Origin of the sequence: Modicisalibacter radicis (genome assembly GCF_900961225.1) — a bacterium.
In the GTDB taxonomy this organism is placed as follows: domain Bacteria; phylum Pseudomonadota; class Gammaproteobacteria; order Pseudomonadales; family Halomonadaceae; genus Modicisalibacter.
Map to the genome: position 1 here is coordinate 1 of NZ_CAAHFN010000065.1, position 56,129 is coordinate 56,129.

58 protein-coding genes and 1 other RNA gene (1 of these 59 running past the window's edge) are annotated in these 56,129 nt (G+C 65.6%); 19 read left to right on the forward strand and 40 right to left on the reverse strand.

The genetic code is table 11. The annotated features are described in order from the left end of the window. Nucleotides 1-468: 468 nt before the first annotated feature. The 4 genes from HR9077_RS10565 to HR9077_RS10580 all read right to left on the reverse strand — a co-directional run bounded on the left by HR9077_RS10565 (nt 469) and on the right by HR9077_RS10580 (nt 5,938). The gene (locus HR9077_RS10565; protein WP_136066967.1) at nt 469-1,416 is read right to left on the reverse strand and encodes a Nudix family hydrolase; all 948 of its coding nucleotides are present in this window, start codon (nt 1,414-1,416) and stop codon (nt 469-471) included. A gap of 74 nt (nt 1,417-1,490) precedes the next feature. Continuing rightward, nucleotides 1,491-2,705, reverse strand: a complete 1,215-nt coding sequence (argJ, locus tag HR9077_RS10570; protein WP_136066968.1) for a bifunctional glutamate N-acetyltransferase/amino-acid acetyltransferase ArgJ — start codon at nt 2,703-2,705, stop codon at nt 1,491-1,493. Nucleotides 2,706-2,775: 70 nt separating this feature from the next. Next, nucleotides 2,776-5,499, reverse strand: coding sequence for a preprotein translocase subunit SecA (gene secA, locus HR9077_RS10575; protein ID WP_136066969.1), 2,724 nt, complete (start codon nt 5,497-5,499; stop codon nt 2,776-2,778). 85 nt (nt 5,500-5,584) lie between these two features. Beyond that, entirely contained in the window at nt 5,585-5,938 is a 354-nt protein-coding gene (locus HR9077_RS10580) for a hypothetical protein (protein WP_136066970.1), read from the reverse strand. Between the two features lie 61 nt (nt 5,939-5,999). Between HR9077_RS10580 and HR9077_RS10585 the strand changes: the two genes are divergently transcribed. Beyond that, complete coding sequence (locus tag HR9077_RS10585; protein ID WP_136066971.1) at nt 6,000-6,482, forward strand: DUF721 domain-containing protein; 483 nt, start codon at nt 6,000-6,002, stop codon at nt 6,480-6,482. Nucleotides 6,483-6,604: 122 nt separating this feature from the next. Here HR9077_RS10585 and lpxC read toward each other — a convergent pair whose 3' ends face one another. From lpxC to rsmI, 17 genes are all read right to left on the reverse strand, one after another. Then, nucleotides 6,605-7,519, reverse strand: coding sequence for a UDP-3-O-acyl-N-acetylglucosamine deacetylase (gene lpxC, locus HR9077_RS10590; RefSeq protein ID WP_136066972.1), 915 nt, complete (start codon nt 7,517-7,519; stop codon nt 6,605-6,607). A gap of 112 nt (nt 7,520-7,631) precedes the next feature. Beyond that, a complete protein-coding gene (ftsZ, locus tag HR9077_RS10595; RefSeq protein ID WP_136066973.1) occupies nt 7,632-8,795 on the reverse strand; it encodes a cell division protein FtsZ in 1,164 nt (387 codons plus the stop codon). Between the two features lie 36 nt (nt 8,796-8,831). Continuing rightward, nucleotides 8,832-10,106, reverse strand: a complete 1,275-nt coding sequence (gene ftsA / locus HR9077_RS10600; RefSeq protein ID WP_136066974.1) for a cell division protein FtsA — start codon at nt 10,104-10,106, stop codon at nt 8,832-8,834. A 205-nt stretch (nt 10,107-10,311) separates the two neighbouring features. Then, nucleotides 10,312-11,040 carry a cell division protein FtsQ/DivIB gene (locus tag HR9077_RS10605; RefSeq protein ID WP_136066975.1) on the reverse strand — a complete coding sequence of 243 codons (729 nt, stop codon included), beginning with the start codon at nt 11,038-11,040 and terminating at the stop codon, nt 10,312-10,314. Between the two features lie 4 nt (nt 11,041-11,044). Further along, nucleotides 11,045-11,995, reverse strand: a complete 951-nt coding sequence (locus HR9077_RS10610; protein ID WP_136066976.1) for a D-alanine--D-alanine ligase — start codon at nt 11,993-11,995, stop codon at nt 11,045-11,047. Further along, entirely contained in the window at nt 11,992-13,404 is a 1,413-nt protein-coding gene (murC, locus tag HR9077_RS10615; RefSeq protein ID WP_136066977.1) for a UDP-N-acetylmuramate--L-alanine ligase, read from the reverse strand. Before murC ends, HR9077_RS10610 begins: the two co-directional genes overlap by 4 nt. Before the next feature lie 43 nt (nt 13,405-13,447). Further along, the gene (gene murG, locus HR9077_RS10620) at nt 13,448-14,515 is read right to left on the reverse strand and encodes an undecaprenyldiphospho-muramoylpentapeptide beta-N-acetylglucosaminyltransferase (RefSeq protein WP_136067289.1); all 1,068 of its coding nucleotides are present in this window, start codon (nt 14,513-14,515) and stop codon (nt 13,448-13,450) included. A gap of 75 nt (nt 14,516-14,590) precedes the next feature. Beyond that, on the reverse strand, nt 14,591-15,754 hold the full coding sequence (ftsW, locus tag HR9077_RS10625; protein ID WP_136066978.1) for a putative lipid II flippase FtsW: 1,164 nt from the start codon (nt 15,752-15,754) through the stop codon (nt 14,591-14,593). Next, the gene (gene murD / locus HR9077_RS10630; RefSeq protein WP_136066979.1) at nt 15,751-17,157 is read right to left on the reverse strand and encodes a UDP-N-acetylmuramoyl-L-alanine--D-glutamate ligase; all 1,407 of its coding nucleotides are present in this window, start codon (nt 17,155-17,157) and stop codon (nt 15,751-15,753) included. Before murD ends, ftsW begins: the two co-directional genes overlap by 4 nt. 54 nt (nt 17,158-17,211) lie before the next feature. Further along, nucleotides 17,212-18,294 (reverse strand): phospho-N-acetylmuramoyl-pentapeptide-transferase, encoded by a 1,083-nt coding sequence (gene mraY / locus HR9077_RS10635; protein ID WP_136066980.1) that lies wholly within the window; start codon nt 18,292-18,294, stop codon nt 17,212-17,214. 9 nt (nt 18,295-18,303) lie between these two features. Continuing rightward, entirely contained in the window at nt 18,304-19,671 is a 1,368-nt protein-coding gene (locus HR9077_RS10640; RefSeq protein WP_136066981.1) for a UDP-N-acetylmuramoyl-tripeptide--D-alanyl-D-alanine ligase, read from the reverse strand. Continuing rightward, nucleotides 19,671-21,209 (reverse strand): UDP-N-acetylmuramoyl-L-alanyl-D-glutamate--2,6-diaminopimelate ligase, encoded by a 1,539-nt coding sequence (locus HR9077_RS10645; RefSeq protein ID WP_136067290.1) that lies wholly within the window; start codon nt 21,207-21,209, stop codon nt 19,671-19,673. The genes HR9077_RS10640 and HR9077_RS10645 overlap by 1 nt, the downstream gene beginning before the upstream one ends. Continuing rightward, nucleotides 21,209-22,924 (reverse strand): peptidoglycan D,D-transpeptidase FtsI family protein, encoded by a 1,716-nt coding sequence (locus HR9077_RS10650; RefSeq protein ID WP_136066982.1) that lies wholly within the window; start codon nt 22,922-22,924, stop codon nt 21,209-21,211. Before HR9077_RS10650 ends, HR9077_RS10645 begins: the two co-directional genes overlap by 1 nt. After that, nucleotides 22,921-23,196: a cell division protein FtsL gene (ftsL, locus tag HR9077_RS10655; RefSeq protein ID WP_244613155.1), complete on the reverse strand. Its 276-nt coding sequence runs from the start codon at nt 23,194-23,196 to the stop codon at nt 22,921-22,923. The genes HR9077_RS10650 and ftsL overlap by 4 nt, the downstream gene beginning before the upstream one ends. 56 nt (nt 23,197-23,252) lie before the next feature. Then, nucleotides 23,253-24,203 (reverse strand): 16S rRNA (cytosine(1402)-N(4))-methyltransferase RsmH, encoded by a 951-nt coding sequence (gene rsmH, locus HR9077_RS10660; protein ID WP_136066984.1) that lies wholly within the window; start codon nt 24,201-24,203, stop codon nt 23,253-23,255. A 32-nt stretch (nt 24,204-24,235) separates the two neighbouring features. Continuing rightward, nucleotides 24,236-24,594, reverse strand: an RNA gene (gene rnpB / locus HR9077_RS10665) — RNase P RNA component class A. Between the two features lie 35 nt (nt 24,595-24,629). Beyond that, complete coding sequence (gene rsmI, locus HR9077_RS10670) at nt 24,630-25,484, reverse strand: 16S rRNA (cytidine(1402)-2'-O)-methyltransferase (RefSeq protein WP_136066985.1); 855 nt, start codon at nt 25,482-25,484, stop codon at nt 24,630-24,632. A 145-nt stretch (nt 25,485-25,629) separates the two neighbouring features. Between rsmI and HR9077_RS10675 the strand changes: the two genes are divergently transcribed. From HR9077_RS10675 to HR9077_RS10690, 4 genes are read left to right on the forward strand one after another with little or no spacing between them, the layout of a single operon-like run. Continuing rightward, nucleotides 25,630-27,444: a penicillin-binding protein activator gene (locus HR9077_RS10675; protein WP_136066986.1), complete on the forward strand. Its 1,815-nt coding sequence runs from the start codon at nt 25,630-25,632 to the stop codon at nt 27,442-27,444. Then, entirely contained in the window at nt 27,425-27,799 is a 375-nt protein-coding gene (locus HR9077_RS10680) for a YraN family protein (RefSeq protein WP_136066987.1), read from the forward strand. The genes HR9077_RS10675 and HR9077_RS10680 overlap by 20 nt, the downstream gene beginning before the upstream one ends. 22 nt (nt 27,800-27,821) lie before the next feature. After that, entirely contained in the window at nt 27,822-28,415 is a 594-nt protein-coding gene (locus HR9077_RS10685; protein ID WP_136066988.1) for a phosphoheptose isomerase, read from the forward strand. Nucleotides 28,416-28,420: 5 nt separating this feature from the next. Beyond that, nucleotides 28,421-28,996 (forward strand): BON domain-containing protein, encoded by a 576-nt coding sequence (locus tag HR9077_RS10690; protein WP_136066989.1) that lies wholly within the window; start codon nt 28,421-28,423, stop codon nt 28,994-28,996. A gap of 88 nt (nt 28,997-29,084) precedes the next feature. On the opposite strand, the gene HR9077_RS10695 is transcribed toward HR9077_RS10690, so the two are convergent. From HR9077_RS10695 to zapE, 8 genes are all read right to left on the reverse strand, one after another. Continuing rightward, a complete protein-coding gene (locus HR9077_RS10695; RefSeq protein WP_136067291.1) occupies nt 29,085-29,579 on the reverse strand; it encodes a ClpXP protease specificity-enhancing factor in 495 nt (164 codons plus the stop codon). Between the two features lie 58 nt (nt 29,580-29,637). Next, nucleotides 29,638-30,264 (reverse strand): stringent starvation protein SspA, encoded by a 627-nt coding sequence (gene sspA, locus HR9077_RS10700; RefSeq protein WP_136066990.1) that lies wholly within the window; start codon nt 30,262-30,264, stop codon nt 29,638-29,640. Nucleotides 30,265-30,386: 122 nt separating this feature from the next. Beyond that, complete coding sequence (locus tag HR9077_RS10705; protein WP_136066991.1) at nt 30,387-31,142, reverse strand: cytochrome c1; 756 nt, start codon at nt 31,140-31,142, stop codon at nt 30,387-30,389. Then, entirely contained in the window at nt 31,139-32,389 is a 1,251-nt protein-coding gene (locus HR9077_RS10710; protein ID WP_136066992.1) for a cytochrome b, read from the reverse strand. The genes HR9077_RS10705 and HR9077_RS10710 overlap by 4 nt, the downstream gene beginning before the upstream one ends. Beyond that, on the reverse strand, nt 32,389-33,015 hold the full coding sequence (gene petA, locus HR9077_RS10715; protein WP_136066993.1) for a ubiquinol-cytochrome c reductase iron-sulfur subunit: 627 nt from the start codon (nt 33,013-33,015) through the stop codon (nt 32,389-32,391). The genes HR9077_RS10710 and petA overlap by 1 nt, the downstream gene beginning before the upstream one ends. Nucleotides 33,016-33,228: 213 nt before the next feature. Continuing rightward, on the reverse strand, nt 33,229-33,618 hold the full coding sequence (rpsI, locus tag HR9077_RS10720) for a 30S ribosomal protein S9 (protein ID WP_136066994.1): 390 nt from the start codon (nt 33,616-33,618) through the stop codon (nt 33,229-33,231). Between the two features lie 13 nt (nt 33,619-33,631). Next, nucleotides 33,632-34,060 (reverse strand): 50S ribosomal protein L13, encoded by a 429-nt coding sequence (rplM, locus tag HR9077_RS10725; RefSeq protein ID WP_136066995.1) that lies wholly within the window; start codon nt 34,058-34,060, stop codon nt 33,632-33,634. A 147-nt stretch (nt 34,061-34,207) separates the two neighbouring features. Further along, nucleotides 34,208-35,395 carry a cell division protein ZapE gene (zapE, locus tag HR9077_RS10730; RefSeq protein ID WP_136066996.1) on the reverse strand — a complete coding sequence of 396 codons (1,188 nt, stop codon included), beginning with the start codon at nt 35,393-35,395 and terminating at the stop codon, nt 34,208-34,210. A gap of 196 nt (nt 35,396-35,591) precedes the next feature. Here zapE and HR9077_RS10735 point away from each other — a divergent pair, with 196 nt between their 5' ends. Further along, nucleotides 35,592-36,041, forward strand: coding sequence for a Z-ring associated ZapG family protein (locus tag HR9077_RS10735; RefSeq protein ID WP_136066997.1), 450 nt, complete (start codon nt 35,592-35,594; stop codon nt 36,039-36,041). A gap of 139 nt (nt 36,042-36,180) precedes the next feature. Here the strand turns inward: HR9077_RS10735 and HR9077_RS10740 are convergent, their stop codons facing one another. Next, entirely contained in the window at nt 36,181-36,939 is a 759-nt protein-coding gene (locus HR9077_RS10740) for a Nif3-like dinuclear metal center hexameric protein (protein WP_136066998.1), read from the reverse strand. 112 nt (nt 36,940-37,051) lie between these two features. Here HR9077_RS10740 and HR9077_RS10745 point away from each other — a divergent pair, with 112 nt between their 5' ends. Beyond that, nucleotides 37,052-38,293 (forward strand): Do family serine endopeptidase, encoded by a 1,242-nt coding sequence (locus HR9077_RS10745; protein WP_136066999.1) that lies wholly within the window; start codon nt 37,052-37,054, stop codon nt 38,291-38,293. A gap of 75 nt (nt 38,294-38,368) precedes the next feature. On the opposite strand, the gene hisD is transcribed toward HR9077_RS10745, so the two are convergent. The 9 genes from hisD to HR9077_RS10790 form a co-directional block, all read right to left on the reverse strand. Beyond that, the gene (gene hisD / locus HR9077_RS10750; RefSeq protein WP_136067000.1) at nt 38,369-39,700 is read right to left on the reverse strand and encodes a histidinol dehydrogenase; all 1,332 of its coding nucleotides are present in this window, start codon (nt 39,698-39,700) and stop codon (nt 38,369-38,371) included. 45 nt (nt 39,701-39,745) lie between these two features. After that, entirely contained in the window at nt 39,746-40,402 is a 657-nt protein-coding gene (gene hisG, locus HR9077_RS10755) for an ATP phosphoribosyltransferase (RefSeq protein WP_136067001.1), read from the reverse strand. A gap of 42 nt (nt 40,403-40,444) precedes the next feature. Continuing rightward, nucleotides 40,445-41,710: a UDP-N-acetylglucosamine 1-carboxyvinyltransferase gene (gene murA, locus HR9077_RS10760; RefSeq protein WP_136067002.1), complete on the reverse strand. Its 1,266-nt coding sequence runs from the start codon at nt 41,708-41,710 to the stop codon at nt 40,445-40,447. A gap of 13 nt (nt 41,711-41,723) precedes the next feature. Then, nucleotides 41,724-41,978 (reverse strand): BolA family protein, encoded by a 255-nt coding sequence (locus HR9077_RS10765; protein WP_136067003.1) that lies wholly within the window; start codon nt 41,976-41,978, stop codon nt 41,724-41,726. Between the two features lie 176 nt (nt 41,979-42,154). Further along, nucleotides 42,155-42,496, reverse strand: a complete 342-nt coding sequence (locus HR9077_RS10770) for an STAS domain-containing protein (RefSeq protein ID WP_136067004.1) — start codon at nt 42,494-42,496, stop codon at nt 42,155-42,157. Further along, nucleotides 42,493-43,161 (reverse strand): MlaC/ttg2D family ABC transporter substrate-binding protein, encoded by a 669-nt coding sequence (locus tag HR9077_RS10775; protein ID WP_458692917.1) that lies wholly within the window; start codon nt 43,159-43,161, stop codon nt 42,493-42,495. Before HR9077_RS10775 ends, HR9077_RS10770 begins: the two co-directional genes overlap by 4 nt. 13 nt (nt 43,162-43,174) lie before the next feature. Beyond that, nucleotides 43,175-43,639, reverse strand: a complete 465-nt coding sequence (mlaD, locus tag HR9077_RS10780; RefSeq protein ID WP_136067005.1) for an outer membrane lipid asymmetry maintenance protein MlaD — start codon at nt 43,637-43,639, stop codon at nt 43,175-43,177. Next, a complete protein-coding gene (gene mlaE, locus HR9077_RS10785; protein ID WP_280178434.1) occupies nt 43,636-44,406 on the reverse strand; it encodes a lipid asymmetry maintenance ABC transporter permease subunit MlaE in 771 nt (256 codons plus the stop codon). The genes mlaD and mlaE overlap by 4 nt, the downstream gene beginning before the upstream one ends. 68 nt (nt 44,407-44,474) lie before the next feature. Next, nucleotides 44,475-45,287, reverse strand: coding sequence for an ABC transporter ATP-binding protein (locus HR9077_RS10790; protein WP_136067006.1), 813 nt, complete (start codon nt 45,285-45,287; stop codon nt 44,475-44,477). 193 nt (nt 45,288-45,480) lie between these two features. Here HR9077_RS10790 and HR9077_RS10795 point away from each other — a divergent pair, with 193 nt between their 5' ends. From HR9077_RS10795 to mgtE, 11 genes are all read left to right on the forward strand, one after another. Then, nucleotides 45,481-46,461: a KpsF/GutQ family sugar-phosphate isomerase gene (locus tag HR9077_RS10795; protein ID WP_136067007.1), complete on the forward strand. Its 981-nt coding sequence runs from the start codon at nt 45,481-45,483 to the stop codon at nt 46,459-46,461. A gap of 10 nt (nt 46,462-46,471) precedes the next feature. Next, nucleotides 46,472-47,014: a KdsC family phosphatase gene (locus tag HR9077_RS10800; RefSeq protein ID WP_136067008.1), complete on the forward strand. Its 543-nt coding sequence runs from the start codon at nt 46,472-46,474 to the stop codon at nt 47,012-47,014. Nucleotides 47,015-47,017: 3 nt separating this feature from the next. Then, nucleotides 47,018-47,605 (forward strand): LPS export ABC transporter periplasmic protein LptC, encoded by a 588-nt coding sequence (gene lptC, locus HR9077_RS10805; protein ID WP_136067009.1) that lies wholly within the window; start codon nt 47,018-47,020, stop codon nt 47,603-47,605. Continuing rightward, nucleotides 47,602-48,123, forward strand: coding sequence for a lipopolysaccharide transport periplasmic protein LptA (gene lptA, locus HR9077_RS10810; RefSeq protein ID WP_136067010.1), 522 nt, complete (start codon nt 47,602-47,604; stop codon nt 48,121-48,123). Before lptC ends, lptA begins: the two co-directional genes overlap by 4 nt. A gap of 28 nt (nt 48,124-48,151) precedes the next feature. Further along, on the forward strand, nt 48,152-48,877 hold the full coding sequence (lptB, locus tag HR9077_RS10815) for an LPS export ABC transporter ATP-binding protein (RefSeq protein ID WP_136067011.1): 726 nt from the start codon (nt 48,152-48,154) through the stop codon (nt 48,875-48,877). Nucleotides 48,878-49,045: 168 nt separating this feature from the next. After that, the gene (locus HR9077_RS10820; RefSeq protein ID WP_136067012.1) at nt 49,046-50,461 is read left to right on the forward strand and encodes an RNA polymerase factor sigma-54; all 1,416 of its coding nucleotides are present in this window, start codon (nt 49,046-49,048) and stop codon (nt 50,459-50,461) included. Nucleotides 50,462-50,627: 166 nt separating this feature from the next. Beyond that, nucleotides 50,628-50,936, forward strand: a complete 309-nt coding sequence (gene hpf, locus HR9077_RS10825; RefSeq protein WP_136067013.1) for a ribosome hibernation-promoting factor, HPF/YfiA family — start codon at nt 50,628-50,630, stop codon at nt 50,934-50,936. Between the two features lie 9 nt (nt 50,937-50,945). Beyond that, complete coding sequence (gene ptsN, locus HR9077_RS10830; RefSeq protein ID WP_136067014.1) at nt 50,946-51,443, forward strand: PTS IIA-like nitrogen regulatory protein PtsN; 498 nt, start codon at nt 50,946-50,948, stop codon at nt 51,441-51,443. A gap of 118 nt (nt 51,444-51,561) precedes the next feature. Beyond that, complete coding sequence (gene rapZ / locus HR9077_RS10835; RefSeq protein WP_136067015.1) at nt 51,562-52,452, forward strand: RNase adapter RapZ; 891 nt, start codon at nt 51,562-51,564, stop codon at nt 52,450-52,452. Further along, the gene (locus tag HR9077_RS10840; RefSeq protein WP_136067016.1) at nt 52,439-52,708 is read left to right on the forward strand and encodes an HPr family phosphocarrier protein; all 270 of its coding nucleotides are present in this window, start codon (nt 52,439-52,441) and stop codon (nt 52,706-52,708) included. Before rapZ ends, HR9077_RS10840 begins: the two co-directional genes overlap by 14 nt. Nucleotides 52,709-52,814: 106 nt before the next feature. Further along, entirely contained in the window at nt 52,815-54,170 is a 1,356-nt protein-coding gene (gene mgtE / locus HR9077_RS10845) for a magnesium transporter (RefSeq protein WP_136067017.1), read from the forward strand. 75 nt (nt 54,171-54,245) lie between these two features. Here mgtE and pmbA read toward each other — a convergent pair whose 3' ends face one another. After that, a complete protein-coding gene (gene pmbA, locus HR9077_RS10850; protein ID WP_136067018.1) occupies nt 54,246-55,586 on the reverse strand; it encodes a metalloprotease PmbA in 1,341 nt (446 codons plus the stop codon). A 66-nt stretch (nt 55,587-55,652) separates the two neighbouring features. Here pmbA and yjgA point away from each other — a divergent pair, with 66 nt between their 5' ends. After that, nucleotides 55,653-56,129, forward strand: partial view of a ribosome biogenesis factor YjgA gene (yjgA, locus tag HR9077_RS10855; RefSeq protein ID WP_136067019.1) — the 5' portion only. Its footprint extends 36 nt past the window's final position; the window shows 477 of its 513 coding nt (coding positions 1-477); its start codon is at nt 55,653-55,655; its stop codon lies beyond the right edge, outside the window.

Here is a 56,129-nt window from a genome sequence, read left to right on the forward strand (position 1 = left end):
TTGTTAAAGAGCGTCTCGCTGTGCTGTCGCGCCACCGGGTGGCTCGCCAGCGCCCTGCGAGGAAGGCGTATTCTACCGATCCGGGCCGCGCTGTCAAGCGCCGTGTCCGCCGTGGCGATCCGAAGCCGGGGCTTCGTAGCCTGCCCGAGAGACTTTGCTGGAAAGCCGACTCGAGCCGTCGGGCGAACCCCGATCGAGTGGCGCATAGCCTACCGAATCCGGCGTCCCTGTCAACCCCGCCTTGCTCAATCGAGCGAAGAAAAACCTAACGGGAACAATACCTTGCGCTACCTCCACCGCCGGCGACGTGTGTCCGTCGCGAGCAGCGGATGCGTACTTTACGGCTCGGCAGCGGCGAACGCAAGGGCTTCAATCAAATATTCTAGTCGAACTCTCTTCATGATGCCTGCCGACATCAAAAAAACGCATGCGGCGACCTCACCGCGGCCCGGAGGGCTTTCATCGACACTAACGCCAGAAGTCGCGTATCGATGCGATGCCCTGGGCGCCAACCGCCCTTGCGTGGTTGGCATCGTGCCGGGTCATCCCGCCAAGCGCGAAGACCGGCATACCGGCAGGCTCCACCAATTGCTGAAAGTCATGCCAGCCAAGAGGCGTTGCGTCGGGGTGCGTCGGCGTCGTCCGCAACGGCGAAAGCGTGACGAAATCACAGCCGATATGTGCGGCCTGATCGAGCTGCTCGGCATTATGCGTCGATGCCGAGAGCCACTTGCCCTGCACGATAGGCCGGCGATCGAGGGTCATCAGGCGATCGCTGGTCAGGTGGATGCCATCGGCGTCGACACGATCCAGCAGTTCGGGCTCGCCATTGAGCAGCAAGCGGGCATTGTACCCGCGACATAGCGCCAGCGCCTTTTCGGCACGCTGCACGAATGCTTCGTGCTCCAATGTCTTGGCCCGCAACTGGACGAGGCGGATGCCATCTTCCCGCAGGGCTCTTTCCAGCTTGCCCAGAAAGGCCGCATCGTCGGCTTCCTCGGCACTGATGAGATATTCGGTGGGCAACATCACGGCACGCAGGATGGGCAGGTTTGCCGCCGGGAACGGATAGTTGAACAGCTCGTCGAGCTTCACCCAGCGCACGGCCTGCCCCTCTCGTCCATAGGGCTCGCCGCTGAAGGCGCGCACCTGCCAAACGTCGAGCAGGATATGCTTGTCGGAATATTCATGATGGACACGGATCAAAGGCTGCGCCCGGTCGATCGTGACGCCCAGTTCCTCGTAGAGCTCTCGCTGCAAAGCCACGAAACCGGTTTCGTAAGGAGCCAGCTTGCCACCGGGGAATTCCCATAGCCCACCCTGATCGACCGTAGAGGGCCGCCTGGCAAGCAATACTTCCTGGCCGTCATCACTGAAGATGGCGGCAGCCGCCACGTGCACCCGTCGCTTGATCATGTTGCCTTGCTACCCTTGTCACGTTGCTGACGCGAATTCAGGCGAATTCGCTCATTATGATGCTTCGATCGCTACTAGCTACGATAATCGGCATTGATCGAAACGTAGCCGTGAGACAGATCGGACGTCCATACCGTGGCCGCGGCGTCGCCACGCCCCAGGATAATGCGTATGTCGATCTCGTCGCGCGCCATAACCGCGCTGCCGGCCTCTTCGGTATAGCCAGGAGCACGCCCTCCCGACTCCACCAGGCGCACATCCCCCAGGTCTATGGTCACGCGCTCGACATCGAAATCCTCGACCGGCGCCCGGCCGACCGCCGCCAGGATACGCCCCCAGTTGGCATCCGAGGCATACAGCGCGGTCTTGACCAACGGCGAATGCGCCACCGTGAAAGCGACGTTCAATGCCTCGTCGCGGGAAAGCGCCCCCTGGACATCCAGCGTGACGAATTTGGTCGCGCCTTCACCGTCACGGATGATTGCCTGGGCCAGCTCCCGCATGACCGCATCCAGCGCTTCGCGAAACGCCGCGACGGACGCCTCGCTGACGACGCTCGCGCCCTCGCCAGTGGCAATCAGCATGCAGGCATCGTTGGTCGAGGTATCGCTGTCGATGGTGATGCAGTTGAAGCTGCGATCCACGCTGTTCCGCAACAGGCTATCGAGCAACGTCGACTCGATATCGGCATCGGTAGCCACGAAGGCCAGCATGGTAGCCATGTTCGGCTTGATCATTCCCGATCCCTTGGCGATGCCGTTGATGGTCACCGTCTGCCCATCGATATCGCACGTCGCGCTCGCCCCCTTGGGACGCGTATCGGTGGTCAATATGGCCTCCCCCGCCAGCTGCCAGGCGGCAGCCGAGTCGTCCAGGTTCGCCATGGCCTCGGGAAGACTGTCGCAGAGACGGTCAACGGGCAGGCGTTCGCCGATCACCCCGGTGGAGAAAGGCAGCACATTGTGATCGTCCACGTCGGCAAGCTGCGCCAGGGCCGCGCAGCAGGCCTGCGCGTCCCGCATGCCCTGCGTGCCGGTACCGGCGTTGGCATTGCCGGTATTGATCAGCAGATAGCGACTCGCCTGGCGCTGCAAATGACGCTTGGCGATCTGTACCGGGGCGGCACAGAATGCGTTGCGCGTGAAGACACCGGCAACGCGCGCCCTTTCCGACACCTCTATGATCGCGACGTCACGGCGCCCTGCCTTCTTGATTCCCGCCTGCGCCGTACCGAGCCGAACCCCGGCGATCACCGGCATTTGCGGGAAGACTGCTTCGCCTACCGCCATCCACTAGCCTCCTGAAATCGATGCGTCAGGCCTGCGGCGGCCATATGACCGCCGCCAGGCACGCTCGCGGTTAATTCAACTTGCCATGACACTGCTTGTACTTCTTGCCGGAACCGCAGGGGCACGGGTCATTGCGACCAACCTTCGGTCCTTCGCGCCGCACCGTCTGGGATGCTGCGGTTTCATCCCGTTCATCGCCCCGCGCGGCTTCGTTCTCGACCGCTTCGTGCTGCTGCGTTGCGGAGGCCTTCTCGCGCTCGAGCGTTTCGCGACGCTGGCGCTCCAACTCTTCGACCTCTTCCTGCTTGCGTACCTGCACGTGGCTAAGGATGCGGGTAACGTCATGCTTGATGTTGGTCAGCAGGTTCTGGAAGAGCTCGAAGGCCTCGCGCTTGTACTCCTGCTTGGGATTCTTCTGGGCGTAGCCACGCAAGTGGATACCGCGCCGCAGATGGTCCATCGATTGCAGATGCTCCTTCCAGCGGGTGTCCAACACCTGAAGCATTACCTGCTTCTCGAAGCGGCGCATCAACTCGGCTCCCACCGCCTCGACCTTGGCGGCGTAGATCTCGCGATGCTGGTTCTGCAGGCGCTCGCGCAGCAGTTCCTCGTGGAAATGCTCATCCTCCTCGGCCCATTCCAGTAGCGGCACGTCGAGGTTGAATTCACTCTTGAGATGATGCTGCAACCCTTCCAGGTCCCACTGTTCGGGCAAGCTCTGCGGCGGCACGTAGGCGGTGATCGCCTCGTTCAGGACTTCGTCGCGAATTCCTGCCACGTTCTCGGCCACTTCATCGGCGCCGAGAATGGCATCGCGCTGATCGTAGATCACCCGACGCTGGTCGTTGGCCACGTCGTCGTATTCCAGAAGTTGCTTGCGAATATCGAAGTTACGCCCCTCGACCTTCTTCTGAGCCCGCTCGACGGCGTTGGAAACCATCTTGTGCTCGATCGCCTCGCCATGCTCGAGCCCCAGCGCCTGCATCAGGCGCTGCACCCGATCGGAGCCGAACAGGCGCATCAGGTTATCCTCCAGAGAGAGGAAGAACCGCGTCGACCCGGGATCGCCCTGACGTCCAGCCCTGCCACGCAGCTGGTTGTCGATGCGCCGTGACTCGTGCCGCTCGGAGCCGACGACGTGCAACCCGCCAGCTTCCAGTACCGCATCGTGACGTTGCTGCCATTCCGCCTTGGCGGCATCGATCTGCGCCTGGCTGGGATTGTCCAGCTTGGCGACCTCGGCTTCCCAGTTCCCCCCCAGAACGATATCGGTACCGCGACCGGCCATGTTCGTCGCGATGGTGATGGCGCCGGGACGGCCGGCCTGGGCGATGATTTCGGCCTCGCTCTGGTGCTGCTTGGCGTTGAGCACGTTGTGCGGGATCCCCCCCTGCTTCATCAGGTTCGCCAGCAGCTCGGAGGTCTCGATCGACGCCGTGCCGACCAGCACCGGCCGACCGGCCTCGCGCTGAGCCTTGACGTCCTCGATGATCGCCTCGTACTTCTCCTGGGCGGAGAGGTAGACCAGATCGTTGTAATCGGTACGCGCGATGGGCTTGTTGGTGGGGATGACCGTGACGTCGAGCCCGTAGATCTGGCGAAACTCGAAGGCCTCGGTATCGGCCGTCCCGGTCATGCCGGCAAGCTTTTCATAGAGCCTGAAATAGTTCTGGAAGGTCGTCGAGGCCAGCGTCTGGCTCTCTTTCTGGATGGCCACACCCTCCTTGGCCTCCACCGCCTGGTGCAGCCCCTCCGACCAGCGACGCCCGGGCATGCTGCGACCGGTGTGCTCGTCGACGATGACCACCTCGCCGTTGCTGACGATGTAGTCGACGTCACGGTGGAAAAGATGCCGAGCGCGTAGCGCGGAATGCATGTGTTGCAACAGGCCCAGGTTCTGCGCCGCGTACAGGGAATCCTCTTCGGCCAGCAGCCCCTGGCGACGCATCAGCTCTTCCACCTTGTGGTGGCCGGCCTCGGTCAGTTCGACCTGCTTCTGCTTTTCCTCGAGGGTGAATTCGCCACTCTCGGGGTCTTCGGGATCCTCGCATTGCTTGAGCTCGGTGGCCAGCCGATCCACGACCTTGTAGAGGTCGGTATTCTCCTCCACGGGCCCGGAGATGATCAGCGGCGTCCTGGCCTCATCGATGAGAATGGAGTCGACCTCATCGACGATCGCGTAATGCAGCTCTCGCTGAACCTTGTCGCCCAACGAGAAGGCCATGTTGTCGCGCAAGTAGTCGAAGCCAAACTCGTTGTTGGTGCCGTAGGTGATGTCGCAGGCGTAGGCCGCGCGCTTCTCCTCGGACGTCTGTCCCGCGTAGATGACGCCCACCGTCAAGCCCAGAGACTCGTAGAGCGGGCGCATCCACTCGGCGTCACGCCGCGCCAGGTAGTCGTTGACCGTGACCACATGCACGCCTCGACCCGGCAAGGCATTGAGATAAACGGCCAGGGTCGCCACCAGGGTCTTGCCTTCGCCGGTCTTCATCTCGGCAATGCGGCCTCGGTGCAAGGTGATCCCGCCGATCAACTGGACGTCGAAGTGGCGCATGCCCATGACGCGTTTGCTGGCCTCGCGTACGCACGCAAAGGCCTCGGGCAGTAGCTTGTCGAGGCTTTCACCGCCTCTCAGCCGTTCGCGAAGCTGCTCTGTACGCTGTTGCAATTCGTCATCGCCAAGCGCGCCGATGCTCTCCTCGAAGGCACCGATCTCGCCGGTGAGCTTGCCCATGCGTTTCACTTCACGGTCGTTCTTCGAACCGACCATCTTGCGTACCAGGGTGTTTAGCATTGGATATCCTGAATAACGAAGTAATCATCTATCGCGAAGCGCCGCCTGGCGCCTCGACAATCGGCGTACTGGCTCTCCGGCCAGATCAACTCATGCGCCGAGGTGGACCTCGTCGATTCAGGACATCAAGCCCGGCACAGGGCAGCCCCTCGCGCCGCGTACGGACGGTTCCCCGACATGACCTGACATGCCGGCGGCGCGGCACACTACGTTGCGCCCGGCGGCGCGCCACACGACGCGATTCGGCGCGAATGGCCGCCGGCGCCATCAAGCAGATCTGGGTCAATTGCTCGGCAATGCGCACCGCTTCCGCATGCACCAGCGACGAGGGCAGCAAGCAACCGACCAGCAAGCCGGCCAGCCACCAACGCGACAGGCGCCTTGAGCGCTGCCGGCTGCCGCTGGTTTCGGCCTGATGAGCGAACGTCACATCGGTCATGCTGTTGAAGGACTCCGGGGCATGCTAGATTGAGGGCACCGTTCATCAACAGTGCAAGCCAATGAGTATAAAGGCTAAGCGTTTTCGCGCCCAGCCCACCACATCGCTACTCGATGGCAACAGTCGCCGCGCCTCTGAGCTCAACGGCCTGATGCGCGTGGCCAATGTGATTGGCCGCGCCCAAGAACACCTGCGCAGCCATTTGCCCCAGGAGGTGAGAGCACACCTCTTTGTCGGCGGCTACCGCCAGGGCAAGCTCACCTTGATTACCGACCGGGCCGTTTGGCTGACCTGGCTACGCTACGAGCAGGCACGCCTACTCGAACTACTGCGTCAGTTGCCCGAACTGGAAGCCGTAACCGGACTGACTTTCAAGGTACGGCCGGTCGCGCCGCCCAAGCCCCCGCTCATCCAGCCACGCACCCTGTCGAGCCAGGCGGCCGACGAACTCTCGAGCTGCGCCCGCGATACCGAGGATCCGCGCCTGAAGCGAGCCCTCGAGCGCCTGGCCGCACACGCCGAGCCGCCGACCGAAGCGCGCTGATCAAGCCCCGCGAAGGGGCCCCCTGGGGCGCTCACGGCCAAGCCTGCATTCGCAACGAAAAACGCCAGCCCGATGGGGCTGGCGTCAATGGATGACATGCCAAAGCGTGTACCGTCGCGTCCCTACATGACCATTGCCGGAGCCGAGTAGGAGATCGGCGCCTTTTGAGCGGCCCCTTCGAAGGTCACGATTTCCCAGGATTCGGGATTGGCAAGCATGGCGCGACATAGCTGGTTGTTCAGCGCATGCCCGGATTTCACGCCCCGGAATTCGCCGATCAAGCTGTAACCGAGCTGATAGAGGTCGCCGATGGCATCGAGCACCTTGTGCTTGACGAATTCGTCATCGTAGCGCAACCCGCCCTCGTTGAGGATCCGGTAATCGTCGACGACGATCGCATTGTCCAGGCTGCCACCCAGCGCGAGGTTGTGCGAACGCAGGAATTCAAGATCGCGCATGAAACCGAATGTACGCGCTCGCGAGACTTCCTTGACGAAAGAGGTCGTCGAGAAGTCGACACTGGCCGTCTGCTTCTGGTGCTCGAAGACCGGATGGTCGAAGGCGATGGAAAAGGAGACCTTGAAGCCATTGTAGGGCAGGAAGATCGCCTCCTTGTCCTCGTCACGCACCACGATTTCGCGCTTGATGCGTATGAACTTCTTGGGCGCCTCCAGCTCGGCGATCCCCGCGGACTGGATCAGGAAGACGAAAGGCCCGGCGCTACCGTCCATGATCGGCACTTCCGGCGCGCTGAGTTCGACGAAGGCATTGTCGATCCCCAGCCCCGCGAATGCAGACATCAAGTGCTCGACTGTCGCCACCTTGACGCCGTCACAGGACAGCGCGGTACATAGCGTCGTATCGGTAACGCTCTCGGCGCGGGCCGGAATGTGCACGACGGGATCGAGATCGGTGCGGACGAACACGATCCCCGTGTCGGCCGGAGCCGGGCGCAGCGTGAGGTAGACCTTTTCACCGGAGTGAAGACCCACGCCCGTGGCGCGCATGGTGTTCTTGAGTGTTCTTTGCTTGATCATGGGCAATGGCCAGGCTGTCATCAGAGTTGCGAAACAGTGTTCACTATAACATCGAACGGCTGTTTAAACAAAATAATGTCATCCGACCACGCCCCTTGTCACACTGTCGGGCTCAATCGGCTTGACGCCGCAGAAAGGCCGGGATGTCCAGATAGTCGTCCATATCCTTGTTCTTGCGGCGCTCCTGACGTGCCTTGGCCGCCTCTTCCTGGTCGGCCTTGGCAGCCTGCTGACGCATGACCGTCGGCTGTTGCAGCTTGCGATAGTCGGTCGTCTCCGGCCGCGTTGCGGCCTCGCGGCCGGCCGGCTTCTCGCGACGGCCATCGAGCCCCGCCGCCACCACGGTGACGCGCAACTCGTCGGTCATCTCCATATCGATGGCCGTGCCCACCACGATCGTCGCATCCTGCGAGGCGAACTCCTGCACGGTGGCACCGACATCATTGAACTCACCGATCGACAGGTCGGGCCCGGCAGTGATGTTGACGAGGATCCCCCGCGCGCCGTGCAGGTCGATATCCTCGAGCAAGGGACTGCGGATCGCCTTCTCGGCCGCTTCACGGGCACGATTCTCGCCGGTGGCGCCACCGGTGCCCATCATCGCCATGCCCATCTCGGACATCACGGTACGCACGTCGGCGAAATCGACGTTGATGATACCGGGGCTGGTGATCAGCTCGGCAATCCCCTGCACGGCTCCCAGCAGCACGTCATTGGCAGCGCTGAAGGCACTCAGCAGGCTGGCGCTCTTGCCCAGCACGGCCAGCAGCTTCTCGTTGGGGATGGTGATCAGCGAGTCGACATGCTCGGAAAGCTCGCGCATGCCCTCCTCGGCGACACGCATGCGCTTGGGGCCCTCGAACGGGAAAGGCCGGGTCACCACCGCGACCGTGAGGATACCCAGCTCCTTGGCCACCTGGGCAACCACGGGCGCACCTCCGGTACCGGTGCCACCGCCCATGCCCGCGGTAATGAACACCATGTCGGCGCCCTGGAGAAGCTCGGCAATACGCTCGCGATCCTCCATGGCGGCCTGGCGCCCGACATCCGGACTGGCACCCGCGCCGAGCCCCTTGGTAATCTCGCTGCCTAACTGGAGAACGGTCTTGGCGGCAACTCGCTTGAGCGCCTGCGCATCGGTGTTGGCGCAGATGAACTCGACGCCATCGATGTTGCTTTCGACCATGTGATTGACGGCATTGCCGCCGCCTCCACCAACGCCGATCACCTTGATGACCGCGCTGCTGGAAGGTGCGTTATCTACCAGTTCGAACATTTGCCCCGTCTCCTGTGACCGCGCAGTGCGGCCCTGTCAGAAATTTCCTTTGAACCAGCCTTTGACCCGTTCCAGCGCCGAAATGCCGTCCTTGAGACCACGCCGCGAGACTTCCTCTCTACGGGGCTGGGCGGAAACTGCACGGCTCTGCGCCTGTTTGGCATCGCGCATACCGTAGAGTAGCAAACCCACGCCTGTGGAATAAATTGGATTACGTACCACATCCGCCAGACCTCGCACATTCTGCGGACTGGCTATGCGTACCGGCATATGGAAGATCTCCTCCGCAAGCTCGACCACGCCTTCCATGCGCGACGTGCCTCCGGTCAGCACCACGCCCGCGGCCACGAGATCCTCGTAACCGCTGCGTCTCAGTTCCTCACGTACCAAAGTAAAGAGTTCCTCGTAGCGTGGCTCGACCACCTCGGCCAATGCCTGCCGCGACAGGTCGCGGGCCGGTCGGTCGCCCACGCTGGGAACCTTGATCATTTCGTCGCTGGAGGCCAGTTGGGTCAACGCACAGGCGTACTTGACCTTGATGTCCTCCGCGTATTGGGTCGGCGTGCGCAGCGCCATGGCGATATCGTTGGTCACCTGGTCGCCGGCAATGGGAATGACCGCCGTGTGGCGAATGGCACCCTCGGTGAACACCGCGATATCGGTCGTGCCGCCGCCGATATCCACCATGCAGACGCCCAACTCGCGCTCATCCTCGGTCAGCACGGCATGGCTCGACGCCAGTTGTTCGAGAATGATGGCATCGACCTCGAGCCCGCAGCGCCGCACGCACTTCTCGATGTTCTGCACCGCGTTCAGTGCCGCGGTGACCAGGTGCACGCGGGCCTCGAGCCGCACCCCGGACATGCCCAGCGGTTCACGAATGCCTTCCTGGGTATCGATGGCGAACTCCTGAGGCAGCACGTGCAGTATCCGCTGTCCTTCGGATATCGCACGCGCTCGCGCGGAATCGATGACCCGGTCGATATCCGACGGCGTGACTTCACGATCCTTGATCGCCACCACGCCATCGGAATTCATCGAGCTGATGTGGCTGCCGGCAATACCGACATAGACCGAGTGGATATCGCAACCGGCCATCAGCTCGGCCTCTTCCACGGCACGCTGAATCGACTGCACCGTGGACTCGATGTTGATGACCACGCCCTTCTTCATCCCCCGCGAGGGATGCGAGCCTATTCCGGCGATCTCGAGACCACCATCGTCGGTAGGCTGCCCAACGATGGCAACCACCTTCGATGTTCCGATATCCAGCCCGACCACCATATTGGAAGCGTTGGATTGTCCTGGCATGGGTCGGGATTACTCCTCGATCTTCACTGAATTAAGAATCCGGTTATCAACCTAAATAGATACTGAGCCGATTATAGTGAACAAGCTGCGTTTAAAAACCGGTTCAATGGAATACGCGCTCAGAATACGGGTATTTTTCGTCGAAAGAAATACCCTCACGCCTTTGTTGATGGGCGCTAGCCGTATTAAAGGTATCAATGTGAGCTCAGGGTTCGTCGATCTTACCGTCGCTCTCTCCATGCCAGGCTATGGCAACACCGTTGGGGTAACGCAGATCGATGTAGCGAATTCGCGACGCCTCGCCGCTCAATTCACGTTGCCATGCAGCGATGAACCGGGCCACTCGCTCCTGGCGATGATTGCGCCCCAGCATGATCCAGAAGGCATCATTGATCTGGACGCGCCAGGCCCCGCGGTCTTCCATGCGCAGTTGGGAGACCTGCAAGCCCAACGGCACCAATCGACTCTGCAGCCGATCATAGAGGGCCAGCACCTCGCTACCGCTGCCTTCCGGGCCAGCCAGATCGGGCAGATCCTCGGAAACCGGCACGTTGTCGCGATGAAAAGCGACACCCTCGGGATTGAGCAGATAGCTGTCGTTCCAGCGTGCCACCGGCTGCTGCTCGTAGAGTTCGAACGTCAGCGAGTTGGGCCATTGCCGCGATACGCGCGCCTCGGCGATCCACTCGGTCGCCCGGGCATGCCGGCGCAGCTCACCCAGATCCACCGACAGCCAGGTCTGGCCCCGCACCACCGGCGTGAGCTTTTCACGCAGGTAATCGGCGCTGACATGCTCCAGGTCCCCCCGGATCGAGACCCGCTGGATGGGCCGGTCCAGCCACAGCCATAGCGTCCGGCCGCCGGCCCCCAGCAGGACCAGCAACAGCACGAGCCCCAGGATCGACCCGCGCGCGCGGAGACCGCTTTCCGCCATGCGGTCAGGGCTCCATCGTGGTATCGAGAATACGCAGCACCAGACACTCGAAGCCGAGCCCGGCATGCGCTGCGGCCTGCGGAACCAGGCTATGGTCGGTCATGCCGGGTACGGTGTTCACCTCGAGCAACCAGAAGCGCCCCTCGCCGTCGCGCATCACGTCCACGCGCCCCCAGCCACGACCGCCCACGGCGAGGAAGGCATCGCGACACAGCTCGCCAAGCGTTGCCTCGGTCGCCGCATCCAGACCACAAGGCAGATGATAGAGCGTCTCATTGGAATGGTACTTGGCCTGGTAGTCGTAAAACCCGCTCGGCACTTCGACGCGTATGGCCGGCAGGATGGCGTCCCCCAGCAGCGACACCGTATATTCCTCGCCCTGGATGAAGCGTTCGGCCATGACTTCGGCGTCGAAGCGCGCCGCTTCATGATAGGCCGAAGCCAGATCGCCGGCATTCTCGACGATGGTGATACCCAGCGTCGAGCCCTCGTGTATCGGTTTGACGACAAGTGGCAAACCCAGCCGTTCGACCACCGCCGGCCAGTCGCAATCGGGCCCCAGGGTAACGCTTGCCGGGGTAGGCAGATCGTGTGCCTGCCAGAGCCGTTTGGTGCGCTGCTTGTCCATGCCCAGCGCCGAAGCCAGCACGCCGCTCCCGGTGTAGGGGATCCGCAGCAGCTCCAGTGCCCCCTGCAAGGTGCCATCTTCACCGCCACGTCCATGCAGGGCGATGAAGACCCGGTCCGGAGCCAACGCCTCGAGCCCGGTCAAGCCGCCGGCGGCCAGATCGTAGCCCTGGGCATCGACGCCACACCGCTGTAACGCCGCGAGAATTGCCCCGCCACTGGCCAGCGAGACCTCGCGCTCCGCCGAATCACCGCCGTAGAGAACCACGACCCGCCCATAATCCCGGCGAGAATCGCCATCCGTCGGGGCCTGCGTATCACTGTTCATAATGCGATCTCATCCATCTGGAGCCGGCCGGCTGCGAGCGCGACGGCGATCCCGCCGATATCACCGGCTCCCTGGGTAAACAGGATATCGCCGTCGTGCAGCACATGACTCAGCAGCCTGGGGAGTTCATGCTTGCTCTCGACGAACACGGGATCGACTTCGCCACGCTGGCGAATCGAGCCGGCCAGGCTGCGCCCGTCGGCTCCAGCGATGGCCGCTTCCCCGGCGCCATACACATCGAGCAGCAACAGCACGTCGACACCGGAAAGCACGCGCACGAAATCTTCATAAAGATCATGGGTGCGCGAGTAGCGATGCGGCTGGTAGACCATCACCAGCCGGCGTTGCGGCCACCCGGCACGCACCGCACGTATGATCATCTCCACCTCGCGCGGATGATGACCGTAATCGTCGACCAGCATGACCTCGCCCTGGCCGTGGGCCAGCCTGTACTCGCCATGCACCTGGAAGCGCCGGCCGACGCCGGCGAAGCTTGCCAGGCCACGCTGGATAGCCGCGTCATCGACGCCGGCATCGGTAGCCACCGCGATCGCCGCCAGGGCGTTGAGCGCATTGTGCTCGCCGGGCATTGCCAGGCGCACCTCCAGGGGGGCGTAGCCCTCGGGGCGCCAGGCGGTAAAGCGGATCTCCCCGGCCTGCTGGACGAAGTCGCCGATGCGGTAATCGGCCTGGTCGTGAAAGCCGTAACTGACGAACTGGCGCTGCACGCGCGGCAACATCTCGCGCACGTTGTCATCGTCGATGCAGACCACGGCGAGCCCGTAGAACGGCAGGTTGTGCAAGAACTCGACGAAGGTGTCCTTGAGCCGTGTGAAATCGCCGGCATAGGTTTCCATGTGATCGGCGTCGACGTTGGTTACCACCGCAACCATCGGCTGCAGATGCAGGAAGGAGGCATCCGACTCGTCGGCTTCAGCGACCAGATACGCGCCCGCTCCAAGACGGGCATTGGTTCCCGCGCTGGTCAGCTTGCCTCCGATCACGAAGGTCGGATCCAGTCCGCCCTCCCCGAGCAGCGTCGCGGTGAGGCTGGTCGTGGTGGTCTTGCCATGGGTGCCGGCGATGGCGATGCCGTGACGAAAACGCATCAGCTCGGCCAGCATTTCGGCACGTCGCACCACCGGCACGCGATGTTCGCGTGCCCAGGCGATTTCCGGATTGGCCGTATCGATCGCCGTCGAGACCACGACGACATCCGCCCCCCGGGCATTTTCCGCGGCATGGCCGATCGCCACGTCGATCCCGCACTGACGCATGTGCGCGACGATCGGCGACTCCCTGATGTCGCTACCGCTGACACGGTAGCCCTCGTTGGCCAGCACCTCGGCGATGCCACACATGCCGGCCCCGCCGATCCCCACGAAATGGATATTGCGGGTCCGCCGCATGCCTAGCCCTCGATGGGCCCTGGCGGGGCTGGAATCGCGCCTGTTATCGCTCAAAACGTATCTCCATACAGCCAGCCACCAGCCGCTCGACAGCGTCGAGATGCGCGCGGCCGCGTGCCGCGGTCGCCATGCCGGCGAGTCGCTGGGGGTCGAGTGCCTCGCTCAGCGCCTCGCCCAGCGTCGCGGCACTCAAGGTTTCCTGGGGTAACAGTCGTGCCGCATCGGCCTCGACCAGATAACGGGCGTTGATGGTCTGATGGTCGTCGACGGCATGGGGATACGGCACCAGCAACGATGGCTTGGCCGCCGCAGCCAGTTCCGCCACGGTCAATGCGCCGGCCCTGCAGACCACCAGATCGGCCCAGTCGTAGGCTTCGGCCATGTCGTCGATGAATTCGCTGACGTCGGCATCGACGCCCGCCGCTCGATAGTTGTCGCAGGTGGCCTCCGCTCGCTCGCGCCCGGCCTGATGGCGCACCGCCGGACGCTGCCCTTCGGGCAACAGGGCAAGGGCCTGGGGCAACAGGTCATTGAGCGCCACCGCCCCCAGGGAGCCACCCACCACCAGCAGCCGGAGCCGGCGCCCCTGCATTGCCGAGACCCTGCGCGGTGACTCGCCGAGGAGCGCTATCTCGTCGCGCACCGGATTGCCGATGACGATCGCCTCGCGTCCACCGAACTTGCGGAAAGCACCGGGAAAAGCCGCGTAGGCGCGCGTCGCCAGACGCGCCAATACCTGATTGGTCAGCCCGGCGATGGCATTCTGCTCGTGCACGATCAGCGGCCGCCGCGACAGCCATGCTGCCAGGCCACCCGGGCCACTGGCGAAGCCGCCCAGCCCGACCACCAAGTGGGGATCGAACTCGGCAATCACCCGGCGCGCCTGAAGAATCGCCCTCGTCAGGCGTACCGGCACCGCCAGCCAGCCAGCCAGCCCATTGCCCCGCAACCCCGCCACGTCGATGCGATGCAGCACCAGGCCGGCCGCCGGTACCAGGCGATTCTCGATCCCCCGCGGGCTACCCAGCCACTCGACACGAGCGTCCTTTGCCGCCAGTGCCTTGGCCAGCGATAGCGCGGGAATCACATGGCCGCCGGTACCGCCGGCCATGATCAGCACGCGGAGCGAACTGCCCTCGGCCGCCTGGGCCACTGCTTGCTCTGTCACCGCCGAGTACTCCTTGATCTACGCCGCCGGCTTTTCACGGACCGGCGAGCCGCGACCGCGCTTGCGCGTATCGATATCGACCCGCAGCAGCAGGGCCACCATCACCGCGCTGACGACCAGGCTCGAACCACCGTAACTCAGCAACGGCAGCGTCAAGCCCTTGGTCGGCAACATGCCGGTACTCACGGCGATATTGATGAACGCCTGGGCGCCGAAAACCAGGGCGATACCGTAGCTGAGGTAGGCCGCGAACGGCAATCGGGCGAGCTCGGCTCGCCGGCCGATCAGCAGACCGCGGTAGACGAGCACCGCAAACAGCGCGATCACCATGACCGCACCGACCAGCCCCAGCTCCTCGGCGATCACCGCAAAAACGAAATCGGTATGCGCCTCGGGCAGATAGAACAGCTTCTGGACGCTGTTGCCCAGCCCCAGGCCCAGCCAGTGACCGCGACCATAGGCGATCAGCGCCTGGGTCAGCTGGTAGCCGGAATCATACATGTCGGCCCAGGGATTGGCGAAGCTGGTAATCCGCTCCAGTCGATAGGGTTCGGCGACCGCCACATAGCCACCTAGCAGGATCACCGCAATCATCAGCAGAATGAAACGTATCAACGGCGCCCCGGCCAACAGCAGCATGCCCATCATGCATCCGGTCATGACCACCAGCGCGCCGTAGTCAGGCTCCAGAATCAGCAGCCCACCCAGCGGCACCATGATCACCAGCGGCTTGAGAAACTCCCACCAGTGCCGGCGCACTCCGGGCAGGAAACGCTCCAGATACCCGGCCAGGTAGACGATCAGGAACAGCTTGGCCAGCTCCGAGGCCTGCACGTTGACCACCCCAAGCGGTATCCAGCGCCGGCTGCCGTTGATCTCCGGGCCGACCAGCAGCACCGCGATCAACACCACGAACCCCAGCACCAGCAACCAGGGACCATTGTCCCGCCACCATGCCAGGGGGATTTTCAAGGTGATTGCCGCAACCAGCAACGCCAGGAGATCGAAGACGCCATGGCGCAGGCTGAAATAGTAGGCATTGCCGGTCAGGCTGGTGGCGATCTCGGTAGACGCCGAGGTCACCATCACCCAGCCCATCAGCAACAGAGCCAGGGCGGCAAACAGCAGCCAGCCGTCATAGGCCTTGCCGGCCGTCGACAGGCGTCGAGCCAGGGCGGTCATTGCGTCTCCCGTTGATCGAATGCGTTCATCCACACCGCGACGCCTTCGCGAAAGGCCTCGCCTCGCGCCTGATAGTCGCTGAACTGATCGAGGCTCGCACAGGCCGGCGAGAGCAACACGCAGTCCCCGGGCTCGGCGACAGCGCTGGCGCGCGCCATGGCCGCCCGCAGGTCGTCGCAGCGGGTCACCGCCACGCGGCCCGCCAGCGCCTCGGCCAGACGCGGGCCGTCGGCGCCGAACACCACCGCCTCGCGGGCGTAACGCGCCAGCGGCTCGACCAGGGGGGCGAAATCGGCGCCCTTGCCGACGCCCCCTCCCAGCCAGATGAGTCTCCCGTCGAGCGTCGGCCCCAGCCCGGCGATCGCCGCCAGCGTGGCGCCGACGTTGGTCCCCTTGGAGTCGTTGATCCAGCGGATGCCGCGCGCCTCACCGACCAGTTCGCCGCGGTGCGCCAGCCCGGTGAAGCGCGCCAGCACGCGACACATCGCCTCGCGGGCCAGCCCCAGGCGTTCTCCCATCGCCAGCGCCGCCAGGGCATTGGCCTGGTTGTGGCGCCCGGCCAGGCGCAGCTCACGCACCGCCATGAGCGGCCTTTCGCCCTGCATCAACCAGGGTTCGCAGGCGGCGCCGGCGCCCTGCTCGGCGATCCCCCAGTCATCGCCCTCCGGTGGCCGGGTCGTGAAGCGCGCCACCGGCAGGTCAGGCGCATCGGGCCAGGTCAGCCGGTCCTCGGCGTTGACCACCGCATGGCTCGCACCTCGGAAAATCGCCGACTTGGCGGCACGATAGCCGGCCATGTCGCCGTGTCGATCGAGGTGATCCTCGGAGAGGTTGAGAAAAGCCGCGGTGCTCGCGCCGAGCCGTGGCGTCGTCTCGAGCTGAAAGCTCGAAAGCTCGAGGACGTAGAGTTCGGCGTCGGGGCACTCGACCAGCAGATCCAGCGCGGCGGTGCCCAGATTGCCGCCGACCGCGACGCGCTTGCCGGATTCACGGGCCATTTCGCCGAGCAGCGTGGTTACCGTCGACTTGGCATTGGAACCGGTGATTGCCGCGATCGGCGCCCGGCAGGCGCGCACGAACAGCGCTATTTCACCGACCACCCGGGGCATGCCGGATTCGCCGGCGCGCGTCGCCTGCCAGTAACGGGCCAGCCCGGGGGAGCCGGGATCGACCCCCGGGCTGACGACGATCTCCGACGCCTGGCTCGGGTCGAGCGTATCCAGCGGGCCGCAGTGAACCTCGACGCCGGGAAAGGCCGCCTGGAACGCAGCGAGCCCGGGCGGCGATTCACGGGTATCGGCGACCATGAATGGCCGCGCCTGGCGGGTCAGGTGACGGGCGATCGCCCATCCCGACACGCCCAGGCCAACCACCAGCGTGCAACCCCGCGGTACCGCTTGCATCGACGCTCGCCTCCTTTGACCAGTGCGCTCCGCCTGAGATCGGTGGACGGGCAATCAGCGAATCTTCAGGGTGGCCAGGCCGAGCAGCACCAGCACCACGGTGATGATCCAGAAACGCACGATGACCCGCGGTTCCGGCCAGCCCTTGAGCTCGAAGTGATGATGCAGCGGCGCCATGCGGAAGATGCGTCGCCCGGTGAGCTTGTAGGAGCCCACCTGGAGAATCACCGACACGGTCTCCATGACGAACACCCCGCCCATCACGAACAGCACGATCTCCTGGCGCACGATGACCGCCACGATGCCCAGCGCGGCGCCCAGCGCCAGCGCCCCGACATCGCCCATGAAGACCTGGGCGGGATAGGTGTTGAACCATAGAAACCCCAGCCCGGCGCCGGCGATGGTGCCGCAGAACACCGCCAGCTCGCCCGCCCCCGGCACCTGGGGAATGTGCAGGTACTCGGCGAACACGGCGTTGCCGCTGGCGTAGGCGAAAACCGCCAGTCCCATGGCGACCATGACCGTCGGCATGATCGCCAGGCCATCGAGGCCATCGGTCAGATTCACGGCATTTGAGCTACCCACGATGACCAGATAGGTCAGCACGATATAGAAAAGGCCCAGCTGGACGACGACTTCCTTGAACAGCGGCACGATCAGGCTCGTCTCGACGGGGCTGGCGGCGGTGTAATACAGGAACAGTGCCGCGCCGATGCCCAGCACCGACTGCCAGAAGTATTTCCAGCGCGCCGGCAGGCCGCGCGGGTTCTTCTCGACCACCTTGCGGTAGTCGTCGACCCAGCCGATGGCGCCGAAACCGAGCGTGACGACCAGTACCAGCCACACGTAGTGATTGCTCAGATCGGCCCACAACAGCGTGCTGATGGCCATCGCCACCAGGATCATCGCCCCGCCCATGGTCGGCGTCCCGGCCTTGGACAGATGAGACTGCGGACCATCGTCGCGCACCGCCTGGCCGATCTGGCGCTCGACCAGACGGCGAATCATCATCGGGCCCAGCCACAGGCATAGCAGCAGCGCGGTCAGCGTTCCCAGCACGGCCCTCAGGGTGAGGTAGTCGAAGACCGTGAAGGCGCTCTGGAATTGAGCCAGGAAATTGGCAAGCAAAAGCAGCATGTAGTGTGATCACCTTGATGTGTCGGCGCGCAATTCGGCGACGAGTCGTTCCATGCCGGCGCTGCGCGAGCCCTTGATCAGCACACTGGCGCCGGCCGGCAGATGCGCATGGGCATAGCGTGTCAGCGCCTCCCAGTCCGCGAAGTGACGGCCATCGGCGCCGAAGGCACGAACCGCCGGTTCGGCTTCGGCGCCCAGCGTGCCGAGAAAATCGATCCCCAGGGCACGCGCGTAATCGCCGACGTCGGCGTGCCACGTTGCCGATTCGTCGCCGAGCTCGCCGATCGCCCCCAGAAAGCACCAGCGCGGCGCGGGCAAGGTGGCCAGCGTATCGAGCGCCGCCTTGACGGCGCCGGGGTTGGCGTTATAGGTATCGTCGAGCAGACGGCAACCCCGCAGGCCGTCGCGCATCATCAGCCGCCCGGGGGTCGCCGTGACCGCCTCCAGGCCCGCCAGGACGTCGGACTCGGCGACATCCAGCGCCAGTGCAGCGGCGCCGGCGGCCAGGGCGTTACGTACGTTGTGCAAGCCCATCAGCTGAAGCTGCACGGTTCCCACCGCCCGGTCGTCGTAGACGAGCGTGAAAGCATAGCGTCCCCAGCGGTCGCAGACCAGATCGCGAGCGTTGACCCGCGCGCTTCCGGTGAGCCCGAAGTCGATGATACGGGCCTCGGCGACCAGCGCGCGCCAGAAGGGAAAGAACCGGTCGTCACGGTTGAGCACCGCCGTGCCGTCGGCACTCAGCCCGGCGAGAATCTCGGCCTTGGCCTGGGCAATGTGCCCCAGGCCGCCGAACTCGCCGACATGCGCCCCCGTGACGTTGGTGATCACCGCCACCCGGGGGCGCGCGAGCATCGATGTCCAGGCGATCTCGCCGAGATGATTGGCGCCCAGCTCGACCACCGCCTGACGATGAGCGGGCTCGAGCCGCAACAGCGTCAGCGGCGCACCGATGTCATTGTTGAGATTGCCCTGCGTCGCCAGGGTACTGCCGCGTCGTTCCAGAATCGCCGCGAGCAGCGCCTTGACGGTGGTCTTGCCGCTATTGCCGGTGATCGCCGCCAGGGGGCCGCCCCAGGCCCGACGACGCGCCTGCCCCAGTACACCCAGCGCCAGCCGCGTGTCGGCGACCGCCAACTGCGCCAAGGGGTCGTCGACGGGCCGCGATACCACCGCGGCAACCGCCCCCGCCTCGCGCGCCCGGGCGAGATAGTCGTGGCCGTCGAAATGCTCGCCGCGCAACGCGACGAACAGATCGCCAGGCTGCAATTGCCGCGTGTCGGTGGTGATCGCCGCCACTCGCGCGGACGCCTCGGGTACCTCGCAGCCCAGCGCCGCAGCGACCTCGGCGAGCGTCTCCAGACCGCATCCGCTCATCACGCGCCCTCCTGCCAGCGGCCCAGCGCCGTCTCCGCGCAGGCGCGGTCCGAGAACGCCAGCCGTTGGCCCTGGATCTCCTGATAGTCTTCGTGCCCCTTGCCGGCGATCAGGATCACATCGTCGGGGCCCGCGGCCTCGATGGTGCGCACGATCGCCCGCTCGCGGCCGGCGACACACCAGGCCGACGCGCGGGCCGGCTCGCTCATGCCGGCGAGAATCTGCGCGCGGATGCAGGCGGGGTCCTCGCTGCGCGGATTGTCGTCGGTCACCACCCAGCGATCGGCATTGGCTTCGACGGCCGCGCCCATCAGCGCGCGCTTGCCGCTGTCGCGGTCGCCGCCACAACCGAATACACACCACAGCCGACCGGCACGATCGCTGTCGCCGTCGTCGCGCCCGGGCAGGTGGGCGCGCAGCGCCTCGAGGGCATGACGCAGCGCCTCCGGGGTATGCGCGTAATCGACGACCACACTCGGCGCCCCGGGACGGCTCAGGCACTGCATGCGCCCGGGCACCGGCGCGAGACGCTCGGCCGCCGCGCACAGCGCGTCGAGATCCTCGCCCAGCCCCATCAGCGAGGCCATCGCCAGCAGCACGTTGTCGAGGTTGAAGCGCCCCATCAACGACAGTTCAAGCGCGCGTTCGCCATCGGGGGTGGCAATCAAGGCACGCTGACCGCTGGCATGAGGCAGCCAGTCCAGCACCCGCAGGGTGGTGGCCTCCTGGGTACCGCTGGCCAGCACGCGCACCTCGGGCGCCAGTCCGGCCAGCATCAGCCGGGCCAGCGGGTCGTCGCCGTTGACCACCGCCAGTTTCAGCTCCGGGCGCCGGAAGAGGCGCGCCTTGGCGGCGGCATAGGCCGCCATGCTGCCATGATAATCGAGATGGTCGCGGCTCAGGTTGGTATACACGGCGGCGGCGAGGCGACAGCCGTTGAGGCGTCGCTGCATCAAGGCATGCGACGAGACCTCGATCGCGACCCGCTCGACGCCGCGCTCGGCCATCTGCCCGAGCGCGGCCTGCAGTTCCAGCGCACCCGGGGTCGTCTGGCCGCTGTCGACCAGCTCACCGGGGCGCCCCCAGCCCAGCGTGCCGACGACGCCGGCCGGATGGCCCAGCGCCTCGGACAGCGCGGCGATGTAATGGGTGACCGAGCTCTTGCCGTTGGTGCCGGTCACGCCAAGCAGGGTCAGCGAGTCGGGCACCTCGAACAGCAGCCGACCGAGTTCGCCGAGACGCTCGCCAAGGGCCGGCAGCCAGGTGATTCGCTCGGCCTGCTCGACGCCCTCGGCCTGGTCGGCATCGGCCAATGTCCAGACGGCACCCGCCGCCCGGGCCTGGGCGATGAAGCGACGGCCATCGACATTCACGCCGGGCACGGCAACGAACAGCGTCGCGTGCGGGCAGTCGCCGATGGCCCGGCTATCGAGACACAGCGCCAAGGGTGCGTCGTCGTCGGCAAGCCCGGGCAAGCCGGCGGCTTCGGGCCACAGCTCGCTCAACGCCCGGGCGAGTCGTGCCTGCGTCGTGGTGATCACTTGAGGGCCTCCTTCTTGTCGGGCAGGACGTCGAGCAAGCGCAGCGCCTTGCCGGCCACGCGACTGAATACCGGCGCCGCGACCAGGCCGCCGTAATACTCCTGGCCCTTGGCGTTGTCGATCATCACCACCGTGACGATACGCGGGTCGGAAACCGGGGCGATGCCCGCAAACAGGGAACGGTAGGCCGTTGTCTGGTAGCCGGTACTCGCGACCTTGCGCACGGTGCCGGTCTTGCCCGCGACACGGTAGCCTGGAACCATGGCCCGCGCCCCGCCGGCGCCGGGCTGGACGATCCTCTCCAGCATGCCCAGCAGGTTGTCGGCGACCTGCGGCTCGATCACCGGCTTGCCCGATGGATCCTGACCGTCGAGCTTGAGCAGCGACGGTGACAGTTGCCGGCCCTGATTGGCGATCGCCGTGTAGGCGCTCGCCAGCTGTAGCGCGGAGACCGCCACCCCATAGCCATAGGCCATCGTCGCGCGCTTGCTGTCGGACCAGTTGTAGGGGGCCGGCAGGCTGCCGGTGGACTCGCCCGGGAAACCGGTCTCCGGCGCCTGCCCCAGGCCCAGCTCGCGGTAACGCTGCCAGATGGCGTCCTCGGGCAATTGCAGCGCGACCCGCGACATGCCGACGTTCGACGAGTGCAACAGGATCCCGCCCATGTCCAGCTTGCCGTAGTTGCGGAAATCGTTGATCGTGTACTGGTCGACTCGCATGTAGCCCGGCGAGGTGTCGACCACCGTGTCCGGCGAGAACTGGCCGCTTTCCAGGGCCGCCGACATCGCCAGCGGCTTCATCACCGAACCCGGTTCGAAGGCGTCGGTGATCGCCTGGTTACGCAACCCCTCGATGTCCAGATCGGCCCGGTTGTTGGGGTTGTAGGATGGCGCGTTGACCATCGCCAGAACTTCCCCGGTCCGGGCGTCCATCATCACCAGGGTACCGCCGTCGGCGTTGTGTTCGTCGACCGAGGCCTTGAGCTCGCGATAGGCCATGTACTGCAGACGCAGGTCGATCGACAGGGTCAACTCGCCGCCCGGCTTGGCCTCCTTGATCAGATGCAGATCGCGCACCAGACGCCCCTTGCGGTCCTTGAGCACGCGCCGCTTGCCAGGGGTGCCGGTCAGGTAGCTGTTGTAGGCCAGCTCGAGCCCTTCCTGGCCGCGGTCGTCGACGTTGGTCACGCCGACCAGCTGCGCGGTGACCTCACCGGAGGGGTAGTAGCGCTTGTACTCATGCTGGGCATAGACGCCGGGCACATGCAGGGCGGTGATCTTCTGCGCCGCGGCCGGGGTCATGCGACGCCGCAGATACATGAATTCGTGCTCGGCATAGCGTTCGATACGCGCGTTGAGCTCGTCGAGCCCGATTCCCAGCGCACGCGCCAGCATCATGCGCTGGATATCGTCGCTGGGCAGCTCCTGGGGATTGGCCCAGAGGGTAACCACCGGTGTCGAGATCGCCAGCGGGTCACCATGGCGATCGCTGATCATGCCGCGATGGGCGTCAATGGTCTCGACCCGCAGGGTGCGGGCGTCCCCCTGCCCCTGGAGGAAGACCCGATCGAGCACATGCAGGTCGACGATGCGTCCGACCAGCACCGCCATGGCGACTATCAGCACCACCAGCATGAAGCGGAAACGCCCGCTGCCCAGCGGAGCGACCTCGGCCCGGGTCGGGCCGCCCCTGTTGCCGGAGCGCTGACTCATGGCCGAATGATCTCGATCTGCTCGAGGTCGGGAACGCGCATCTCCAGACGCTCGGCCGCCAGGCGCTCGATGCGCGATGGCGCCGACCAGGTGCTCTCCTCGAGCAACAATCGCCCCCAGACGGTCTGCATCTCACTCTGCTCGGCCTCGAGGTGCTGCAACCGGGCGTACTGCACCCGCGTCAGGTGTGCGCTGGCGATCACCGCCAGCGCACTGGCCAGGACCAGCCCCACCAACCCGGCAATCGACAGATAACGCCAGCTGGGTTTCACAAGCCGTGCCCATGCGGAAGGCGGGGTGTTCGAGCGACCCTGTACCATGCGTCTCCTCAGGCGATCTTCCGCGCGGCGCGCATCACCGCACTGCGCGCGCGGGGATTTTCCTCGATTTCAAGGCTGCCGGGACGACGGGCCTTGCCCAACGGTTCGAGTCGACGCTTGAGCTGATCATCACGAATCGGCATGCCGCGCGGGAGGTGCGTATCGCCACGCGCCTGATCGCGAATGAAGCGCTTGACCCGGCGATCCTCCAGCGAATGGAAGCTGATCACCACCAGGTGGCCACCGGGCGCCAGCGCGTCGAGGGCGGCATCGAGGGCGGCATCGAGCTCGTCGAGTTCGGCGTTGAGATGGATACGCAGCGCCTGAAAGGCCCGGGTCGCCGGATGCTTGCCCTTCTCCCAGGCGGGATGCGCGGCTTTTAGCAGTTCGGCCAGCTCCACGGTGCGGGTGATCGGCGCTTCGCGGCGCCGCTCTACCACCGCCCGCGCCAGGCGCCTGGCGAAGCGCTCCTCGCCGTAGGTCTTGAAGACCCGGGCGATCTCGCTCTCGCTGCTGCGTGCCAGCCAGCTGGCGGCGCTTTCGCCACGGGTCGGATCCATGCGCATGTCCAGCGGCCCATCGCGCAGAAAACTGAAACCGCGCTCGGGATCGTCTAGCTGCGGCGAGGAGACGCCGACATCCAGCAGGATGCCGGCCAGCTGGCCGTGAACGGCCTGACCACGGGCGACGTCCCCCAGGCGGCTGAAGGTGTCGGCATGGATCGAGAAGCGTGCGTCATCGATATCAGCCGCCGCCGCCAGGGCATCAGGGTCGCGGTCGATCGCCAGCAACCGGCCCTCGGCGGACAGGCGGTCGAGAATCGCCCGCGAATGCCCGCCGCGGCCGAAGGTACCGTCGAGATAACACGCATGGGGATCGTTGATCAGCGCCTCGATCGCGCCATCGAGTAGGACGCTGGCATGCTGATGAGCGGGCGAGGACGTGACGCGTTGCGACATGCGGGACTCGATGACGGTGACGGAAAATTGGGCTTGGGAGTCGGCCGGTAAGCCGGGTTCTGTCGAGGACAGCCATTCATCTAGGCTCAGCGTCACCACTGAGCTCAAGCGACCTACCCGCCCCCCACTGCGGGCCACAGCGTCGGGGGCCTATTCGGTCTTGCTCCGGGTGGGGTTTACCGTGCCACGCACTGTTGCCAGGCGCGCGGTGCGCTCTTACCGCACCCTTTCACCCTTGCCGGCAGCTTACGCTGCTTAGGCGGTCTACTCTCTGCTGCACTTTCCGTCGGCTCACGCCGCCCAGGGGTTACCTGGCACCCTGCCCTATGGAGCCCGGACTTTCCTCCCCCGGGACTCGATGAGTCCCGGCGGCGACTGTCTGGCCCACTCCCAAGCGCGCAAGAATAGCAGTGTGGCGCCACCCCCTCAACCGTCGGCCTGAAGCGACATCGCCCGGGCATACCAGGCCTTCTTGCGCCCGCCCAGCAAACTGGCCGCCACCGCCGCGGCCTGCTTGACGCCGACCCCCTCGGCCAGCAGGACACGCAACAGCGTCTCGCCTTCGACCCAGGCACCTTCGGTCTCTGTCGGCGGCGCCCCGGCGACCATCACCACGAACTCGCCGCGCGCCTGGTTGGGGTCGCTCTCGAGCCGTTCGAGCAGCCTCGTCGCGCTACCCTCCAGGTAGGTCTCGAAGGTCTTGGTCAGCTCGCGGGCGATCACGATGCGCCGCTCTCCGAGCAGCGCCTGCATGTCCCCCAGGGTGGCCTGGATACGGTGCGGCGACTCGTAGAACAGCCAGGTTTCAGCACGCTCGGCGAGTTCCTTGATGCGCGCGCGGCGCGGCCCGCCCTTGGCCGGCAGGAAACCGGCGAACAGGAAGCGATCGGTGGGCAGCCCCGCCGCCGACAGCGCCGCAACCAGCGCGCAGGGCCCGGGGATCGGCACCACCCGATGACCGCGCTCCCGCAAGGCACGCACCAGCACGAAGCCGGGGTCGGCGATCAGCGGCGTGCCGGCATCGCTGACCAGTGCCACGTCGTCGCCGGACTCCAGCCGGGAGAGGAGCTGCTCGACGCGCTGGGCTTCGTTATGCTCGTGCAGGGACACCATGGGCCGCTCGATGCCCAGATGGTTGAGTAGCCGTGCCGTATGGCGGGTATCCTCGGCGGCGATCAACGCCACCTCCGCCAGGGTCCGCTGTGCCCGCGGGCCAAGGTCATCGAGATTACCAATCGGCGTGGCCACCACGTACAATGTGCCACTGTTAGACTCGGTCATGTGTCGTCACCCGGACGTCAAGATCAAACGGCCGCCAGCCAGGACGGCGTTCCGGCAGCAAGCGGTTCGAGCGGCTAAAGACAAGCGGAGTCGGTGCTCGATCGACCATGGCCGGCTCCGCCCGATACAAGGAAATGGAAAACGTATGGACAAATCGCTGCGACGCCTGTGCGGTGTCGGCCTCGTTGCCCTAGTGATGTCCGGCTGCGCCAGCCAACGTTCGCCGATGGAAGGGCTCCGCGGGCAGCAGGCGCCCAGCGAACTGCTGAGCCAGGCCGAGCAACAGAGCGGCCCGCAGGCCGCCCAGACCCGCCTACAGGCCGCCGATATCCTAGCACGCCGCGGCGATGCCGCGCAGGCGCTGCAGGTAGCGGGCAACATCGACGCCGCCGCCCTGCCCGGCGAAGCCCGTGTACAGTGGGCCTTGCTGCTTTCGCAACTGGGTCTCGACCAGCAGGATGGCCGCAGCGTCATCAAGGCAACCGAGCTGCTCGACGAGGATCTCCCCCTGTCGCGCGATGCAGCGCTCACGCTGCGCCAGCGTCGCGGCCTGGCCCTGGGCATGGTGGGCGAGCCGCGGGCCGCGGCGAGCACCTTGATCGCGCTCCAGGCGGAACAGGCGCCATTCGATCTCAACGACGACATCTGGCGCCAGCTGTCGCGGCTTCGCGGCGCGGGGCTGGAGGCGGTCGCCCGGCAGGGGCAGCTCGCCCGCGGCTGGGTCGAGCTGGTCGAGCTGCAGCGGCGCAATGGCAGCGATATCGCCCGGCTGTTTGCCAAGCTCGACCAGTGGCGTGCCCGGAATCCCAACCATCCCGCCGCGCGCCGACTGCCCGCCGACCTTCAGGCCCTGCGTGAACTGCGCGGCCAGGACGTGCGGCGCATCGCCGTCTTCCTGCCCGAGAGCGGCCCGCTGGCGAATGTCGCCGCGGCGCTGCGCAAGGGGATCGAGACGCGCCACATGAACGCGCTTGACCAGGGCGAGCAGACCCCGCAACTGACGTTCTACGACACCAGCAGCAACCCCATCGAGGCACTCTACGCGCAGGCGACCCTGGCCGGCGCCCAGGTGGTCCTCGGCCCGCTGAACAAGGACACGGTGACCGACCTGGAGCAACGCCCCAGCGTGCCGCTGCCGACCCTGGCGCTGAACTACGGCACCTCGGCCAGCAACCGCGCCGACGATCTTTTCCAGTACGGACTGTCCGCGGAAGACGAAGCCCGCCAGGCTGCGCTGCGCGCATCGCTCGACGGCCATCGCCGGGCCGGCATGCTGGTGCCGGACAACGCCTGGGGCCAACGCGTCGCCGACAGCTTTCGCGGAGCCTGGCAGGCCCAGGGCGGCACGATCGCGGAACAGGTCAACTACAACCCCGAGGGCTCGGCCGCCAATGCGGTACGTCCACTGGCCAATCGTCAGCTGGACATGCTGTTCTTGCTCGCCCTGCCGCCCTTCGCCCGCCAGGTGCCACCGACCCTCGACTACTTCAATGCCGGCGACCTGCCGATCTACGCCACCTCGCACCTCTACGAGGGCGAGCCGCAGCCGCGGCTCGACCACGACCTGAACGGCGTTCAGTTCGTCGAGATTCCCTGGCTGATCCCAGAGGCCGCTGTCGGCGGCGCCGAGGCGCTGCCCTATTACGATAGCTACCAGGCACTGCATGACGGCAGCGACCCGGCGATTCTCAAGCTCCAGGCAATGGGTGTCGACGCCTTCGAGCTGGCACGTCGCGTTCCCTTGCTCAAGGTGGCCCCCGATACCGAATATTTCGGAGCCACCGGCGCCCTGCGCGCCGGCGACGATCACCGACTCGAGCGCATCCTGCCCTGGGCGAAGTTCAGCGCCGGCGTCCCCCAGCCGCCCTTGATCGGCATCCAGCAGACGGTGCTCGAACCCGGCGAGCCGGCGAACGAGACCGACGACTCGGCAGGCGGCGATGCCCGGGCCACGCCCTAGCGACGCCCGCGCCCGCGGCGCGCGCATCGAGCGGGCCGCCGAGGCCTGGCTGCAGAGTCATGGCCTCTCGCCGAGACATCGCAACCAACATGCCAAGGGCGGCGAGCTCGATCTGGTCATGCAGGAGGGCGATACGCTGGTTTTCATCGAGGTACGCCACCGCGCCGATGCGCGCCACGGCCACCCGCTCGAGACGGTGACCGCCGGCAAGCGACGACGGATCATCATGGCCGCGCGTTTTTATCTGCAGCGCAACGGGCTATCATGTCCCTGCCGCTTCGATGTGGTCGGTGTCACCGGCACTCCGCCGCAACTGGAGTACACTTGGGTGCGCGCCGCCTTCGACGCGTTTTGACCGCTACCGAACGTTGGATGACATGGATTTCCAATCACGCATTCTCGACCACTTCAATGCCAGCATCGACACCAAGACCTATGCCAGCGAAGTCTTGCCGCCGTTCATCGAGGTCGCCAGCCAGATGATGGTTCAGTGCCTGGTCAACGAAGGCAAGATTCTCGCCTGCGGCAACGGCGGTAGCGCAGGGGACAGCCAGCATTTTTCCTCGGAACTGCTCAACCGTTTCGAACGCGAGCGCCCCAGCCTCCCGGCGGTCGCCCTGACCACCGACACCTCGACGCTGACCTCGATCGCCAACGACTACAGTTACAACGAGGTCTTCTCGAAGCAGATTCGTGCCCTTGGCCAGCCCGGCGACATCCTGCTGGCGATCTCGACCAGCGGCAATTCGGCCAACATCGTGCAGGCGATCCAGGCCGCCCACGACCGCGACATGGCGGTGGTCGCGCTCACCGGCCGCGATGGCGGCGACATGGCGTCGCTGCTCGGCCAGGACGATTGCGAGATCCGCGTACCCGCCACCTCGACCGCACGCATACAGGAGGTCCACCTGCTGGCCATCCACTGTCTGTGCGATCTGATCGATGAACAACTTTTCGGCAGTAGCGAGTGACCAAAATGAAGAAACGTGTACTTACCCCCGCCCTGCTGGCCCTGTCCCTGGCCCTCGGCGGCTGCTCGGCCATCAACAGCGTCGCGACCCCGGCCCCGCAAGGCGAGGACTACAGCGCCCGCACGCCGGGCATGAAGGTCGAGGACGAGACCATCGAGTCGAAGATCCAGGACACCATGGAAACCACCGACGCGCGTCTCGGCGATGCCCGAATCGGCGTCAACAGCTACAACGGTGTCGTTCTGCTGTTCGGCCAGGTGCCCAGCCAGGAACTCAAGGATCTGGCCGGCCAGATCGCCCATGACACCCGCCAGGTTCGCCAGGTACACAACGAACTGACGGTCGCGGCCAATCTGCCGATGGGCCAGCGCATGAAGGACAACTGGCTGGAAACCAGCGCCCAGACGCAACTTGCGGCCAACGAGAACATCGACACCCGCCACCTCGAAGTGATCGCCGAAAACGCCACCCTGTACCTGATGGGAATGGTGACCCGCGACGAAGCCCAGCGCGTCGTCAATGTGGTTACCGGCATCGATGGCGTGCAGCGCGTCGTCAAGATCTTCGAGTACATCGACTGACATCGGCGAGGCGGCGGCAACCCGCCCACGAAAAAACGGGGTGGCCGTCGGCCACCCCGTTTTCATGTCCCATGACACGCTCGAGTCGTCACTTGATGACGCGCAGCGACGGCCGGCCCTTCTTCTGATCTTTCTGCGCCTTGCCATCGCCATTTTCCGGCGACGCTTCATCGTCGACCGCACCGGACTTGCCGTCGACACTTTCCAGATTCGGACGTTGCTCCTCCTCCGGTGCCGGGCTCTCCGACGCCTGAGCCTCGTACCCCGGCATCACCGGCTCATGGCCGAATACCATGCCGACGCCATTCTCGCGGGCGTAGATCGCGATCAGCGACTCGCCGGGCACGACCACCTGCATCGGATGGCCGCCAAAACGCGCATTGAAGGTGACCGCGTCGTTGGCCATGTTCAATTCGCGTACCGCGCCGGGCGCTATATTGAGGACGATCTGTCCATTCTGGACGAATTGCTCGGGGACCTGAACGCCTTCGCCTTCGGCGTCGACGACGATGTAGGGCGTGTGGTCGTTATCCAACAACCACTCATAAAGTGCCCGGGCTAGATAGGGACGGCTGGACAGCATGCGCATACCCCTCGGTAAAACGGGGCGCGACCGCCAGTAGCGATCACGCCGGGTGAATTCAGGTGCGCATCTCGCGCTCGGTTTCCGTCAGCGAGGCCTTGAACGCATCACGCGCGAACAGGCGTTCCATGTAACCGATCAGCGGCTTGACCTGTTTTTCCGGCAACTCGATATTGAGTGCGGGCAGCCGCCACAACAACGGCGCGAGACAGCAGTCGACCAGCGAGAACTCCTCGCTCATGAAGAAGGTCATGTCCTCGAAGATCGGCGAGATACCCACCAGGCTCTCGCGCAACTCCTTGCGGGCGCGCTCCGCATCCTTCTTGCTGCCCGAGAGTATCTCCTCCACCAGCGGGCACCACTCCCGCTCGATGCGATGCATCCACAGGCGGCTCTGGGCGCGTGCCACCGGGTAGACCGGCAACAGCGGCGGATGCGGAAACCGCTCGTCGAGATACTCCATCATCACCTTGGACTCGTAGAGCACCAGATCGCGATCCAGAAGCGTCGGCACGCTATTGTAAGGGTTGAGATCCGCCAGTTCCTCGGGACGATTTTCGTCCCCGACCTCGATAACGTCCACGGCGACCCCTTTTTCCGCCAGCACGATCCGTACGCGATGGCTGTAATGATCATCGCTGCCGGAGTAGAAGGTCATCGACGACCGCTTGGCCACTACACCCATGTAACACTTCCTCGCATCAGTTCGAACCCGAATGATAACACGACATGCCGGTTGCGAGAGCCCGCCACCGACAAGCCCGCCTCCCCTGCCAGCCATTTCACGATGGCGCGGTGCACCACCGGTCAATCGATGTCACGCCAATACTCACGCTTGAGCAGGTAGGCAATGAACGCGAAAACGGCGAGGAATGCCAGCACTTTCGGCGCCAGGCGGTGCGCCTGCAGCCGTGATGGCTCGGCCACGTAGCCGAGAAAGTTGCTGACATCCCGGATCCCTCGATCGAAAGCCTCGGGTGTCATGCTCCCCGCCTCGACCACCTGCAGCCTTCGGCAGGCATCGGCATCGTCTGCATCCGGGTCATATGCCCGGCCATCGGCACACATCCGGCGCTGCACGCCCTGCATCGATTCGAGCACAGGCGGCATCGCCACCCCCGGCAGGACGAGATTGTCCACGGCGCCATCCGGCCCACCCTGACGATAGAAGCCGTCCAGGAAGGCGTACAGCCAGTCACTGCCCCGCCGCCGGGCGGTGAAGGTCAGGTCGGGCGGCGCGACGCCCAGCCAATCCGCTGCCTGCTCGGCCGGGATGAGGCTACGCATCGGCCCGTGGAATTCGCCTCCCGGCGGCAACAGGCCACGCTCCTGCATCGCCTCCCGGGTCAGTTGCAGATCCTCGGCGGAGCGACTGTAACGCTGATACTCCAGCGAATGGCAACTTTGGCAATTATCGATGAAGAATTTCATGCCCCGCTGCAGCGATGCCTTGTCCTGCAGATCGGGCTGCATCGGATCGATCCGCGCCTCGCCGGCCGAGGCAGACGCAGACGCAGACGCCAGCGCCGTCGACAGCAGCATCGCGCCCAGGCACCGTCTCATCGCGCTCCCCCAGGCAACGGGAGACAACGTTCGTAGCGCGTATAGATCGGCATCAGTGCGAAACTGGCGAAGTAGACCAACGTGGCCAGTTGGGCCCAGGCCGGCCGCAGGTCGGTGGCAGGCAGGCTGCCCAATACGCCCAGGGCAACGAAAGAGCCGGTCGACACGCCCAGCATCACACGCGACGGCCAGCCCTTGAAGCGCATCGAGCGCACCGGACTGCGATCCAGCCAGGGCACCACGAAGAGCACGGCGATCGCCAGCGCCATGATCGTCGCCCCCCAGAACCGCGCGTCGAGACCGAACAGCTCGAAGGTGACGCCGCGCAGGATGGCGTAGAACGGCGTGACGTACCATGCCGGCCTGATATGCGTCGGGGTATGCAGCGGATCGGCGGGTTGCGTATTGGCGGGCTCCAGCAGGTAGCCGCCCCCCTGGGGAAAGTAGAACACCACCGTGCAGAAGATGCCCAGGAAGACCGCCACGCCGACCAGATCCTTGAGCGTATAGTACGGATGAAAGGGAATGCCATCGAGCGGCTTGCCCTGTTTGTCGGCAACTCGCTCGACGCCATCGGGGTTACCGGAGCCGACTTCACGCAGTGCCACCAGATGCAGGACCACCAGCCCCGCGATGACGATGGGCAGCCCGACGACATGCAGGGCGAAGAAGCGATGCAGCGTCACTCCGGAAACCACATGGTCGCCGCGTATCCACTGTGCCAGCTCGCCGCCGACCCAGGGTATCGTCGAGAACAGCGAGATCACCACTTCCGCCCCCCAGTAGGACATCTGCCCCCAGGGCAGCAGATAACCGGTGAAGGCCTCGGCGATCATCAGCAGGTAAAGCATCATGCCGAAGACCCAGACCAGCTCCCGCGGCGCACGGTAGGAGCCATACAGCAGACCGCGGAACATATGCAGGTAAAGCACCACGAAAAGCGCCGAGGCGCCGGTCGAATGGAGATGGCGAATCAACCAGCCGTAATCGACGTCACGCATGATCGCCGCCACGGAATCGAATGCGTCTTCGGCGGTCGGCGTGTAGCGCATGGTCAGCCATAGGCCGCTCAGCAACTGATTGAAGAGCACCAGCGTCGCCAGCGAGCCGAACAGATACCAGCCGTTGAGATTGCGCGGCACGCGATAGTCGCTGAAATGCTTGCGCCAGAGCCGGCGCGCGGGCAACCGCTCATCCAGCCAGCGCAACAGCCCGCCGCGCCCGCCTTTGCGCTCCGGCGCGGCCATCAGCCCGCCGCCTCGTCTTCACCGATCACCACGACCTGCTCGCTCTCGTAGCGATGAGGCGGAACGACCAGGTTGAGCGTCGCCGGCATGTCGCGGAAGACCCGGCCGGCAAGATCGAACCTCGAACCGTGACAGGGGCAGAAATAGCCCCCCGGCCAATCGCGGCCCGACCGATCGCGGCCCGACCGATCGCGGCCGAATTCGTCGACACCGGGCTCGGGGTGGAAATTGGGCGAGCAGCCCAGGTGGGTACAGACGCCGATCAGGACGCCGATCTCGGGTCTGATCGCCCGCAAGGCCCCCCCGGCATAACCGGGCTGCTGCGGGGCCCGCGAGTGTGGATCGCGCAGCCGTGCGGGGTCGAGATCGCGGGTGCGCGCGATCATCGCCGGGCTTCGCCGTATCACGGATACCGGCCGGCCCTGCCAGGCCAGCGTCAATTGCTGCCCCGCCGCGAGCTTGGAAATGTCCGCCCGCACCGGCGCACCGCCAGCACGAGCGCGGGCGCTGGGGCGCCAGTAGGCCACCAGGGGGATCGTTGCCGCGACGACGCCCACCGCCCCCATGACGCTCGTCGATGCCAGCAGAAAACGGCGCCGGCCGTTGTTAACGCCACTTTCCGCCACGCGCGCCCCCTCGAATGCCGGGGCGCGACATGCCGCCGCCCCGGGGCAGGATGAATGGCCCCAGATAGTAAAAAAACGCCTCGAACAAGGCAATTCCGCTCGCCTCATGGGCGCCGGGGTCGCGCGGTCGGAAGAAACGGCCGCGCCTGGATACCGACAAACAAAAACGCCCAGGCCGACCGGCCTGGGCGTTTCTCGGCAACGCTCGAAAAATCAGCGCTTGGAGAACTGCGGGCGACGACGCGCCTTGCGCAGGCCCACTTTCTTACGCTCGACTTCACGCGCGTCGCGCGTCACGTAGCCTGCTTCGCGCAGCGGCTTGCGGAACTCTTCGTTGTAGGTAAGCAGCGCCCGGGTGATGCCGTGACGGATGGCACCCGCCTGGGCGGAACCACCACCACCGGCGACGGTGATGTAGGCGTCGAACTGCTCACCGGTCTGGGTCAGTTCGAATGGTTGACGAACCACCATCTGCGCGGTGACACGGCCGAAGTATTCGCCGAGTTCGCGGTTGTTGACGGTGATCTTGCCGGTGCCCGGCTTGAGGAATACGCGGGCCGTGGAAGTCTTGCGGCGCCCGGTACCGTAGTACTGTTGTGACATGGCGAATTGTCCCTTAGATGTTCAGTTCTTGCGGCTGCTGCGCGGCATGCGGATGCTGGGTACCGGCGTAGACCTTGAGCTTGGTGTACATGGCACGACCCAGCGGGCCCTTGGGCAGCATGCCCTTGACGGCGGCTTCGATGACCCGCTCGGGGGCGTGGTCGATCATCTGCTCGAAGGACAGCGAGCGCAGGCCACCCGGGTAACCGGTGTGACGGTAGTAGTTTTTCGCTTGCGCCTTGTTGCCGGTCACGCGAACCTTCTCGGCATTGACGACGACGATATAATCGCCGGTGTCGACATGCGGCGTGTATTCCGGCTTGTGCTTGCCACGCAAGCGGCGAGCGATCTCGGTGGCCAGGCGGCCGAGCGTCTTGTCCGCAGCGTCGACGACATACCAGTCGCGCGTGACGGACTGCGGCTTAGCACTGAACGTCTTCATGGATTGAATCACCAATTGATGTATTGGGTCTCGCGCCAAAGCGCTCGACCATCCCTATTTTTCTTGGTTGTCAGCCGGACAGGCCGCCGACAACGGTTGAGCGAGCGCGCATTGTACATGAGCCGGTCGTTCAGGTTAAGAGCCCGATCACGGTTTGTGAGGCAATGCCAGATACTCCCGCGACTGCATCTCCTGCAGCCGCGAGAGCGTGCGCTCGAATTCGAAGGTCAGCGCCCCTTCGGGGTACAGCGACTCGATCGGCACCGCCGCCGACATCAACAGCTTGACGCCGCGATCGTAGAACTCGTCGACCATGTTGATGAAGCGCCGCGCCTGATCATCGCTGGTCCGGCCCAGTTGCGGAACGTCGGTGACCAGCACGCTGTGAAACTCGCGGGCCAGCTCGATGTAGTCGTTCTGGCTGCGGGGCCCATCGCAGAGCATCGCGAAATCGAACCACACCACCTCTTCGTGCAGGCGACGCGCCGTCAGGACACGACGATTGATCTCGACCGGCACGTCGCGTTCGCCCTCGCTGCCGGCGAGTTCCCGAAAGCTGCGCTCGAGGCGCTCGTCCGCTTCGGCATCGAGCGGCGCATGAAAGAGATCGACATGCTCGAGTGCACGCAGCCGGTAATCGACCCCCGAATCGACATTGACGACCTCGCAATGGCGCTTGAGCAGCTCGATCGCGGGAATGAAGCGCGCCCGCTGCAAGCCGTCCCTGTAGAGTTCGTCGGGAACGATGTTGGATGTCGTCACCAGCACCACCCCCCTGGCGAACAGGGCTTCGAGCAGGTTGGCCAGCATCATCGCGTCGGTGATGTCCTTGACGAAGAACTCGTCGAAACAGATCACCCGCGCCTCGCTGGCGAACTTGCCGGCGATCAGCGTCAACGGGTTCTTCTCGCCCTTGTAGTGCTCCAGCTCGTTGTGCACGCGCTGCATGAAGCGATGGAAGTGCGTGCGCATCTTGTCCGGAAACGGCAACGACTCGTAGAAGGTATCCATCAGATAGGTCTTGCCACGCCCCACGCCGCCCCAGAAATACAGGCCGGTGACATCCGGCACCGGCGGCACGTCGGGGGCGTCATCGCGCTTGCCGAACAGCCTGGCCACTCGCGTCTTGAGCCCGCCTTCGGCGCTGATCGGCGCCAGCGAGCGGCGCGGCGTGCTGACCAGGTCGTCATGCAGTCGCTGGAGATGCTCGACCGCGCGCTCCTGAGCGGCGTCGTACTCGAAGCCCGCGCGATCGAGATCGGCCCGGTAGCGGGCCATCGGCGCAAGCGCGGCGCCTGCGTTGGCGGTCGTCGAGGTAGGGGTAGTCGCGCACATGAACGTCAGGAATCTCCCGGCTGCAATCGGTAAACCGCTCATTATACGCACCCGACCTCCGCCGCGCATGACCCGTCGAGATAGCCGCGCCGCGTTGACCCGAAACGCGACCTGCCCCGTATAATGGACCGCGTCACCATAGACGGCTCGCTGAAGCGGGACGCCGTGGCAGCGGTTAGAGACCAAGGGGAACGACGTGTATCAAGGCAATATCGATTGGATCCTGGCGATCGCCAGCTTGTTGGCGGGCATCGGCATCGGCGTCCTGGGCTATCACCTGCTCAACGCCAATGTCGCCCGCAACCAGAAGACCCGTCAGCGGCTGGCCGAGACCGAGCTCGAACTGAGCCAGATGAAGGGCGTGCTCAACGATCACTTCGCCCGCGCGGCAGACCTGGTAACCAGCATTCAGCGTCAGAGCCATGAGCTCGAACAGCAACTCGCTCAGGGCGCCGATCAGCTGTGCGACGACCTGCAGATCAAGCGCCGCCTGAACGGCCAGAGCGAGGAGGAAGCCCCGACCGACAGCGACACGCCCCCGCCACGCGATTACGCCGACAATGGCCGCGGCACGCTGGCCGAGGACTTCGGCCTGCGCCAGCGCGACCAGACGACCGATTCCACGACGCCGCCGGTTCGCTACTGAACGCAGCGGCTTACGCGAGCTACCGCGTGGCTCGTGGCTCGTGGCTCGTGGCTCGTGGCTCGTGGCTCGTAGCTCGTAGCTCGTGGCTCGTAGCTCGTAGCTCGTAGCTCGTAGCTCGTAGCTCGTAGCTCGTAGCTCGTCAGGCAGGGTTGTCGATATCCACGAAGCGGTGCTCGACGCCCTGCTCGTTCGCCAGCCATTCGCCGAGCGCCTGGACCCCGTAGCGCTCGGTGGCGTGGTGACCGGCCGCGAAATAGCTGATGCCCATCTCGCGGGCCATGTGCGTCGTGCGCTCCGAGATCTCGCCGGAAATGAACGCATCCGCCCCCGCATCGGCGGCCTGGGCGATCATGTCCTGGGCACCGCCGGTACACCAGGCGACACGCCGAATCTCGCCCGAGTGACCGTCGATCACCGTCGGCTCGCGTTCCAGCACCGTCGCCAGGTGACGCCCCATGGCCTGCGTGTCCATCGCGCCGGTCGGCTCGCCCAGCCAGACCAGACCGTCCCCCAGCTCGCCGTCGGCGCATCCACGGACCCGGAAGCCCAGCCGCTCGGCCAGGCAGGCGTTGTTGCCCAGCGTGACGTGAGCGTCCAGCGGCAGATGATAAGCGAGCAGGTTGATGTCGTTGGCGAGCAACGTCGCCAGCCGTCGCCGCTTCATGCCGGTGACCGCCACCGGCTCGTTCTTCCAGAAATAGCCGTGATGGACCAGCAGCAGATCAGCCCCCCAGGCAACCGCCTCGTCGACCAGTGCCTGGCAGGCGGTCACCCCGCTCATCACCCTGGCGACCCGCTCGCGGCCGGCCACCTGCAATCCGTTGAGGGTGTAGTCCTTGAACTGCGCCGCGCGCAGCTCGGCGTCGCAGGCCTCTATCAGTTGGTCGCGTGCCGGCATGGCTCCTCCCGGGCATTCATGAAAAGGCGGTGATACACTGCCGCTATTGTAATGGCTGCACCCATTCGCTTCGAGGAGCGTGGCGCTGGCGGCCCTCGTTCAAGGATCGTACATGCGTCGCTTCGTGATGCCCCTTATCTGGCCCGTGATCAGCGGTGTTCTGCTGGCCGTCATCCTGCTCTACCAGTTTCCCGGCCTGCTGGGCACCGAAAGTTCCCAGCCGTCCACGAACACCGCGCCCCCCAGCGAGCCGACAGCCAGCGAGGCCCCGGGCGTCGCGACGCCCCAGGCCAGCGGCAACACGGCGGTCTCACGCCCGGCCCCGGATCTGCAGGAAGCCAAGCCGCTGTCCCGCAACGGCGGCACGGTCAGCTACGCCAGCGCCGTCGACAAGGCGGCACCGGCGGTGGTCAACGTCTACTCCTCGCGAGTCGTCGAGCGCGAACAGCATCCGCTGATGTCCGACCCCTTCTTTCGCCAGTTCTTCGGTGAGGACATGCCGCGACGTCAACGCCTGCTGTCGAGCCTGGGCTCGGGGGTGATCGTCAGCGCCGAGGGCTACATCCTCACCAACCAGCACGTGATTCGCGGCGCCGACCAGATCCAGGTCGCGCTGCGCGACGGTCGCGAGACGCTTGCCCGGCTGATCGGCACCGATCCCGAAAGCGACCTCGCCGTGCTCAAGATCGACCTCGAGGGCCTGCCGGTCATTCGACTTTCCGATTCGGAACAAGTGGCCGTCGGCGACGTCAGCCTGGCCATCGGCAACCCCTTCGGGGTCGGCCAGACCGTGACCATGGGCATCATCAGCGCCACCGGACGCAACCACCTGGGGCTGTCCGCCTACGAGGACTTCATCCAGACCGATGCCGCGATCAACCCCGGCAACTCGGGGGGCGCCCTGGTCAATGCCCAGGGCGCGCTGGTGGGCATCAATACCGCCATCTTCTCGCGCTCGGGGGGCTCCCAGGGCATCGGCTTCGCCATTCCCGCCAACCTGGCACGCGACATCCTCAGTCAGATCATCACCCACGGTCGCGTAATACGCGGCTGGCTGGGCATCGAGGTACAGGAGATCACCGCCAACCTGGCCACGTCGTTCGGCCTCAATGCCGCCCAGGGCGTCGTCATCGCCAACGTGGTGCCCGGCGGGCCCGGCGCCGAGGCCGGCCTGCAACCCGGCGACGTGATGACCGCCATCGATGGCAAGCCGATCATCGACCCCCGCGTGGCGATGGCCGATATCGCCGAGATCGCCCCGGGCACGCGGCTACCGGTGACCTATATCCGCGGCGGCGAACGCCATAGCGTGGAAGTCGAAGTCGGCGAGCGTCCACGACCGCAGCAAGCCTGAACCGGATTCCCCGCAATCGATCGGGCCCCACCGAAGCGGGGCCCGATTGAAACGGCACGCATCGCGCATTCGCCTCTACTCGTCGATACGGTTCTCCGCCGAGCGCGCATGGGCGGTCAGCGCCTCGCCACGCGCCAGCACCGAAGCGGTCCGCCCCAGCGTCGCCGCGCCTTCCGCGGAGCAGTGGATGATCGAGGAACGCTTCTGGAAGTCGTAGACCCCCAGCGGTGACGAGAAGCGCGCCGTCCCCGAGGTCGGCAACACATGGTTGGGGCCGGCACAATAATCGCCCAGCGCCTCGGCCGTGTAGCGTCCCATGAAGATCGCTCCGGCGTGGCGCACGCCTGGCAAGAGCGCCTCGGGATCGGCCACCGACAGCTCCAGGTGCTCGGGGGCGATGCGGTTGACCAGCGCCAGCGCCTCGTCCTGGTCGCGGCAGCGTATCAGCGCACCACGCGAGCGCAGCGAGGCACGCACGACCGGGGCGCGCTCGAGGGTCGGCAGCAGTCGCTCGATCGCCGCCTCGACGGCATCGAGGTGCGCTTCGTCCCAGCTCACCAGAATCGCCTGGGCATCCTCGTCGTGTTCGGCCTGGGAGAACAGATCCATGGCCAGCCATTCGGGATCGGTGCCGCCATCGGAGACCACCAGGATCTCCGAGGGGCCGGCGATCATGTCGATGCCGACCTGGCCGAACACCGCCCGCTTGGCGGTCGCCACGTAGATGTTGCCGGGACCGACGATCTTGTCGACCCGCGGCACGCTTTCGGTGCCATAGGCCAGGGCGGCGATCGCCTGCGCCCCGCCGATGGTGAAGACGTGATCGACCCCCGCCAGGTGCGCGGCGGCCAGGACCAGATCGTTGAGCACCCCGTCCGGGGTCGGCACGACCATGACGATTTCGCGCACGCCGGCGACATGCGCCGGGATCGCGTTCATCAACACCGACGAGGGGTATGCCGCCTTGCCGCCGGGAACGTAGATGCCGGCCCGGTCGAGCGCGGTGATCTGCTGACCCAGCACCGTGCCGTCGGCTTCGCGGTACTGCCAGGACTCGGGCTTCTGGTGGCCATGATAGGCACGGATCCGCTCCGCGGCGTGAGACAGCGCTTCGCGCTGGACGACGGGCAGGCTGTCGAAGGCCCGCTCGAGGCGTTCGGGGGTCAGGGTCAAGTCGGCGAGACTATCCGCGTCGAGACGATCCAGGTCGCGGGTCAACTCGACCAGCGCGGCGTCGCCGCGGGTGCGCACGTCCTGGATGATCCGGCCGACGCGTTGCTGGACCTCGGCGTCGGAAACCCCTTCCCAGTCGAGCAGGGCCTCCAGCAGCGGATCGAAGTCGTCATCCCGGGTATCCATCCGGGGCATCTTGAAGGTCTCGGCACTATCGGTAAGGGTATCGGCCATGGTGCGAATCTCGTCTGTCGGCGCTCGACGGGCAAGCGCCGGGGATCAGTAAACCGGGGCGTCTGCGCGGCGTTTCCCGACGGCTTGTCGCAGGCGCTCGATCAGCGGCTTGAGACGCTCGTGCTTCATGGTCATGGCGGCCTTGTTGACGACCAGCCGCGTGCTGATGTCGGCGATCAGCTCGCGCGGCTCCATGCCGTTGGCGCGCAGCGTATTGCCGGTGTCGACGATATCGACGATCTCGTCGGCCAGATTCATCAGCGGTGCCAGCTCCATGGCGCCATAGAGCTTGATGACCTCGGCCTGAATGCCCTGCTCGGCATAGTAGCGTCGGGCGACATCGACGAACTTGGTCGCCACGCGACGCCGCGCATGGCGAGCCTGCGCGCCGGTGACGCCGGCGGTCATCAGGCGACAACGGGCGATCTCCAGATCGAGCGGTTCGTAGAGCCCTTCGGCACCGTGCTCGAGCAGCACGTCCTTGCCGGCGATGCCCAGGTCGGCGGCGCCCATCTGCACATAGGTGGGCACGTCGGTGGCGCGGATCACCACCAGCTTGACGCCTTCCAGGTTGGTATCGAACAACAGCTTGCGGCTCTTGCCGAGATCCTCGCTGGGCACCACCCCGGCATCGGCCAGCAGTGGCAGCGTCTCGTCGAGAATGCGCCCCTTCGACAGGGCGAGTATCAATTGCTTTGACATGGCGACTTCGGTTCCAGGTGTTTCGAGGCGGCTCGGCGAGGCTCAGTGACCGGGCACACGGCGGATCTTGGCACCCAGCAGTTGCAGCTTCTCTTCGATGCACTCGTAGCCACGATCGATGTGGTAGATCCGATCGACCAGCGTCTCGCCCTCGGCGACCATCGCCGCCACGACCAGGCTGGCCGAAGCCCGCAGATCGGTGGCCATCACCGGTGCGCCGGAAAGCCGACCGACGCCGGTGACGATCGCGGTGTTGCCTTCGATGGCGATTTCGGCCCCCATGCGCTTGAGTTCCTGGACATGCATGAAGCGGTTCTCGAAGATCGTCTCGACGATGCGACCGGTCCCGTCGGCGATACAGTTCAGGGCCATGAACTGGGCCTGCATGTCGGTGGGAAACGCCGGGTAAGGCGCCGTCCTGACGTTGACCGCACGCGGCCGGCGCCCCTGCATGTCGAGCTCGATCCAGTCGTCGGCATGGCGAACCATGGCCCCCGCCTCTTCCAGCTTGGCGAGCACCGCATCGAGGGTGTCCGCACGGGTGTTGCGCACCCGGACACAACCGCCGGAAGCCGCCGCGGCGACCAGGAAGGTCCCGGTCTCGATACGATCGGGCATCACGTCGTAATGGCAGCCGTGCAGACGCTCGACCCCGTCGATGGTGATGGTATCGCTGCCCTGGCCGTGGATCCGCGCTCCCATCGCGATCAGGCACTCGGCCAGATCGACCACCTCCGGTTCGCGAGCGGCGTTTTCCAGGATGGTGGTACCCTCGGCGAGCACCGCCGCCATCAACAGGTTCTCGGTACCGGTGACGGTGACGGTATCGAAGATGATCGTCGCGCCCTTGAGACGACCGTCGACGCGGGCACGGATGTAACCGCCCTCGACCGCGATATCGGCACCCATGGCCTCCAGGCCGCGAATATGCAGGTCGACCGGGCGGGTGCCGATCGCGCAACCGCCGGGCAAGGACACGTCGGCCTGGCCGAAATGCGCCAGCAGTGGCCCCAGCACCAGGATCGAGGCACGCATCTTCTTGACCAGCTCATAGGGCGCATGACACTCGCGCACCTGGGAACCGTCGAGCTGGATGCTCATCTTCTCGCCCATCACCGGCTCGACCCCCATGTGACCGAGCAGCTCCAGCGTGGTGGTGATGTCCTGCAGGTGCGGCAGGTTACCGATGGTGACGGGTTCATCGGCGAGCAGCGTGGCGGCGAGAATCGGCAGCGCGGAATTCTTCGCCCCGCTCGCCCAGACTTCACCATTGAGCGGGCCGTTACCGGTGATGATCAGCTTGTCCATGATGGTCGAGTACTCAACTCTGGGCGTTCTCGGGGGCGTCCTGCCACTGCGCCGGGGTATAGGTCTTGATGCTCACGGCATGCAGCGCGCCGCTGGCGATCTCCTCGGAGAGGGCGCCGTAAATCAATTGCTGGCGCTTGACGGGACCGAGCCCTTCGAACGTCTCCCCCACGGCAATGACCTGGAAGTTGCAGCCTTCGCCCTGGATATGGAATTCGCAGTCGTCGATCCGCGACTCCAGTCGCGCCTTGACATCACTGGGTTGCATGGGCGTGGTGACTCCTGTCGAAGATGGACCGGCGACGCGTTCGCGCCGCCGCTATGTGTAGCCTGAAGTGCGCCCATGGTAATGAAAAGCGTCGCCGATGGCGATGCCCCCGAGCCGGCAGCCGCCGGCCGGCACCGCTCCCGGGCGCCGGGGCGGACGTCGCAAGACGGGCTGACTCAGGCCTCGACGGCTCGTGCCGGGGATGGCAGCAGGCGATCGATGCCCGCCAGCGAGGTCACCCGGGCCAGCGGCTCGGAGAGACGCACCGATTCAACCTCGAGACCACACTCGCGAGCGCAGCGCAGCCACTCGAGCATGACGCTGATCGCCGCGCTGCTGGCCCGATTGACGCCCTTCAGATCGAAACACACGACACCGCCCGACTCCTGGGCCCCCAGCCACTCCCGCCCGGCCGCGGCCAGGCTGGCGGCCACATCGAAATCGGCCTCGCCGCTGGCGGCCAGCGTCCGGCCCCGCACGACCAGGCGCACGCCGTCACGGTCGAGCAATACGCTCACTCGGCGCCCCCTTGCGACGACGAGCCCTGCTCCAGCTCTTCGGCCGCGACCTCGGGGGCCCACTCATCGATGACCTTGTCGTAATTGCGATTGTTGTTGCGCATCGCCTGGTCGAACTGGTTGCGGAACGTCAGCCCCAGATTGATGCCATTGACGATGACGTTGACGACCTTCCACTGGTCGCCGTCGCGGCGCAGGGTATAGCTCACCGGATAGACCTCGCCGTTGTCGGCGACCACTTCCATGTCGACGCTGGCCTGATCCTCGTAACGACCGCCCGTTCCCTCCAGAACACGCAGCTCGCGGTAATCGAAGGTCACCAGGCCCCTGGCATAGGTGTCGATCAACGTCTGGCGAAAGGTATCGACGAAGCGCGAACGCTGCTCCGGCGACGCATTGCGAAAATAACGCCCCATGACGCTGGCGCCGATGTAACGGAAGTCGGCGATCCTTTCGAGATTCTCGTCGACCAGCGCTTCCAGATCATCTGGGTGTTCGGCGAAATAGTCCTTGCGCCCCTCGATCTGCCCCATCAATTGGCTGATGCTGTCGCGGATCAGTTGCTCGGGCTTCTGCTGAGCCTGGGCCGCGGATGCCATCAACAGCAGGCCGCACACCGCAGCCAGCCAGCGATAAACGGAAAACCCTCTGCGCATCGTCGTCATATCTGACTCCCGGTCATTCCTTCACCATGTTCGACACGAATTGCTGAATCAGCTCTTCCAGCACCAGTGCCTGCTGAGTATCGCGAATCGTGTCGCCATCCTCGAGGGTCTGCGGATCGCCGCCCAGTGACAGGCCGATATACTGTTCGCCCAGCAGCCCGGCGGTGAGTATCGCCGCCGTCGAATCGCGCGGCAGCGCGCCCTCGAGCTTGTCGTCGACCTTGAAGGTGACGCGCGCGTCGAACCATTCGGGGTCCAGTTCTATCGCCGTGACCTGCCCCACCTCGACACCGGCCAGCGTCACCTTGGAGCGCACCTTCAAGCCGCCGATGTTGGCGAAATTGGCATGCAGCGTCAGGGTATCCCCCGCCACGCCCGTACCCAGGCCGCTGACTCGCAGCCCCAGGAAGATCACCCCAATCACGCCGGCCAGCATGAACAGGCCGACTCCGAACTCCATCATCTTGCTGCGTCTCATCCGAGTTCTCCAAACATCGTCGCGGTGAGCACGAAGTCCAGCCCCAGCACCGCCAGCGAGGAATAAACCACCGTTCGCGTGGTGGCGCGCGAAATGCCTTCCGAGGTCGGCACCAGGTCATAGCCCTGAAAGACCGCGATCCAGGTCACCACCAGGGCGAACACCACGCTCTTGACCATGCCGTTGCCGATATCCGCGAAGAAACTGACGCTGTCCTGCATGTTGCTCCAGTAGGAACCCTCGAAAACCCCCAGCCACTGCACGCCGATCAGGTATCCACCCCAGATGCCCACCACGCTGAAGCCGACGGTCAGCAACGGCAGCGAAACGAAGCCCGCCCACAGACGCGGAGCGACGATCCGACGCAGCGGATCGACGCCGATCATCTCCATGCTCGAGAGCTGCTCGGTGGCCTTCATCAGGCCGATCTCCGCGGTCAGCGCCGAGCCGGCGCGCCCGGCGAACAGCAGCGCCGTGACCACCGGCGCCAGCTCCCGCAACAGCGACAACGCGACCATCTGCCCGAGCGCGTCCTCGGCGCCGAAATCGACCAGGATGGTGTAGCCCTGCAGTCCCAGCACCATGCCGATGAAGACACCCGAGACCAGCACGATGGCCAGCGACATCACGCCGACGAAATGCATCTGGCGCAACCACAGTCGCCACCCCTCCCGGGACGGCAGGGCCATGCTCGACAGCACCAGGATCATCCCGGCCCGGCCCAGCGCATCGACCATATCGAGCGTACCCCGGCCCAGCGCCCGGATCCTGCGGAAAACGGCCCGGGGGAAGGACGCGCCAGGCAATCCCTGGCGATGACTCTCGTGACGGTCACTCACTGGCGGACCCTCGCGGTCATGATGTCGGTGACGTAATCCGGCGCCGGGTAATGGAACGGTACCGGCCCGTCGGGCTCGCCATGAATGAACTGGCGCACCCGGGCGTCGCCGGTGTCATCCAGCGACGCCGGCGTGCCATGCGCCATCACTTGACCATCGGAGATCACGTAGACGTAATCGGCGATCGTCAGGGTTTCCTTGACATCGTGGGAGACCACCACGGCGGTCAGCCCCAGCGCCTGGTTGACCTTCTTGACCAGCTGCACCAGCACACCCATCGAGATGGGATCCTGGCCGACGAACGGCTCGTCGTAGAGGATCAGTTCCGGGTCCAGGGCAATCGCCCTGGCCAGCGCCACTCGCCGCAGCATGCCGCCCGACAGCTCCGACGGCATCAACCCCCGGGCGCCCCGCAAGCCCACCGCCTCGAGCTTCATCAGGACGATATCGCGAACCATCGCCTCGGACAGGTCGGTATGCACGCGCAGCGGAAACGCCACGTTCTCGAACACGCTGAGATCGGAAAACAGCGCCCCGCTCTGGAACAGCATGCCCATGCGCCGACGCAGGCGAAACAACGCCCGGCGCGGCAGGCGATGCACGTCCTGGCCGGCAATCCTGACCCGCCCCGCATCCGGACGCAACTGCCCCCCCATCAACTTGAGCAGCGTCGTCTTGCCGGTGCCGCTGGGGCCCATGATCGCGGTGATCTTGCCACGCGGGATCTGCAGGTCGATACCGCGAAAGATTTCCTTCTCGCCGCGGGAAAAGCGCAATCCCTCCACCTCGACGAGCAGCGATTCGTTCATTCGGACGACTCATTGGTGAAAAATTATCGAACATCGTATCCTAACCCATCGTACCACGACCAGCCCGACCCGCTGACGCCCTTGCATGCCATCGCCACTGTGCGTTTAATGAGCGCCCGACGCAGCCGCGACAGACCGGCTTGCACCTAGGCAGCTCTTGAGTCCTTTCGCCCCCGGGGCAACAATCATCGCCATGACCATCGATACCGATTTCGCCTTCCGCACCAGCGCCCGGCGCACCCTGGAGCTGGAACAGCAGGCCATCGCCGCGCTGAGCGGCAAGCTGTCCGACGACTTCGACCGCGCCTGCCGGCTGATCCTCGCCTGCCAGGGACGCGTGGTGGTCACCGGCATGGGCAAGTCCGGGCATATCGCCCGCAAGATCGCCGCGACCCTGGCGAGCACCGGCACGCCGGCCTTCTTCGTGCACCCCGGCGAAGCAAGCCACGGCGACATGGGCATGATCACCGCCCGGGATGTGGTCCTTGCGCTGTCGAACTCCGGCGAGACCCGGGAAATAACCGACCTGCTGCCACTGCTCAAACGCATGGGCACGCCGCTGGTCAGCATGACCGGGCGCCCCGCTTCGGCCATGGCCCGCCACGCCGAGGCCCATCTCGATGCCGGCGTCGAACGCGAGGCCTGTCCGCTCGACCTGGCACCGACCGCCTCGACCACCGCCGCGCTGGCGCTGGGCGACGCGCTGGCGGTGGCGCTGCTCGAAGCGCGCGGCTTCACCGCCGAGGACTTCGCCCTGTCACACCCCGGCGGCAGCCTGGGGAGACGGTTGCTGCTCAAGGTCGAGGACCTGATGCACAGCGGCGATCGGCTGCCCCGCGTCGCCTCCGGCAGCCCCCTGCGCGACGCGCTGCTCGAGATCACCCACAAGGGGCTGGGGTTCACTTGCGTGGTCGACGATCAGGGCCGATTGGCCGGCGTCTACACCGACGGCGACCTGCGCCGCACACTCGACCAGCATGGCGACCTGCGCGCGCTGCGGGTCGACGACGTGATGACCCGCGGCGGCAAGCGGATCCGCGCCGACATCCTGGCGGCCGAGGCCGTCAGGCTCATGGAAGACAACCGGATCACCGCGCTGGCCGTGGTCGACGACGACGATCATCCGATCGGCGCCATTCACATGCACGACCTGCTGGTCAGCGGCGTGATCTGAGGAGACAGCAATGCCCTACCCTCCCGAGCTGATCGAGCGCGCCCGTCGCGTCAGGCTGCTGGTCCTCGACGTCGATGGCGTGATGACCGACGGCCAGCTTTATTTTCAGGCCGACGGCCAGGAAACGAAGGCCTTCAGTACCCAGGACGGCCAGGGCATCAAGCTGCTGCGCCAGGCCGGGACCGAAGTGGCGATCATCACCGGCCGCGAGTCGCCGATGGTGGCACGCCGCGCCGCGTCCCTGGGTATCGAGCACGTCTTCCAGGGGCGCGACGACAAGCTGGCCCTGCTACGCCGGTTGCTCGACACCCTGGGCCTCGAGTTCGAGCAGGTCGCCTATTGCGGCGACGACCTGCCCGACCTGGCCCCCATCCGTTGCGCGGGGCTCGGCATCAGCGTACCCAATGCACCGGACTATATTCGTGAACAGGCCGACTGGGTCACCCGACGCCCCGGCGGTCATGGCGCCGTACGCGACATCTGCGACGGCCTGCTGCAGATGCAGGGCCACTGGACGGCGCTACTCGACACCCATCTCCACGGGCGGAACTGAAAGATGCTCCAGCGTCTCTCGCGGCTCTCGTATAAATGGTGGCTGGCGCTCATCCTGCTCGCGCTGGGCGGACTGCTGGCGCTGATCGAGCAGCGCGACGACCCACTGCCCGGTCCCGCGCCCACGTCCAGCAATGGCGAACCCGACTACTACCTGGAGGATGCCAGGCTGACCCGCTTCGATGCGGCCGGCACGGCCCACCAGCGACTCGAGACACCGCGCCTGACCCATACCCCCGAGGATGACGTGACACACCTCGAGACACCCGACGCCCGGCTCGTCGACGACCACGGCCGGGTCTGGTTCGCCAACGCCGACACGGGTAGGCTGGGGGCCAACGCCAATCCACTCACGCTGAGCGGCGACGCCCAGCTCGAGGCGCCCGAACAGGGATGGCAAATCAACAGCGAGGTGCTGGTCTACGATGCCGACACCGGCCATGCCTGGAGCGAAAGCGAGGCCGTGCTGCGCAAGTTCCAGCAACGCGTGCGCGGCGATCGCTTCGACGCCTGGCTGGACAGCGGGCAAATGCAGCTCAACGGCAACGTACGCGGCCACCACCCGCCGATCGACGAGGAATCAGGATCATGATGCGCACCCTTCTCGCCGCCCTAAGCCTGTCCGGCGCGGCGCTGCTCGCCGCGCCGGCCCTGGCGCTGGACAGCGATGCCAACCAGCCGATCAACATTGCCGCCGACCGTCTGGACCTCGACGATCGGGCCGGCACCGCCGTCTACACCGGCGATGTCGACATGCAGCAGGGCAGCATGAAGCTCACCGCCCAGCGCGTCGAGATCGAGCGCAACGACCAGGGCGAAGTGACCCGGGTGACCGCCACCGGCGACGCCGAGCGCGCCTATCTCGAGCAGCGCCCGGCGCCCGACGACCCGCTGGTCAAGGGGTGGGGCGAGACGATCATCTATCACGCCGGCGAGCGGCGCGTCGAACTCGTCGGCCAGGCCGAGCTGCACCAGGCCAGCGACACCTTCAACGGCGCCTACGTCGAGTATTTCCTCGACAACCGCCAGGTTCAGGCGCGCTCCCAGGCCCAGGGGTCGCAGAACGAGCGCGTGCGCATGAGCCTGACGCCGAAGTCGTCCGAACAATGACCCCCTCAGCCGAGGAGCTTGCCGCGCGATGAAGACCCTGTCCGCCAGACACCTGGCCAAGAGTTACAAGAATCGCCGCGTGGTCCAGGACATCAGCCTGTCGATCGGCCAGGGCAGCATCGTCGGCCTGCTCGGCCCCAACGGGGCCGGCAAGACGACCTCCTTCTACATGATCGTCGGCCTGGTACGCGCCGATGCCGGCGAGGTCATGATCGACGACCAGGACCTCAGCCGGGCGGCAATGCACCATCGCGCCCGCGCCGGTATCGGCTACCTGCCCCAGGAGGCCTCGATCTTTCGCAAGCTGTCGGTCGCCGACAACATCATGGCGATCCTCGAGACGCGGCGCGACCTGGACAAGCCGGGACGCAGGCGCCAGCTCGAGCGACTGCTCGACGAATTCCATATCGCCCATATCCGCGACAACATGGGCATGAGCCTGTCCGGGGGCGAGCGCCGCCGGGTCGAGATCGCCCGTTCGCTGGCCACCGAGCCGGCGTTCATCCTCCTCGACGAGCCCTTCGCCGGCGTCGACCCGATCTCGGTCGGCGAAATCAAGGCGATCATCCGCCAACTGCGCGATCGCGGCATCGGCGTGCTGATCACCGACCACAACGTGCGCGAGACGCTGGACATCTGCGACAACGCCTACATCGTCGGCGACGGCCAGATCATCGCCGAAGGCAGTGCCGAAGCGATCCTCGCCAGCAAAAAGGTCCGCGAGGTCTACCTGGGCAACGAATTCCGCCTCTGAGCGCCTCAAAAACTCACGAAACGATGACTGTCAAGCCTCGCACTTCCACGCAAGGCGTCGCCAAGCGGGGCTGGCTCGCATGGTGGCACGGTTATTGCTTTTGCACTTGCAAGCCCCGATCGGGCAGGATAACGTGTCAGCAAATCCCGTCAGTGAAGTCACGTTGTCATGGCTATGAAACCCACGCTGCAGCTTCGGGTCGGCACCCAGCTGACCATGACGCCTCAGTTGCAGCAGGCCATCCAGTTACTGCAGCTCTCGACGCTGGACCTGCGCCAGGAGATACAGCAGGCGCTGGAATCCAACCCCATGCTGGAGATGGAAGACGATTATGGGGAAACCGAGGTCGCCGAGACACCCGACGACGACTGGGCCAGCGACATTCCCGAGGAGCTCGCGCTGGACAGCGAGTGGTCGGATACCTACCAGGACCTGGCCCCCAGCGCCGGGCGCAGTGACGACGGTCCCGACTTCGATCGCAATGCCGTCGAGCAGAGCCTGCAGGATCATCTCCAGTGGCAGCTCGAAATGGCCGGATTCGACAGCCGCGATCACCTGATCGCCGAGTGCCTGATCGATTCCATCAACGCCGACGGCTACCTCGAGGGTCGACTCGACGAACTGACCGAAGGCCTGCGCGGTCAGGCGCTCGCCGGACTCAAGGTCGCCGAGGTCGAGCAGGTCCTGTACCGGCTTCAGCAGTTCGACCCCACCGGCGTGTTCGCCCGCGACCTGCGCGAATGCCTGCTGCTGCAGCTGGGCACGCTGGCCGACGATACGCCGTTGCTGCCCCAGGCCAAGCGCCTGGTACGTCAGTTTCTCGAAGCGCTGGCCAATGACGACCGCAAGCTGCTCAAACGACGGCTGCGCCTCGACGACACACAGCTCGATGCACTGATCGCCCTGATCCGCGCCCTCGATCCGCGCCCCGGCCAGGCCTTCGCCGCCAGCGGCAGCGATTACGTAATTCCCGACCTGGTGGCCCGCCAGAGCCGCGACGGCTGGCGTATCGAGCTCAACCCCGAGGCCTTGCCGCGGCTGCGCATCCAGCCCGATTATGCCGCCTTGATAAAACGCGCCGACAAGAGTGACGACAATACCTTCATGAAGCAGCATCTTCAGGAGGCACGCTGGCTGATCAAGAGTCTGTCGAGTCGCAACGATACCCTGCTCAAGGTCGGTCGCGAGATCATGATCCGCCAGTTCGACTTCCTCGAACACGGCGAAGAGGCCATGAAACCGCTGGTACTCGCCGACATCGCCCAGACCGTGGAGATGCACGAGTCGACCATCTCGCGGGTCACCACCCAGAAGTTCATCCATACGCCACGCGGGGTCTTCGAACTCAAGTATTTCTTCTCGAGCCATGTCGGGGGCGGCGAAGGCGATGCACACTCCAGCACCGCGATTCGCGCCCGCCTGAAGAAGCTGATCGGCGACGAACCGCCGCGCAAGCCGCTTTCCGACAGCAAACTGGTCGACCTGCTCGCCGCCGACGGCATCGCGGTGGCGCGGCGCACCGTCGCCAAGTATCGCGAGGCGCTGGGCATCCCCTCCTCCAGCGAACGCAAGCGTCTCGCCTGAGGCACTCTCCGGCACACGGAATGTGCCACGCCTCACCACCCTGGACACCGTCCTGCCCCCTTTCCGCCAACCAAAAGTCATGCTTGCCCGCGTCGTCCGGCGAGGGGTTTGCTAAGCTGCAAAAAGGGTTACAATCGAGCCACCATTCGTCGAGAAGGAACGCGCCATGCAAGCAAACATCACCGGCCATCACGTCGAACTGACGGATGCATTGCGTGACTATGTCAACGAGAAGTTGATGCGGCTGGAACGTCACTACGACAATATCACCACCGTGCAGGTAACGCTTTCGGTCGAGAAGGAACGCCAGCAGGCGGCCTGTACGCTTCACGCAGCGGGTGCTGACTTGCATGCCGAAGCCGAGAATGGCGACATGTACGCCGCCATCGATGCCCTGGCCGACAAGCTCGACCGCCAACTCGTCAAACACAAGGAAAAGGCTCAGGCTCGCGCGCAAGGCGCCGGTGCCCGCTAGCTCCCGATCATGACACTGGAAGCCATACTACCCCCCGAACGCACCCTGTTTGCCGTGCCCGGGGGGAGCAAGAAGCGTGTGCTCGAGTTCTTCAGCACCTTCATCGCCCAGAATACGCCCAGTCTGGATAGTCAGGAGGTATTCAGCCGACTGATCGGACGCGAGCGCCTGGGGAGCACCGGCATCGGCAACGGCGTGGCCATTCCCCATGCCCGCAACCCCCATTGCAAGGCGCCGGTAGCCGGTTTTCTCAAGCTGCAGGAGCCGATCGACTTCGACGCGGTCGATGGCGAACCGGTCGATCTGGTGTTCGTGCTGCTGGTACCCGAGGAAGCCGACGATACCCACCTGGCGCTGCTCGCCCAGGTCGCCGGCATCATGAACGACGCCGAGACCCGTAATCGACTGCGCCACAGCGCCAGCCAACGCGAATTGCACGAAGCGCTCATCCAGGCCATTCACGCACTCGATGACGGCGCCGACGCCTCGCCCCGGCAAGCCAAGTAGCATCTACGAGTCGTCATCAGGCAGCTGCAGGATAGTCCCCGACGCACCCTCAGGGCTGGGACTCGTGCCCAGCGTCGGCCAACCGACTCGTGACTCACCGTGACAAGGGAGCCGCCCCATGCAACTCGTGATCATCAGTGGCCGCTCCGGCTCCGGCAAGTCGATCGCACTCCAGGCGCTCGAGGACCTGGGCTTCTATGCCATCGACAACCTGCCGGCGATGCTCCTCGACGCGCTGATCGACGAACTCCAGCAGGCCGACGGCAAGCGCGCCAGCGTCGCGGTCAGCATCGATGCGCGCAACCTGCCCACGGCCCTCGAGCGCTTCCCCACGCAGCTCGAGGCCGTTCGCAGACGTGGCATCGATTGTCAGGTGGTCTACCTGACCGCCGAGGACAAGATCCTGCTCGAGCGCTACTCGGCGACCCGCCGCCGTCACCCGCTGACCCGCAACAGCCAGATGACCCTGGCCGAGGCGATCGAGTCCGAGGAGACCGCGCTGGCGGGTATTCGCGACCTGGCAGATCTGGTCATGGATACCTCGCAGCTCTCGGTCCACGACCTGCGCGGGCGCATCGCCGACCAGGTCGCCCACCATACCAGTGCCCAACTCACGCTGACCTTCGAATCCTTCGGCTTCAAGCGCGGGGTACCGCTCGACGCCGATACCGTCTTCGACGCCCGCTGCCTGCCCAACCCCTATTGGGATCCGCGGCTGCGCCAATACGATGGGCGGGATGCCGAGATCGTGAGCTTTCTCGAAGACTATCCCGACGTCGGCGCCATGGCCGACGACATTCGTGACTGGCTCGAGCGCTGGTTGCCCGCCTACCGCGCCAGCAACCGCAGCTACCTGACGGTGGCGATCGGCTGCACCGGCGGCCAGCATCGCTCGGTCTACCTGACCGAACGCCTGGCGCGGCATTTCACCGGACGCTACCGCGTGCGTATCCGCCACCGGGAACTGGGCATCCACGCCGCCGTGGGGGCCGCCGATGCCACAGCGTGAACTGACGCTGACCAACAAGCGCGGTCTGCATGCCCGTGCCGCGACCAAGCTGGTCCAGTGCTGCCAGGGTTACGACGCCAGCGTCACCGTTCACCATCAAGGGCGCAGCGGCGACGCCGCCAATATCATGTCGCTGCTGATGCTCGCCGCGCCCTGCGGCAGCCGACTGCTCATCGCGGCAGACGGCCCCCAGGCCACGCAAGTACTCGATGCCCTCGAGGTGCTGTTCGAAGCGCGTTTCGAAGAAGATCCCTAAGCCCCTCGGCAGGCGCGCAGCGCGCGACGGCTCGCTGCCGTTCGAGCCCCGCCACGATGCTAGAATGCCCCCACCGCGTGCGGGACGATCAAGGACGCCGACAGCCATGAGCCAGAATTCACAGCGACTACAGCCGCGCCTCGATCGGCTCAACGAAGCCCTGGAGAGTGGTGCGCTGGATCAGGCTCGGCGCATGCTCAACCGCGGCCTGGCGCCGGTCGACGTCGCCCACCTGCTCGAATCGACCCCGCCCCGCGAACGCGACGTTCTCTGGGAACTGGTCGACCCCGAGCTTCAGGGCGATGTCCTGCAGTATCTCAACGACGACATCCAGACGGTGTTCCTCAACCGCATGGATACCCAGCAGCTGGTCTCGGCCACCGAAAGACTCGACATCGATGATCTGGCCGATCTGCTGCAGCGCCTGCCCAATACCGTCACCCTGGAAGTGCTGGCCTCGATGGAGGCTCAGGAGCGCCAGCGTCTGGAGACCGTTCTCGCCTACCCCGAGGACACCGCCGGCGGTCTGATGAACACCGACGCGGTGACGATCCGTCCCGACATCACCCTCGACGTGGTGCTGCGCTACCTGCGCCGCCACGAGCGTCTGCCGGACACCACCGATACGCTGCTGGTGGTGACCCGCAGCGACAAGCTGATCGGCAGCCTGCCGATCCACCGCCTGCTGGTTTCCGACCCGTCGATGCTGGTTCGCGAAGTGATGGACACCGACATGGTCAGCATCGCGGCGATGACCGGCGAAAGCGACGTCGCCAAGCTGTTCGAGAAGTTCGACCTGGTTTCAGCGCCGGTGGTGGGCACCGACGGCCACCTGCTGGGCCGGATCACCATCGACGACGTGGTCGACGTGATCCGCGAGAACGCCGAACACCAGGTGATGAGCATGGCCGGCCTCGACGAGGACGAGGATACCTTCGCGCCGGCCTGGCGGACCAGCCGCCGGCGGGCGGTGTGGCTGGGGATCAATCTGATCACCGCCTTCATGGCGGCCTCGGTGATCGGCCTGTTCGAGGACACCATCCAGCGCGTCACCGCGCTCGCGGTGCTCATGCCGATCGTCGCCAGCATGGGCGGCATAGCCGGCTCCCAGACCTTGACGGTGCTGATTCGCGGCATCGCCCTCGGCCATGTCTCGGGCAGCAACGTCCGCTGGCTGCTCAATCGCGAGCTGATCGTCAGTGTCCTCAACGGTCTGCTCTGGGCACTGGTCATCGCGGTCATCGCCGTGGTCTGGTTCGACGACCTGACGCTGGGAGCCATCATCGCCGCGGCGATCGTCATCAACCTGCTGGTCGCCGCGCTCTGCGGCACCCTGCTGCCCGTCGTGCTCAAGAAGCTCAACATCGATCCGGCGCTCTCCGGCAACGTGATCCTGACCACCGTCACCGACGTGATCGGCTTCATGGCCTTCCTCGGTCTGGCGACGCTGTTCTATCTGTGAGCTACGGGCTACGGGCTACGGGCTACGGGCTACGGGCTACGGGCTTCAGTGTATTCGCTCGCAACCCGCACCCTGCTAGCTTCCGGCGACCACCATGTCGTCGATCAGCCAGCTGCCGGTGTGTATGCTGCCGCGGGTATCGACATCGTCGCCCACCCCGAGCAGATTGGCGAACATGCCACGCAGGTCGCCGGCGATGGTGAACTCCTCGATCGGATACTGCAGCTGGCCGTTCTCGACCCAGAAGCCGGCCGCACCGCGCGAATAATCGCCGGTCACGCTGTTGACCCCCTGTCCCATCAGCTCGGTGACCACCACACCGCTGCCCATGCGCGCCAGTAGCGCCTCGGGCGTCTCCAGCGGCGCATCCAGCCGCACGTTGCGCGCGCCCCCGGCGTTACCGGTGGTCGTCATGCCGAGGCGCCGCGCACTGTAGGCCGACAGCATGTAGCTGGCGATACGGCCGCGCTCGACGTAGACGTTATCGCGGGTGTAGACGCCATCGCCGTCGAACGGCGCGCTCGCCATGCCGCCGATTTCACGCGGCTTCTCCTGAATCGACAGCCAGTCGGGAAACAGCGCTTCCCCGAGGCTGTCGCAGAGGAACGAGGCATCGCGGTAGAGCGCGCCGCCCGCGATGGCGCCGAGGAAGTGCCCGATCAGCCCGCTGGCGAGCTCCGGGGCGAACATCACCGGCATGCGCCCGGTGGCCGGACGGCGCGCGCCGAGGCGACGCAGGGTCCGCTCGGCGGCGCGCCGGCCGATCGCCTCGGGCGAAGCCAGCCTGGCCGGATCCCGCTCGCTGGAATAATCGTAATCGCGCTGCATGCCCTGCTCGTCCTGGGCGATCAGCATGCACGACAACGAGTGCCGGCTGCCGCGCTGGCTGCCCAGGAAACCATGGCTGTTGGCATAGACCCGCACGCCCTCGCCGCTCGACAGTTCGGCGCCTTCGGAGTTGCTGATCCCCGCCACGCCGCGCCCGGCCTGTTCGCAAGCCAGCGCCATCTCGATCGCCTCGTCGGTCGACAGCCGCCACGGGTGATGAACCTCGAGATCGGGCAAGTCGGTCGCCATCAAGGCCCTGTCGGCCAGCCCGGCAGCCGGATCCTCGCCGGTCTGGCGGGCAATGGTCATGGCCTTGTCCACCAGCGCGCGAATCGACGCCTCGCTGGCGTCCGACGACGAGGCGCTGCCCTTGCGCCCGCCCAGATAGACCGTGAGCGCGATGCCCTGGTCCCGCGCCAGCTCCACCGTCTCGACTTCCCCCAGGCGCACGCTGACATTGACGCCCTGGTCGACGCTGGCGCCCACCTCGCAGGCATCGGCGCCTGCCTTGCGCGCCTGCTCGAGCGCGGCCGCCGCACGCGATTCCAGCAGCGCCTGCTGCGCGGTCGCATCGAAAGCCTGTGTCATGTTGGTCTCCTTGTACCGAGGCTGGCTGGTATACTGCGCCAACCTCCCAATGCTGATGGAAATGGCATGTCATTCGAGTCACCCGCCGATTCCCCCGAACGGCCGAGCAAATCCCAACTCAAACGCGAAATGCTGGCGTTGCAGGCGCTGGGCGAAAAGATCATCGCCCTGCCCGCCTCGCAACGCGACCGACTGCCGCTGTCCGAGGACATGCTGGCGGCGGTCGAGGAAACGTCGCGCATCCGTTCCCACGAAGGCCGCCGCCGGCACATGCAATACGTCGGCAAGGTCATGCGCCGCGAGGACATCGAGGCCATCCAGGCCGTGTTCGACGAGTTCGAGCAGGAAAGGTTGCGCCGCGACCATGCCTTCCATCGCCTCGAACAGTGGCGCGACCGGCTAGTCGACGGCGACGGCGAGGCGCTTGAAGCCTTCATCGCCGAATACCCGCATGTCGACCGCCAGGCACTTCGCCAGTTGATCCGCAATGCCCAAAGCGAGCGCCAGCGTGGCAAGCCACCGACCAACGCCCGCAAGCTGTTC

Coding starts and splice junctions, on each gene's coding strand:
- HR9077_RS10565 (WP_136066967.1), bottom strand. CDS start 1,416: ATGATCAAGCGACGGGTGCACGTGGCGGCTGCCGCCATCTTCAGTGAT.
- argJ (WP_136066968.1), bottom strand. CDS start 2,705: ATGGCGGTAGGCGAAGCAGTCTTCCCGCAAATGCCGGTGATCGCCGGG.
- secA (WP_136066969.1), bottom strand. CDS start 5,499: ATGCTAAACACCCTGGTACGCAAGATGGTCGGTTCGAAGAACGACCGT.
- HR9077_RS10580 (WP_136066970.1), bottom strand. CDS start 5,938: ATGACCGATGTGACGTTCGCTCATCAGGCCGAAACCAGCGGCAGCCGG.
- HR9077_RS10585 (WP_136066971.1), top strand. CDS start 6,000: ATGAGTATAAAGGCTAAGCGTTTTCGCGCCCAGCCCACCACATCGCTA.
- lpxC (WP_136066972.1), bottom strand. CDS start 7,519: ATGATCAAGCAAAGAACACTCAAGAACACCATGCGCGCCACGGGCGTG.
- ftsZ (WP_136066973.1), bottom strand. CDS start 8,795: ATGTTCGAACTGGTAGATAACGCACCTTCCAGCAGCGCGGTCATCAAG.
- ftsA (WP_136066974.1), bottom strand. CDS start 10,106: ATGCCAGGACAATCCAACGCTTCCAATATGGTGGTCGGGCTGGATATC.
- HR9077_RS10605 (WP_136066975.1), bottom strand. CDS start 11,040: ATGGCGGAAAGCGGTCTCCGCGCGCGCGGGTCGATCCTGGGGCTCGTG.
- HR9077_RS10610 (WP_136066976.1), bottom strand. CDS start 11,995: ATGAACAGTGATACGCAGGCCCCGACGGATGGCGATTCTCGCCGGGAT.
- murC (WP_136066977.1), bottom strand. CDS start 13,404: ATGCGGCGGACCCGCAATATCCATTTCGTGGGGATCGGCGGGGCCGGC.
- murG (WP_136067289.1), bottom strand. CDS start 14,515: ATGGCCGGCGGTACCGGCGGCCATGTGATTCCCGCGCTATCGCTGGCC.
- ftsW (WP_136066978.1), bottom strand. CDS start 15,754: ATGACCGCCCTGGCTCGACGCCTGTCGACGGCCGGCAAGGCCTATGAC.
- murD (WP_136066979.1), bottom strand. CDS start 17,157: ATGCAAGCGGTACCGCGGGGTTGCACGCTGGTGGTTGGCCTGGGCGTG.
- mraY (WP_136066980.1), bottom strand. CDS start 18,294: ATGCTGCTTTTGCTTGCCAATTTCCTGGCTCAATTCCAGAGCGCCTTC.
- HR9077_RS10640 (WP_136066981.1), bottom strand. CDS start 19,671: ATGAGCGGATGCGGTCTGGAGACGCTCGCCGAGGTCGCTGCGGCGCTG.
- HR9077_RS10650 (WP_136066982.1), bottom strand. CDS start 22,924: ATGAGTCAGCGCTCCGGCAACAGGGGCGGCCCGACCCGGGCCGAGGTC.
- rsmH (WP_136066984.1), bottom strand. CDS start 24,203: ATGTCGCAACGCGTCACGTCCTCGCCCGCTCATCAGCATGCCAGCGTC.
- rsmI (WP_136066985.1), bottom strand. CDS start 25,484: ATGACCGAGTCTAACAGTGGCACATTGTACGTGGTGGCCACGCCGATT.
- HR9077_RS10675 (WP_136066986.1), top strand. CDS start 25,630: ATGGACAAATCGCTGCGACGCCTGTGCGGTGTCGGCCTCGTTGCCCTA.
- HR9077_RS10680 (WP_136066987.1), top strand. CDS start 27,425: ATGCCCGGGCCACGCCCTAGCGACGCCCGCGCCCGCGGCGCGCGCATC.
- HR9077_RS10685 (WP_136066988.1), top strand. CDS start 27,822: ATGGATTTCCAATCACGCATTCTCGACCACTTCAATGCCAGCATCGAC.
- HR9077_RS10690 (WP_136066989.1), top strand. CDS start 28,421: ATGAAGAAACGTGTACTTACCCCCGCCCTGCTGGCCCTGTCCCTGGCC.
- HR9077_RS10695 (WP_136067291.1), bottom strand. CDS start 29,579: ATGCTGTCCAGCCGTCCCTATCTAGCCCGGGCACTTTATGAGTGGTTG.
- sspA (WP_136066990.1), bottom strand. CDS start 30,264: ATGGGTGTAGTGGCCAAGCGGTCGTCGATGACCTTCTACTCCGGCAGC.
- HR9077_RS10705 (WP_136066991.1), bottom strand. CDS start 31,142: ATGAGACGGTGCCTGGGCGCGATGCTGCTGTCGACGGCGCTGGCGTCT.
- HR9077_RS10710 (WP_136066992.1), bottom strand. CDS start 32,389: ATGGCCGCGCCGGAGCGCAAAGGCGGGCGCGGCGGGCTGTTGCGCTGG.
- rpsI (WP_136066994.1), bottom strand. CDS start 33,618: ATGTCACAACAGTACTACGGTACCGGGCGCCGCAAGACTTCCACGGCC.
- rplM (WP_136066995.1), bottom strand. CDS start 34,060: ATGAAGACGTTCAGTGCTAAGCCGCAGTCCGTCACGCGCGACTGGTAT.
- zapE (WP_136066996.1), bottom strand. CDS start 35,395: ATGTGCGCGACTACCCCTACCTCGACGACCGCCAACGCAGGCGCCGCG.
- HR9077_RS10740 (WP_136066998.1), bottom strand. CDS start 36,939: ATGCCGGCACGCGACCAACTGATAGAGGCCTGCGACGCCGAGCTGCGC.
- HR9077_RS10745 (WP_136066999.1), top strand. CDS start 37,052: ATGCGTCGCTTCGTGATGCCCCTTATCTGGCCCGTGATCAGCGGTGTT.
- hisD (WP_136067000.1), bottom strand. CDS start 39,700: ATGGCCGATACCCTTACCGATAGTGCCGAGACCTTCAAGATGCCCCGG.
- hisG (WP_136067001.1), bottom strand. CDS start 40,402: ATGTCAAAGCAATTGATACTCGCCCTGTCGAAGGGGCGCATTCTCGAC.
- murA (WP_136067002.1), bottom strand. CDS start 41,710: ATGGACAAGCTGATCATCACCGGTAACGGCCCGCTCAATGGTGAAGTC.
- HR9077_RS10765 (WP_136067003.1), bottom strand. CDS start 41,978: ATGCAACCCAGTGATGTCAAGGCGCGACTGGAGTCGCGGATCGACGAC.
- HR9077_RS10775 (WP_458692917.1), bottom strand. CDS start 43,161: ATGACGACGATGCGCAGAGGGTTTTCCGTTTATCGCTGGCTGGCTGCG.
- mlaD (WP_136067005.1), bottom strand. CDS start 43,639: ATGAGACGCAGCAAGATGATGGAGTTCGGAGTCGGCCTGTTCATGCTG.
- HR9077_RS10790 (WP_136067006.1), bottom strand. CDS start 45,287: ATGAACGAATCGCTGCTCGTCGAGGTGGAGGGATTGCGCTTTTCCCGC.
- HR9077_RS10795 (WP_136067007.1), top strand. CDS start 45,481: ATGACCATCGATACCGATTTCGCCTTCCGCACCAGCGCCCGGCGCACC.
- HR9077_RS10800 (WP_136067008.1), top strand. CDS start 46,472: ATGCCCTACCCTCCCGAGCTGATCGAGCGCGCCCGTCGCGTCAGGCTG.
- lptC (WP_136067009.1), top strand. CDS start 47,018: ATGCTCCAGCGTCTCTCGCGGCTCTCGTATAAATGGTGGCTGGCGCTC.
- lptA (WP_136067010.1), top strand. CDS start 47,602: ATGATGCGCACCCTTCTCGCCGCCCTAAGCCTGTCCGGCGCGGCGCTG.
- lptB (WP_136067011.1), top strand. CDS start 48,152: ATGAAGACCCTGTCCGCCAGACACCTGGCCAAGAGTTACAAGAATCGC.
- HR9077_RS10820 (WP_136067012.1), top strand. CDS start 49,046: ATGGCTATGAAACCCACGCTGCAGCTTCGGGTCGGCACCCAGCTGACC.
- hpf (WP_136067013.1), top strand. CDS start 50,628: ATGCAAGCAAACATCACCGGCCATCACGTCGAACTGACGGATGCATTG.
- ptsN (WP_136067014.1), top strand. CDS start 50,946: ATGACACTGGAAGCCATACTACCCCCCGAACGCACCCTGTTTGCCGTG.
- rapZ (WP_136067015.1), top strand. CDS start 51,562: ATGCAACTCGTGATCATCAGTGGCCGCTCCGGCTCCGGCAAGTCGATC.
- HR9077_RS10840 (WP_136067016.1), top strand. CDS start 52,439: ATGCCACAGCGTGAACTGACGCTGACCAACAAGCGCGGTCTGCATGCC.
- mgtE (WP_136067017.1), top strand. CDS start 52,815: ATGAGCCAGAATTCACAGCGACTACAGCCGCGCCTCGATCGGCTCAAC.
- pmbA (WP_136067018.1), bottom strand. CDS start 55,586: ATGACACAGGCTTTCGATGCGACCGCGCAGCAGGCGCTGCTGGAATCG.